At 70.7% G+C, this 55,059-nt stretch carries 57 protein-coding genes and 1 riboswitch (1 of these 58 running past the window's edge); of the genes, 32 read left to right on the forward strand and 25 right to left on the reverse strand.

Annotated elements, in window-relative coordinates:
- Positions 1–56: 56 nt before the first annotated feature.
- On the reverse strand, positions 57–1,127 hold the full coding sequence (locus tag JNB50_RS02905; RefSeq protein ID WP_208038605.1) for a LacI family DNA-binding transcriptional regulator: 1,071 nt from the start codon (positions 1,125–1,127) through the stop codon (positions 57–59).
- A 66-nt stretch (positions 1,128–1,193) separates the two neighbouring features.
- Here JNB50_RS02905 and JNB50_RS02910 point away from each other — a divergent pair, with 66 nt between their 5' ends.
- Positions 1,194–2,453, forward strand: coding sequence for an MFS transporter (locus JNB50_RS02910; RefSeq protein ID WP_208038606.1), 1,260 nt, complete (start codon positions 1,194–1,196; stop codon positions 2,451–2,453).
- A gap of 71 nt (positions 2,454–2,524) precedes the next feature.
- Here the strand turns inward: JNB50_RS02910 and JNB50_RS02915 are convergent, their stop codons facing one another.
- Complete coding sequence (locus JNB50_RS02915; RefSeq protein ID WP_208038607.1) at positions 2,525–3,568, reverse strand: lactonase family protein; 1,044 nt, start codon at positions 3,566–3,568, stop codon at positions 2,525–2,527.
- A gap of 56 nt (positions 3,569–3,624) precedes the next feature.
- Here JNB50_RS02915 and nucS point away from each other — a divergent pair, with 56 nt between their 5' ends.
- The 4 genes from nucS (at position 3,625) to JNB50_RS02935 (ending at position 5,969) form a co-directional block, all read left to right on the forward strand.
- On the forward strand, positions 3,625–4,320 hold the full coding sequence (gene nucS / locus JNB50_RS02920) for an endonuclease NucS (protein ID WP_208038608.1): 696 nt from the start codon (positions 3,625–3,627) through the stop codon (positions 4,318–4,320).
- The gene (locus JNB50_RS02925) at positions 4,320–4,742 is read left to right on the forward strand and encodes an SseB family protein (RefSeq protein ID WP_208038609.1); all 423 of its coding nucleotides are present in this window, start codon (positions 4,320–4,322) and stop codon (positions 4,740–4,742) included. The genes nucS and JNB50_RS02925 overlap by 1 nt, the downstream gene beginning before the upstream one ends.
- Positions 4,743–4,779: 37 nt before the next feature.
- A complete protein-coding gene (locus JNB50_RS02930; protein ID WP_208038610.1) occupies positions 4,780–5,475 on the forward strand; it encodes an HAD family hydrolase in 696 nt (231 codons plus the stop codon).
- 83 nt (positions 5,476–5,558) lie between these two features.
- On the forward strand, positions 5,559–5,969 hold the full coding sequence (locus JNB50_RS02935) for a hypothetical protein (RefSeq protein WP_208038611.1): 411 nt from the start codon (positions 5,559–5,561) through the stop codon (positions 5,967–5,969).
- Between the two features lie 78 nt (positions 5,970–6,047).
- Here JNB50_RS02935 and JNB50_RS02940 read toward each other — a convergent pair whose 3' ends face one another.
- Positions 6,048–7,949: a transcription antiterminator gene (locus JNB50_RS02940; protein ID WP_208038612.1), complete on the reverse strand. Its 1,902-nt coding sequence runs from the start codon at positions 7,947–7,949 to the stop codon at positions 6,048–6,050.
- A gap of 195 nt (positions 7,950–8,144) precedes the next feature.
- Here JNB50_RS02940 and JNB50_RS02945 point away from each other — a divergent pair, with 195 nt between their 5' ends.
- From JNB50_RS02945 to JNB50_RS02970, 6 genes are all read left to right on the forward strand, one after another.
- The gene (locus tag JNB50_RS02945) at positions 8,145–8,453 is read left to right on the forward strand and encodes a PTS sugar transporter subunit IIB (protein ID WP_208038613.1); all 309 of its coding nucleotides are present in this window, start codon (positions 8,145–8,147) and stop codon (positions 8,451–8,453) included.
- A 63-nt stretch (positions 8,454–8,516) separates the two neighbouring features.
- Positions 8,517–8,783 (forward strand): HPr family phosphocarrier protein, encoded by a 267-nt coding sequence (locus JNB50_RS02950; RefSeq protein WP_208038614.1) that lies wholly within the window; start codon positions 8,517–8,519, stop codon positions 8,781–8,783.
- Between the two features lie 2 nt (positions 8,784–8,785).
- A complete protein-coding gene (gene ptsP / locus JNB50_RS02955) occupies positions 8,786–10,474 on the forward strand; it encodes a phosphoenolpyruvate--protein phosphotransferase (protein ID WP_208038615.1) in 1,689 nt (562 codons plus the stop codon).
- A gap of 30 nt (positions 10,475–10,504) precedes the next feature.
- Complete coding sequence (locus JNB50_RS02960; protein ID WP_208038616.1) at positions 10,505–12,121, forward strand: PTS mannitol transporter subunit IICB; 1,617 nt, start codon at positions 10,505–10,507, stop codon at positions 12,119–12,121.
- On the forward strand, positions 12,118–12,555 hold the full coding sequence (locus JNB50_RS02965; protein ID WP_208038617.1) for a PTS sugar transporter subunit IIA: 438 nt from the start codon (positions 12,118–12,120) through the stop codon (positions 12,553–12,555). The genes JNB50_RS02960 and JNB50_RS02965 overlap by 4 nt, the downstream gene beginning before the upstream one ends.
- 13 nt (positions 12,556–12,568) lie before the next feature.
- Positions 12,569–13,720, forward strand: a complete 1,152-nt coding sequence (locus JNB50_RS02970; protein WP_208038618.1) for a mannitol-1-phosphate 5-dehydrogenase — start codon at positions 12,569–12,571, stop codon at positions 13,718–13,720.
- A gap of 28 nt (positions 13,721–13,748) precedes the next feature.
- Here the strand turns inward: JNB50_RS02970 and JNB50_RS02975 are convergent, their stop codons facing one another.
- The 4 genes from JNB50_RS02975 to JNB50_RS02990 all read right to left on the reverse strand — a co-directional run bounded on the left by JNB50_RS02975 (position 13,749) and on the right by JNB50_RS02990 (position 17,866).
- Entirely contained in the window at positions 13,749–14,324 is a 576-nt protein-coding gene (locus tag JNB50_RS02975; RefSeq protein WP_208038619.1) for an alpha/beta hydrolase, read from the reverse strand.
- Positions 14,309–15,925, reverse strand: coding sequence for an amidohydrolase family protein (locus JNB50_RS02980; RefSeq protein ID WP_208038620.1), 1,617 nt, complete (start codon positions 15,923–15,925; stop codon positions 14,309–14,311). The genes JNB50_RS02975 and JNB50_RS02980 overlap by 16 nt, the downstream gene beginning before the upstream one ends.
- Entirely contained in the window at positions 15,922–16,542 is a 621-nt protein-coding gene (locus tag JNB50_RS02985) for a bifunctional 4-hydroxy-2-oxoglutarate aldolase/2-dehydro-3-deoxy-phosphogluconate aldolase (protein ID WP_208038621.1), read from the reverse strand. Before JNB50_RS02985 ends, JNB50_RS02980 begins: the two co-directional genes overlap by 4 nt.
- 73 nt (positions 16,543–16,615) lie before the next feature.
- Positions 16,616–17,866, reverse strand: coding sequence for an alanine racemase (locus JNB50_RS02990; RefSeq protein WP_208038622.1), 1,251 nt, complete (start codon positions 17,864–17,866; stop codon positions 16,616–16,618).
- Between the two features lie 102 nt (positions 17,867–17,968).
- On the opposite strand from JNB50_RS02990, the gene JNB50_RS02995 reads away from it, so the two are divergent.
- The 7 genes from JNB50_RS02995 to JNB50_RS03025 all read left to right on the forward strand — a co-directional run bounded on the left by JNB50_RS02995 (position 17,969) and on the right by JNB50_RS03025 (position 23,391).
- A complete protein-coding gene (locus tag JNB50_RS02995) occupies positions 17,969–18,988 on the forward strand; it encodes a sugar kinase (protein WP_208038623.1) in 1,020 nt (339 codons plus the stop codon).
- Positions 18,985–19,782 carry an IclR family transcriptional regulator gene (locus tag JNB50_RS03000; protein WP_208038624.1) on the forward strand — a complete coding sequence of 266 codons (798 nt, stop codon included), beginning with the start codon at positions 18,985–18,987 and terminating at the stop codon, positions 19,780–19,782. The genes JNB50_RS02995 and JNB50_RS03000 overlap by 4 nt, the downstream gene beginning before the upstream one ends.
- Positions 19,779–20,183: a RidA family protein gene (locus JNB50_RS03005; protein WP_208038625.1), complete on the forward strand. Its 405-nt coding sequence runs from the start codon at positions 19,779–19,781 to the stop codon at positions 20,181–20,183. The genes JNB50_RS03000 and JNB50_RS03005 overlap by 4 nt, the downstream gene beginning before the upstream one ends.
- A gap of 72 nt (positions 20,184–20,255) precedes the next feature.
- Positions 20,256–21,365, forward strand: coding sequence for a type III polyketide synthase (locus JNB50_RS03010; protein WP_208038626.1), 1,110 nt, complete (start codon positions 20,256–20,258; stop codon positions 21,363–21,365).
- Entirely contained in the window at positions 21,362–21,892 is a 531-nt protein-coding gene (locus JNB50_RS03015; RefSeq protein WP_208038627.1) for an isoprenylcysteine carboxyl methyltransferase family protein, read from the forward strand. Before JNB50_RS03010 ends, JNB50_RS03015 begins: the two co-directional genes overlap by 4 nt.
- Positions 21,889–22,938: an NAD(P)/FAD-dependent oxidoreductase gene (locus JNB50_RS03020; RefSeq protein WP_208038628.1), complete on the forward strand. Its 1,050-nt coding sequence runs from the start codon at positions 21,889–21,891 to the stop codon at positions 22,936–22,938. Before JNB50_RS03015 ends, JNB50_RS03020 begins: the two co-directional genes overlap by 4 nt.
- A 114-nt stretch (positions 22,939–23,052) precedes the next feature.
- Positions 23,053–23,391: a hypothetical protein gene (locus JNB50_RS03025; RefSeq protein WP_208038629.1), complete on the forward strand. Its 339-nt coding sequence runs from the start codon at positions 23,053–23,055 to the stop codon at positions 23,389–23,391.
- Positions 23,392–23,455: 64 nt separating this feature from the next.
- On the opposite strand, the gene JNB50_RS03030 is transcribed toward JNB50_RS03025, so the two are convergent.
- The 3 genes from JNB50_RS03030 to JNB50_RS03040 all read right to left on the reverse strand — a co-directional run bounded on the left by JNB50_RS03030 (position 23,456) and on the right by JNB50_RS03040 (position 27,391).
- A complete protein-coding gene (locus JNB50_RS03030) occupies positions 23,456–25,129 on the reverse strand; it encodes a hypothetical protein (RefSeq protein ID WP_243767943.1) in 1,674 nt (557 codons plus the stop codon).
- 83 nt (positions 25,130–25,212) lie between these two features.
- Positions 25,213–26,157 carry a hypothetical protein gene (locus JNB50_RS03035; RefSeq protein ID WP_208038630.1) on the reverse strand — a complete coding sequence of 315 codons (945 nt, stop codon included), beginning with the start codon at positions 26,155–26,157 and terminating at the stop codon, positions 25,213–25,215.
- A 4-nt stretch (positions 26,158–26,161) separates the two neighbouring features.
- Positions 26,162–27,391 (reverse strand): MFS transporter, encoded by a 1,230-nt coding sequence (locus JNB50_RS03040; RefSeq protein WP_208038631.1) that lies wholly within the window; start codon positions 27,389–27,391, stop codon positions 26,162–26,164.
- A gap of 132 nt (positions 27,392–27,523) precedes the next feature.
- Here JNB50_RS03040 and JNB50_RS03045 point away from each other — a divergent pair, with 132 nt between their 5' ends.
- Both JNB50_RS03045 and JNB50_RS03050 read left to right on the forward strand, forming a co-directional pair.
- Positions 27,524–27,982, forward strand: coding sequence for a MarR family winged helix-turn-helix transcriptional regulator (locus JNB50_RS03045; RefSeq protein WP_208038632.1), 459 nt, complete (start codon positions 27,524–27,526; stop codon positions 27,980–27,982).
- 74 nt (positions 27,983–28,056) lie between these two features.
- Positions 28,057–28,410 (forward strand): nuclear transport factor 2 family protein, encoded by a 354-nt coding sequence (locus JNB50_RS03050; RefSeq protein ID WP_208038633.1) that lies wholly within the window; start codon positions 28,057–28,059, stop codon positions 28,408–28,410.
- 12 nt (positions 28,411–28,422) lie between these two features.
- Here JNB50_RS03050 and crcB read toward each other — a convergent pair whose 3' ends face one another.
- From crcB to JNB50_RS03065, 3 genes are all read right to left on the reverse strand, one after another.
- Positions 28,423–28,800, reverse strand: coding sequence for a fluoride efflux transporter CrcB (gene crcB / locus JNB50_RS03055; protein ID WP_208038634.1), 378 nt, complete (start codon positions 28,798–28,800; stop codon positions 28,423–28,425).
- Positions 28,797–29,234, reverse strand: a complete 438-nt coding sequence (locus JNB50_RS03060; protein WP_208038635.1) for a CrcB family protein — start codon at positions 29,232–29,234, stop codon at positions 28,797–28,799. Before JNB50_RS03060 ends, crcB begins: the two co-directional genes overlap by 4 nt.
- A gap of 21 nt (positions 29,235–29,255) precedes the next feature.
- A riboswitch (Fluoride riboswitch) is annotated at positions 29,256–29,330 on the reverse strand.
- The gene (locus JNB50_RS03065) at positions 29,331–29,855 is read right to left on the reverse strand and encodes a universal stress protein (RefSeq protein WP_208038636.1); all 525 of its coding nucleotides are present in this window, start codon (positions 29,853–29,855) and stop codon (positions 29,331–29,333) included.
- Between the two features lie 101 nt (positions 29,856–29,956).
- On the opposite strand from JNB50_RS03065, the gene JNB50_RS03070 reads away from it, so the two are divergent.
- The 3 genes from JNB50_RS03070 to JNB50_RS03080 are packed head-to-tail and all read left to right on the forward strand — an operon-like array spanning position 29,957 to position 31,558.
- A complete protein-coding gene (locus tag JNB50_RS03070; protein WP_208038637.1) occupies positions 29,957–30,388 on the forward strand; it encodes a phage holin family protein in 432 nt (143 codons plus the stop codon).
- Positions 30,385–30,588 carry a hypothetical protein gene (locus JNB50_RS03075; protein ID WP_208038638.1) on the forward strand — a complete coding sequence of 68 codons (204 nt, stop codon included), beginning with the start codon at positions 30,385–30,387 and terminating at the stop codon, positions 30,586–30,588. The genes JNB50_RS03070 and JNB50_RS03075 overlap by 4 nt, the downstream gene beginning before the upstream one ends.
- Positions 30,578–31,558 (forward strand): YihY/virulence factor BrkB family protein, encoded by a 981-nt coding sequence (locus JNB50_RS03080; RefSeq protein WP_307794581.1) that lies wholly within the window; start codon positions 30,578–30,580, stop codon positions 31,556–31,558. The genes JNB50_RS03075 and JNB50_RS03080 overlap by 11 nt, the downstream gene beginning before the upstream one ends.
- 87 nt (positions 31,559–31,645) lie before the next feature.
- Here JNB50_RS03080 and JNB50_RS03085 read toward each other — a convergent pair whose 3' ends face one another.
- Positions 31,646–32,365 (reverse strand): hypothetical protein, encoded by a 720-nt coding sequence (locus JNB50_RS03085; protein ID WP_208038640.1) that lies wholly within the window; start codon positions 32,363–32,365, stop codon positions 31,646–31,648.
- Positions 32,366–32,969: 604 nt separating this feature from the next.
- Between JNB50_RS03085 and JNB50_RS03090 the strand changes: the two genes are divergently transcribed.
- Together JNB50_RS03090 and JNB50_RS03095 are read left to right on the forward strand one after the other, a co-directional pair.
- Positions 32,970–33,329, forward strand: a complete 360-nt coding sequence (locus JNB50_RS03090; RefSeq protein ID WP_208038641.1) for a YciI family protein — start codon at positions 32,970–32,972, stop codon at positions 33,327–33,329.
- Positions 33,326–33,988: an NUDIX domain-containing protein gene (locus JNB50_RS03095; RefSeq protein WP_208038642.1), complete on the forward strand. Its 663-nt coding sequence runs from the start codon at positions 33,326–33,328 to the stop codon at positions 33,986–33,988. Before JNB50_RS03090 ends, JNB50_RS03095 begins: the two co-directional genes overlap by 4 nt.
- Positions 33,989–34,014: 26 nt before the next feature.
- On the opposite strand, the gene JNB50_RS03100 is transcribed toward JNB50_RS03095, so the two are convergent.
- Entirely contained in the window at positions 34,015–34,635 is a 621-nt protein-coding gene (locus tag JNB50_RS03100; RefSeq protein WP_208038643.1) for a LysE family translocator, read from the reverse strand.
- Between the two features lie 82 nt (positions 34,636–34,717).
- Between JNB50_RS03100 and JNB50_RS03105 the strand changes: the two genes are divergently transcribed.
- The 3 genes from JNB50_RS03105 (at position 34,718) to JNB50_RS03115 (ending at position 37,273) form a co-directional block, all read left to right on the forward strand.
- Positions 34,718–35,173, forward strand: coding sequence for an Lrp/AsnC family transcriptional regulator (locus tag JNB50_RS03105; RefSeq protein WP_208038644.1), 456 nt, complete (start codon positions 34,718–34,720; stop codon positions 35,171–35,173).
- 302 nt (positions 35,174–35,475) lie between these two features.
- A complete protein-coding gene (locus JNB50_RS03110; protein ID WP_208038645.1) occupies positions 35,476–36,651 on the forward strand; it encodes an RtcB family protein in 1,176 nt (391 codons plus the stop codon).
- 76 nt (positions 36,652–36,727) lie between these two features.
- Complete coding sequence (locus tag JNB50_RS03115) at positions 36,728–37,273, forward strand: hypothetical protein (RefSeq protein ID WP_208038646.1); 546 nt, start codon at positions 36,728–36,730, stop codon at positions 37,271–37,273.
- Between the two features lie 9 nt (positions 37,274–37,282).
- On the opposite strand, the gene JNB50_RS03120 is transcribed toward JNB50_RS03115, so the two are convergent.
- The 9 genes from JNB50_RS03120 to JNB50_RS03160 form a co-directional block, all read right to left on the reverse strand.
- Positions 37,283–38,425, reverse strand: coding sequence for a hypothetical protein (locus JNB50_RS03120; protein ID WP_208038647.1), 1,143 nt, complete (start codon positions 38,423–38,425; stop codon positions 37,283–37,285).
- Between the two features lie 319 nt (positions 38,426–38,744).
- Entirely contained in the window at positions 38,745–40,448 is a 1,704-nt protein-coding gene (locus JNB50_RS03125) for a hypothetical protein (RefSeq protein WP_307794582.1), read from the reverse strand.
- Complete coding sequence (locus JNB50_RS03130; protein WP_208038648.1) at positions 40,445–41,101, reverse strand: response regulator; 657 nt, start codon at positions 41,099–41,101, stop codon at positions 40,445–40,447. Before JNB50_RS03130 ends, JNB50_RS03125 begins: the two co-directional genes overlap by 4 nt.
- 166 nt (positions 41,102–41,267) lie before the next feature.
- On the reverse strand, positions 41,268–44,267 hold the full coding sequence (locus JNB50_RS03135; RefSeq protein ID WP_208038649.1) for a glycoside hydrolase family 38 C-terminal domain-containing protein: 3,000 nt from the start codon (positions 44,265–44,267) through the stop codon (positions 41,268–41,270).
- 31 nt (positions 44,268–44,298) lie between these two features.
- Positions 44,299–45,135, reverse strand: coding sequence for a carbohydrate ABC transporter permease (locus JNB50_RS03140; RefSeq protein WP_208038650.1), 837 nt, complete (start codon positions 45,133–45,135; stop codon positions 44,299–44,301).
- The gene (locus JNB50_RS03145; RefSeq protein ID WP_208038651.1) at positions 45,135–46,100 is read right to left on the reverse strand and encodes a carbohydrate ABC transporter permease; all 966 of its coding nucleotides are present in this window, start codon (positions 46,098–46,100) and stop codon (positions 45,135–45,137) included. Before JNB50_RS03145 ends, JNB50_RS03140 begins: the two co-directional genes overlap by 1 nt.
- A gap of 1 nt (position 46,101) precedes the next feature.
- On the reverse strand, positions 46,102–47,454 hold the full coding sequence (locus JNB50_RS03150; RefSeq protein ID WP_208038652.1) for an extracellular solute-binding protein: 1,353 nt from the start codon (positions 47,452–47,454) through the stop codon (positions 46,102–46,104).
- A 138-nt stretch (positions 47,455–47,592) separates the two neighbouring features.
- Positions 47,593–48,840: an ROK family transcriptional regulator gene (locus JNB50_RS03155; RefSeq protein WP_208038653.1), complete on the reverse strand. Its 1,248-nt coding sequence runs from the start codon at positions 48,838–48,840 to the stop codon at positions 47,593–47,595.
- 82 nt (positions 48,841–48,922) lie between these two features.
- Complete coding sequence (locus tag JNB50_RS03160; RefSeq protein WP_208038654.1) at positions 48,923–49,858, reverse strand: LysR family transcriptional regulator; 936 nt, start codon at positions 49,856–49,858, stop codon at positions 48,923–48,925.
- 72 nt (positions 49,859–49,930) lie between these two features.
- Here JNB50_RS03160 and JNB50_RS03165 point away from each other — a divergent pair, with 72 nt between their 5' ends.
- From JNB50_RS03165 to JNB50_RS03175, 3 genes are all read left to right on the forward strand, one after another.
- A complete protein-coding gene (locus tag JNB50_RS03165; protein WP_208038655.1) occupies positions 49,931–50,854 on the forward strand; it encodes a DMT family transporter in 924 nt (307 codons plus the stop codon).
- 86 nt (positions 50,855–50,940) lie between these two features.
- Positions 50,941–52,140, forward strand: coding sequence for a MarP family serine protease (locus JNB50_RS03170; protein ID WP_243767944.1), 1,200 nt, complete (start codon positions 50,941–50,943; stop codon positions 52,138–52,140).
- Positions 52,141–52,173: 33 nt separating this feature from the next.
- Positions 52,174–53,193 (forward strand): NADPH:quinone reductase, encoded by a 1,020-nt coding sequence (locus JNB50_RS03175; protein ID WP_208038656.1) that lies wholly within the window; start codon positions 52,174–52,176, stop codon positions 53,191–53,193.
- On the opposite strand, the gene JNB50_RS03180 is transcribed toward JNB50_RS03175, so the two are convergent.
- The gene (locus JNB50_RS03180; protein WP_208038657.1) at positions 53,177–54,478 is read right to left on the reverse strand and encodes an MFS transporter; all 1,302 of its coding nucleotides are present in this window, start codon (positions 54,476–54,478) and stop codon (positions 53,177–53,179) included. The two genes, JNB50_RS03175 and JNB50_RS03180, sit on opposite strands and share 17 nt — an antisense overlap.
- 90 nt (positions 54,479–54,568) lie before the next feature.
- Here JNB50_RS03180 and JNB50_RS03185 point away from each other — a divergent pair, with 90 nt between their 5' ends.
- On the forward strand, positions 54,569–55,059 hold the 5' portion of the coding sequence (locus JNB50_RS03185) for a TetR/AcrR family transcriptional regulator (RefSeq protein ID WP_208038658.1). The gene runs 112 nt beyond the window's last position; only the first 491 of its 603 coding nucleotides appear in the window; the start codon lies at positions 54,569–54,571; its stop codon lies off the right edge, out of view.

Consider the following 55,059-nt stretch of genomic DNA (forward strand, 5'->3'; position numbering starts at 1 on the left):
GCTGCTGGACCGGTGATCCTCCGTTGGCCACGCGGCACGGGCGCGCGATGCGGGGCCTAGGCCGGGCGGGGTGCCGCTGTCGTGTTGCCGCGGTGGAACTCGCTCGTGAACGACGCGGTGCGGGGCGGTCGGCCCTCCAGCATCTCGACGATGGCGTGACCCGCTGCTCGCCCCTTTTCCACTGCGGGCTGGACCAACGTGGTGAGGTCGTACGGCCACAGCCCGTCGACGCGCACCCCGTCGAATCCGACGACGCTGACGTCGCCGGGGACCTCCAGCCCCAGCTCCTCCGCCGCACGGATCACACCGGCGGCGAGCAGGTCGCTCTGCGCGATGATCGCGGTCGGCCGCCGGCTCGGGTCGGAGAGGAGCGCCATGCCGGCGATCCTGCCCTCCTCGACGAACGAGCCCCTGGTCGTCCAGCCGCCGGCGGTCGGGAAGACGTCGCGCGCCCCGGCGAGACGCTCGTTGCCCGTGGTGGAACTGCTGCTTCGCACGTTCTCGGCCGTGAGTGGGCCGCGCGCGCGGTCGCGGGTCAGCGGAAGGGCGACGATCGCGACGTCGCGGTGGCCCAGCTCGTGGAGGTGCTGGGCGGCGAGGCGGGTGGCCTCCCTGTTGTCCTGACCGATCGACGGCACGTCGTCCGACGGGCCGCCCTCGATCGCGACCAGCGGGATGCCGCGCTGGCGCAGCATCGCGACCGACTCGTCGAGGCGGGGGCTGCAGCCGACGAGCACCACGGCGTCCATCGGCGCGTCCTCGATCCGCTGCGCGGTCTCCCCCGCGTCGGTGAGGATGAGCAGCCCCGCGTCGATGGCGGCGATCTCGTCGGAGATCCCGTCGAGGAGGGCGATCTTGATGGGGTCGCGGAACGCGTCGCCGACGCGCTCCTCCATCACCACCCCGACGATGCCGGACCGGCCGCGGCGGAGCGAGCGGGCCCGCGGGTCCGGGCCCGCGTAGTTGAGCTGCTTGGCCGCCTCGAGCACCCGCTCGCGCGTGGCGTCGGAGACGGGCCCTGTGCCGGAGAAGGCCAGCGAGGCCGTGGAGTTGGAGACACCGGCCAGCCGGGCGACCGCGGCCAGCGTCGGCCGGGCGCCCAGAAGGGTTGTGCTGCTGTCGTTCACGTGTGGTAGCTTAGTCGAATCGTTTCGATCGAAACGATTCGAGTGCCGAAATCACCAGGAAAGCCGATGTCACAGCCGACCCCGACGACGACCCGCTCGCGCCGCGAGCTGCGCGCCTGGCGCAATGCCGTGTTCGTCATCTTCATCCTCAGCGGGCTCGCCATGGCGACCTGGGTCGCCCGCATCCCGGGAGTGCGCGACGACCTCGGCCTCGGCCGCGACCCGTCCTCCGTCGGGCTGCTCATCCTCGGGATGTCCATCGGCGCGATCGTCGGCCTGTCGGTCTCGTCGCTGGTGATGGTGCGCTTCGGACCGCACAAGGGGATGGTCGGCGGCCTCACGATCGTCGCCATCGGCACCCTGCTGATCGGGTTCGGCTCCAGCGTCTTCCACGCGGTCCCGCTGGTCGCGATCGGCCTCATCCTGCTCGGCTTCGGCAACGGGATGGTCGACGTGATGATGAACGTCGAGGGCACCGCCGTCGAGCGCGAGATCGGCAAGACGCTGATGCCGCTCATGCACGCGTTCTTCAGCTTCGGCACGGTCCTCGGGGCCGGCATCGGCGCGGCAGCGGCCGCCCTCCACATCGCGGTGGCGTGGCACCTCGCGGTCATCGCGGTGCTGATGGTCGCCGTGGCGCTGTTCGCCATCCGGTTCATCCCGCGGGAGGCGGAACTCGGCGACGAGACGGAGGCGCAGCCGCGCATCCCGTTCGGGCAGCGCCTGCGTGCCTCGCTCGCGGTGTGGGCGGACTGGCGTCTCATCCTGATCGGCGTCGTCATGCTCGGCATGGCGTTCGGCGAAGGGTCGGCCAACGACTGGATCGCGCTGGCCACCGTCGACGGCCACGCCCAGCAGAACTCCACCGGCGCCGTCGTCTTCGGCTTCTTCGTCGCGGCCATGACCATAGGACGCGTGCTCGGTGGCCCGGTCGTCGACCGCATCGGACGCGTTGCCGCGATCCGCGCCACCGCAGCCATGGGCGTCGTCGGTCTCCTGCTGTTCATCCTCGGGGGCCCGCTCTGGGTGGTCGTGCTGGGCACGGTGCTCTGGGGCTTCGGCGTCTCGCTCGGCTTCCCACTTGGGATGTCCGCGGCCTCGGACGGCCAGGACAACCCGGCAGCACGGGTCTCCGCCGTCGCGATCATCGGATACTGCGCGTTCCTGGTCGGCCCGCCGCTGATCGGTTTCCTGGGCAAGGAGTTCGGCATCCTGAACGCCCTCTACCTCATCCTCGTGCTGCTGGTCGCGTCCTTCCTGGCCGCGCCCGCCGTCCGTCCGCTCGCCGAGCGCCGCGCCCGCGCGGCGGCCCCCGCCACCGAGTAGCTCGTCGAGAAGGCGCAAAATGCGCCGAAACGCGTCGAGTGGGCGGAGAATCCGCCGTCTCGAGGTGGGGGCTACACGAACGCGAGGCAGACGGGGGTGGGGACGGGAGACGCGCCGAGGCGCGTGAGCTCGCGGCTGCCCGCGTCGAAGGCGAACACGACGACCTCGTCGCTGTCCTGGCAGGCGGCGAGCACGCGATCCCCGGACAGCGCTAACACGAGGTCGCGCGGCGCGCGGCCTCCCACCGGCACGACCCGCACGAACTCGAGCGCCGAGGTCGCCGCGTCGAACGCGAATACCCCGATCGTGTCGTCGCCGCGATTGGTCACCAGCACGGTCCGCCCGTCGGGCGAGACCCGGACGGCCGCCGTCTGATTGCCGGGGGCGGACTCCGACCCGCGCGTGCCGACCGAGGCGACGAGCGCGAAGCGGTCGCCCTCGCGCCGCAACAGGGCGAGGGTGCTGTCGAGCTCGTTGAGGAGGAAGAGGTGCCGGCCGTCCGGGTGGAACGCCAGGTGCCGGGGGCCGGCCGCGCCGACCGTCACCGTCGCCTCCGGGCGCAGCGCCAGCGCTCCGGACTCCGACAGGGTGTACCAGCGCACCTCGCCCAGGCCGAGATCCACCACGACCAGCTCTCCCGTCACCGGGTCGAAGACCAGCTGGTGCACGTGCGGCGACTCCTGGCGGGGATGCGTCCCGTGCCCCTCGTGCTGCACGAACGCGGTCCGCTCGCCGATCGAGCCGTCGTCGGCCAGCGTGAAGACCGAGACCGTGCCACCGACGTACGTCCCGGTGGCCAGCCACCGTCCGGACGGGTGCACCGTCAGGTGGGCGGGCGAGTCGCCGCCGCTGGACACGCGGCCCAACGGCCGCAGCGTTCCGTCCGCGCTCCGGGAGAACGCCGAGACACCGCCGTCCGGGCCCGTCTCCTCGACCGCGTACGCCCGCGTGCCGTGGTCGGTGACGGCCACCCACGACGGGTTGGGCACCTCGGCGGCGACCGAGACGTCGACGATGTCGGTGCCGTCGAAGCGGGCACCGAGGATGCCCGCCGCGTGCCCATCGACGTGCGGGAGCCGCTGTGTGTACGTGCCGATGAGGAGGTCGTGAGCCATGCCCTCATCCTGCCAGCAGGCCGACCGCGATCGCGCGCGCACCGTACACTTGACCGGTGCGCCTCGTGATTGCCAACTGCTCCGTCGACTACGCCGGGCGACTGAGCGCTCACCTCCCGCTCGCCAAACGGCTCCTGATGCTGAAGGCCGACGGAAGCCTGCTCGTGCACTCCGACGGCGGCTCGTACAAGCCGCTCAACTGGATGAGCCCGCCCTGCACGGTCACGGTCGACGAGCCGGACGAGCTGCAGCGGGAGGCCGGGATCACGCAGGTGTGGCGGGTCACCCAGGCCAAGACCGCGGACCTCCTGATCGTCTCGATCCACGAGGTGCTGCACGACTCCGCACACGACCTCGGCATCGACCCCGGACTGCAGAAGGACGGCGTGGAGGCGCACCTCCAGAAGCTGCTGGCCGAGCAGATCCACCTGCTCGGCGACGGCCACGTGCTCGTGCGCCGCGAGTACATGACGGCGATCGGACCCGTGGACATCCTGGCCAGGGACGAGCGCGGCGCCTCGGTCGCCGTCGAGCTCAAGCGTCGCGGCGACATCGACGGCGTCGAGCAGCTCACGCGTTACCTGGAGCTGATGAACCGCGATCCGCTGCTCGCCCCGGTGACCGGCGTGTTCGCCGCCCAGGAGATCAAGCCCCAGGCCCGCACGCTGGCCGAGGACCGCGGCATCCGCTGCCTCGTGCTCGACTACGACGCCATGCGCGGCCTCGACGACAGCGACTCGAGGCTGTTCTGATGGCGGCGCCGTCGGGACGGTTCCCGCAGACCTACGAGAACGGCCCGGTCCGCAAGGCCCTCGCCGACATTGCGGCCGAGCCGACGCTCGAGCATCTGGAGGTCCTGCTCGCCGCCGCGCTGAAGGGCGGTCTCGTGGTGGATGTCACGGGCTCCGACCCGGGGGAAGTCCGGCTGCGCACCATCCAGTCCACCGCCGGCGAACCTGTGCTGCCGCTGTTCACGTCCATGAAGATGTTGCGGAACGCGGTCGGCGCCGCTGCGGGCAAGGGGACGCGCGTGCAGGCGGTCATCGTGCCGGCGGCGGAGGCCCTCGGCTACATCCACAATGCCGATTTCGTGGCGGTCCAGTTCGATCCGGGAGCTTCGCACACCATGGTGGTCGCCCGCTCGCACATCGAGTCCGCTCTCAGCGGGCGCTGACGCCACTCTCGAATACGTCACATACCATAGGACGGCTATGACCAACCCGACCACCACCACCCCGTCGACCGCGACCGTCGCACGCACCTGGACGTGCGTCCTGTTCGATCTCGACGGCACCCTCACCGACTCGGCGCCCGGGATCACCGCGTCGCTCGTGCGCATGTTCGAGACCCTCGGCCTGCCCGTCCCGACCCCCGCGGAACTCGTCGAGTACGTCGGGCCTCCGCTGCTCGACTCGCTGCAGTCCATGGCCGGCTTCGACGAGCCGGGCGCCCGTGCCGCCCTGGCCGTCTACCGCGCCGACTATGCCGCCCACGGCGCCTTCGACAGCGCCGTCTTCCCCGGCATCCGCGGCCTCCTGCAGCGGCTCCAAGCGGCCGGCATCCCGCTCGCGGTCGCCACCAGCAAGCCGGAGACCCAGGCCGTGCGCATCCTCGAGCACTTCGGACTGGCCCAGTACTTCGACGTCATCGCGGGAGCCACCGACGACGAGAGCCGCAGCGCCAAGGCGGACGTCGTCGCGGAGGCGCTCCGCCGGCTGACCGAGCTGGGCGTCGCCCTCGACCACACGGTGATGGTGGGCGACCGCCAGTACGACGTGGAGGGCGCCGGCGAGCACGGCCTCCCCACGATCCTCGTCGAGTGGGGCTACGGGTCGCCGGCCGAGGCGGCAGGCGCCATCGCCGTGGTGCACTCGGCGGACCAGCTCAGCGCGCTGCTGCTGGGCTGATCCGCGCCCGACTGGAGCGTCGGTGGTCGCGCAGTAGGCTGGAGTGTTCCACTACCGCACCGCATACAGCACTAGGAAGAATCATGCGCGCCAACAGCAAAATGCTCGTACCCGCCGCCATCGTCGCGGCACTGTCCATCGCCTCCCTCACCGGTTGCTCCGGGGGCGGGAGCAGCTCGAGTTCGTCGCCCACCGCGACGGCCTCGCAGGAGGCGGCCTCCAAGTCGCTTCCGTCCGACTTCCCGAAGTCGGATGTCCCGATCGTCGACGGCACCATCATCGTCGCCAACGGTGACCACAACGACGGCTGGTCCGTCACGGTCCAGCCGAAGGACAAGAGCGGCTTCGCCGACGCGAAGGCTGCGCTCGAGAAGGCCGGCTACACCGTTCAGCCCGGAGCCACCGACAACAAGGCCGTGTACACGAACGCGAAGTACACCGTCGCCGTCGGCACCCCCGGCGTGGCCGTGACGTACGCCGTCACCGCCAACTGACCGGCACCACCGGACATTCGTCACGAATGTCGACTTTCGTGCCACGAATCTCGACATTCGTGACGAATCTCGCGGCGCTCAGGCGTCGATGATGCGGACGAGCTCGTCGATGAACGCCGTGAAGGTGTCCGCCCGGCGGATGAGGCCGAGAACGGCCTCCCGATCGGAGAACACCTCGACGAACTGATCGAAGACGGTCTGGAAGGCGGCGCGACCGCCCTCGGAGAACGCGATGAACGCGATCACGTTGACCCGCGCGTCACCCCAGTCCATCGCCGTGTCGTTGACCACGATCGCGATCGCCGTGCGCTTGGCGTTCATGGTCATCGCGTGCGGCACGGCGAGGGTCTCGGTGAACGCCGTCGATGACATCTGCTCGCGCTCGACGGCCTGTTCCACATAGTCGCTGCCGATCGCGTCCGCCGCGATCATCCGGTCGCCGAGGGCCCGGATCATCGTGATCGCATCGCGCGCGTAGAAGTTGCGCAGGAAGAGGCTCTCGTCGAAGTACTCGAGCAGCTCGTTCTTGATCCCCGCCCGACGGCGCTGGCGACGGATGCGCGAGACGGACTGCCGGATGTGCTCGACATCGGTCTCGGTGAGGAACGGTTGGACGATCACGGTGTTCTCGCGCCGCCCGCGCGGATCGATGGTCGTCAGCACCAGATCGGCGTCGATCGACGACCAGTCTGCGTCGGTGGAGGTGATGACGCTCACGATGTCGAGCTCGTCGCCGAGCGCGCTCTCCAGCTTCTCGCGCAACAGGATGTGCATGTCGTAGTAGTTGGGGCAGACCACTGCGGTGCGCACGGCGTCCTGTCGGCGCGACTGCTGCTCGAGGTAGGCACCGACGTGCATCGCGATGTAGGCGATCTCGTCGTCGTTGACCGCGATGCCCTCTGCCGTCTGCAGCCTGCTCGCGATGTAGACGGCGAGCTCGTAGGTCATCGGGTACGAGCTCTTGATCGAGCGGGTGAGCGGGTTGCGGGAGTAGGTGTTCTCGTGGGCGCGGGCCACCAGATTCTGCACGTGCAGGGTGAGACGCACGATGAAGTCCTCGTCCCGGAGGTCCACCAGGTACTCCGTCGACGCCCGGGCGACGATCCCCCGAACCGTGGCGAGGTCCTCCTGGCTGACGAACTCCTCGACGCTGTCCCTGCCTGCACCGGGGGCGATGACCCTGGTGCGCAGCAGGATCGCCAGGTATCGCAGCTCGGTCGGGTCGAGCTCGACGTCGAAGTGCTTGTGCACGAGCGCGCCCAGGTCGTCGGCCAGGCTGCGCAGCGCCTCCCCCGGCTCCGCGCCGCCGGCGGCGGGCAGCACGCGGTCTTTGGCCACCCGGTCGAGCGCGACGGCCATGTGCAGCAGCACGTCGTTGATGCCGTACTCGTTGACGAAGAAGCCGCGAGCGTCGAGCATCTCGACCAGGTCGGACTTGAACGCGGCCAGCCCTTCTGACGCGAACGCCTCCTGGATGCGCGACACGTCGACGACGCCCTGGCGCATCTCGTCGCGGAACAGCCGGCTGATGAGCTTGCGCCGCGCGATCTCCGGCCCGGTGAGCCGCGCGACGGCCCCGCGTCGCTCGAGCTCCAGCTCGGTGCCGGCGAGCAGGCCGCGCACGCGGCTGAGATCCGCCTCGATGGTGGAGTCGCTGACGAACACGCTCTCGGCGGTCTCGTAGACATCGATCCCGTCCGGCTCGTCGAGCAGGCGCCGGGCGAGGAAGGCCAGCCGTTCCTGCGGCGATCCCGCCGAGGGCGACGTGGCCGGCACGTCGGCGAGGTAGGCCGCGTAGGCGTCGCCCCTCACGCGATAACCCGTCGGTCCCGACTCGACGAGTTCGCCGAGTGCCGCCGCGTAGCTGCGGATGCTGCGGGAGGTCACACCAAGGTCGCGTGCGAGCTCTGCGGCCGTCACCCAGGCAGCACGACGCGACAGGATGTCGAGCATCCTCGTCTGCTTCGCCGAGAGAGCCACCCGCCGAGACCGCCTTTCCGTCTCCGAGTCAATCACGACGAACGGGCGATGGGAGGGGTTCACGATGCGACTTCCTCCCCCCAGGAAGAAACGCTGCTGGCCCCCGGACGGGCGCCACGATCACGATGGAGACGATCCACCGGACTATCGGTCCCGCTCCATCCGCACAACCGCAGCACGAAAGGCAACAGGTCGATGAAGATCGTCGTCGTCTGCGGCGCGGGCGCCTCCAGCACCTTCGTCGCCGTGAAGCTCCGCTCCGCCGCCGCCGCACGCGGCCTCACGCTCGAGGTCGCCGCGGGCAGTGCGAGCCAGCTCGACTCGCTCGCCGGTATCGACGTCGTGCTCGTCGGGGCGCATCTGGAGGCCGTCGTGCCGGAACTGCGGGCGCGAGCCGGCGCGACCGGGACCGCGATCGCCGTCCTCCCGCCCGTCTCGCCCGCCGCGCTCGACGGCGCCGCCGCGCTGGAGCTGGCCCTCAGCGCGAAGGCCGGGGCACGATGAGAGCGGACGGCACCGCCGAGTCGCGGCGTAGTGTGCCCCCGGACAACGAAGGAGACCGAAACCATGGCTGAGCGGATCATCACCGTCGGATCGACCCACGGGCTGCACGCCCGTCCCGCCAAGCTCTTCGTCGAGGCCGTCGGCGCCTCCGGCGCGAAGGTGTCGCTCGCGAAGGAGGGCGGCCGTTCCGTCGACGCCGGCAGCATCCTCGGGGTGATCTCGCTCGGCATCGACCACGGCGACAAGATCGTGCTGACGACCGACGCCCCGAACGGCGAGGCCGTCCTCGACGACCTCGCCGTCATCCTGACCACCGACCACGACGCCTGATCATGACCGAGACCAGCATCGTCCTCACCGGAGCCGGCATCGGCCAGGGCATCGCCCTCGGGCCCGTCCTCCGGATGTCCGACCCGCTTCCCGAGCCGGAGGCGACCCCGAGCACCCGCACTCCCGACGAGGAGAAGGCGCGCGTCGCCGCGGCCGTCCAGACCGTGGCCGCCGACCTCCGCGAGCGAGCGGGCAGGGTCACCGGTACCGCCGCCGAGGTGCTCGAGGCGCAGTCGATGATGGCGGAGGACTCCTCCCTCGCCGCCGACGTGGCCTCCCGCATCGAGGGCGGCACCACCGCCGAGCGTGCGGTGTTCGAGGGCTTCGGGGTCTTCCGCGACATGCTCATCGGCCTCGGCGGCTACATGGGCGAGCGCGCCACCGACCTCGACGACGTGGCCCAGCGGGTGATCGCCGCGCTGGAGGGGCGCCCGGCCCCCGGGGTCCCGGAATCCGACGAGCCCTTCGTCCTCGTGGCGACCGACCTCGCGCCAGCCGACACCGCCCTGCTCGACCTCACGAAGGTGCTCGGACTGGTGACCCGCGAGGGCGGCCCGACCTCCCACACCGCGATCCTCGCCCGCGAGAAGGCGATCGTCGCGATCGTCGGCGTCGCAGGGGCAGACGAGCTGACGGGAGGCACCGAGGTGATCCTCGACGCCGGGGCCGGCACGGTCACCGTCGCACCGAGCGCCGACCAGAGCGAGGCGGCCCGCCGCCGCATCGCCGAACGCGAAGCCGCACTCGCCGGCGGGCTGGAACCCGGCGCGCTCGCCGACGGAACACCCGTCCCGCTGCTCGCGAACCTCGGGTCGGCCGAAGGGGCCGAGAAGGCCGTGGCGGCCGGCGCGGAAGGCGTCGGGCTGTTCCGCACGGAGTTCCTCTTCCTCGACGCGCGGATGGCCCCGACCGTCGAGCAGCAGCGCGAGCAGTACGTGAAGCTGCTGCAGGCGTTCCCCGACAAGAAGGTCGTGGTCCGCGTGCTCGACGCCGGCGCCGACAAGCCGCTCGAGTTCCTCAACGACGCCCACGAGGACAACCCCGCCCTCGGCCTGCGTGGCATCCGCTCGCTGCGCGCCAACGAAGACATCCTGCGCGAGCAGCTGACGGCTCTCGCAGAGGCGGACGCCGCCACCGAGGCGGACCTCTGGGTCATGGCTCCGATGGTGGCGACGGTGGAGGAGACGCGGTACTTCGTGCACCTCGCCACCGAGTTCGGGTTGAAGACCGTCGGCGTCATGGTGGAGGTGCCGTCGGCCGCCTTGCTCGCCGACCGCGTGCTGCGCGAGGCCGCCTTCGCCTCCATCGGCACCAACGACCTCACCCAGTACACACTCGCTGCCGACCGTCTCCTCGGCTCGGTCGCCGGCTACCAGGACCCGTGGCATCCCGCCGTCCTCCGCCTCATCGGCGAGGTCGGCTCCGCCGGAGCCGCGTACGGGAAGCCCGTGGGAATCTGCGGCGAGGCCGCTGCCGACCCGCTGCTCGCGGTCGTCCTCGTCGGCCTCGGCGCGACGACCCTCTCGATGTCGCCGGCGGCACTCGCCGACGTGCGGCTGTCCCTCACCCAGTACACACTCGACCAGGCCCGCACCCTGGCCGAGGTCGCCCTGGCCGCCGACGGCGCGGCCGAAGCCCGGGAGGCCGTCCGAACCGCGGCCGCCGGGTTCCCCCCTCCCGACGCTCCCTAGCGCGGGCCGACACAGAAACGAGGCACCATCATGACATCGGCGACAGCGACGACGCCGAAGAAGCCCAGCAGCGCTCGCGTCCACGTGCAGCGCTTCGGGACCTTCCTCTCGAATATGGTCATGCCGAACATCCCGGCGTTCATCGCCTGGGGGTTCATCACGGCCCTCTTCATCGCCACCGGCTGGCTGCAGAGCACCGGGTGGGCGATCAACGGCATCCTGGGCGGCTTCGGGGACCAGGCCAAGATCGGCTGGACCGGCGCGGCGACAGTGCTCGCGCAGGACCCGAGCGGTCACACCTTCCAGCAGTATGTGGGTCTCGTCGGCCCGATGATCACATACCTGCTCCCCTTGCTCATTGCAAACACCGGCGGCCGCATGGTCTACGGCGTCCGGGGCGGCGTGGTCGGCAGCATCGCGACCATGGGTGTCATCGTCGGCTCGAACATCCCGATGTTCATCGGCGCGATGATCATGGGCCCGCTCAGCGCGTGGGTCATGAAGAAGGTCGACAGCATCTGGGAGGGCAAGATCAAGGCCGGCTTCGAGATGCTGGTGAACAACTTCTCGGCCGGCATCGTCGGCATGCTGCTGTCGATCGGCGCGTTCTTCGGCATCGCGCCGCTCGTGGAGTGGCTGAGCTCGATTCTGAGCAACGCGGTCAACTGGCTGGTCAGCGCGCATCTGCTGCCGTTCGCCAGCATTCTCATCGAGCCGGGCAAGGTGCTGTTCCTCAACAACGCCATCAACCACGGGGTGCTCACGCCACTCGGCATCGAGCAGGCGCAGCAGCAGGGCAAGTCCATCCTGTTCCTGCTCGAGGCCAATCCCGGCCCCGGATTCGGCATCCTGATCGCGTACTCGATCTTCGGCCTGGGCATCGCCAAGGCGAGCGCGCCAGGCGCCGCACTGATCCAGTTCGTCGGCGGTATCCACGAGATCTACTTCCCGTATGTGCTGATGAAGCCGATGATCGTCATTGCGGCGATCCTGGGCGGCATGACCGGCATCGCCATCAACGTGACCTTCAACTCGGGACTTCGCGCCCCGGCCTCCCCCGGCTCCATCATCGCGGTCGTCGCGCAGGCGCCGCTCACCAGCCTCCCCGGAGTCCTGCTCTCGGTCGTCGGGGCGGCTGCCGTCTCGTTCATCGTCGCGTCGATCATCCTGCGGGCGAGCCGCCGCCGCGACCTCGCGGCAGGCAACGCGGGCGACCTCTCCGCTGCTGTCGCTCAGACCGAGGCGAACAAGGGCAAGTCGTCCTCCGTCCTCGAGGGTCTGGTGCAGGAAGGCGAGCACGACACCGGCGATGCCCAGGGCGACGCCACCGATCGACTGGTGCGCAACATCGTCTTCGCGTGCGACGCTGGGATGGGCTCGAGCGCGATGGGCGCGTCGGTGCTGCGAAACAAGTTCAAGAAGGCCGGCGTGGAGGGGGTCACCGTGACCAACCAGGCGATCTCGAACCTCGACGGGACGGCCGACCTGGTGATCACGCAGCGCGAGCTCACCGACCGCGCCAAGGGGCAGTCGCCGAACTCGCTGCACGTGTCCGTCGACAACTTCATGAACAGCCCGAAGTACGACGAGGTCGTCGACCTGGTCGCCAAGCAGAACCAGAACGCAACGGAGGACGCCACCAAATGACCGACACGATTCTCGACCGGGCGAACGTCGTGGCCGCGGGCAGCGCGACCACGCGGGAGGACGCGATCCGGGAGGCGGGTGAGCTGCTCGTGAGGGCGGGCGCCGTGCAGCCGGGCTACGTCGACTCGATGGCGCAGCGCGAGGCGACCGTCTCCACCTTCATGGGGAACGGTCTCGCCATCCCGCACGGCACCAACGAGTCCAAGGACGAGATCGTGCGGTCGGCGCTCTCCTTCGTCCGCTACCCCTCGCCGCTCGACTGGGGCGGCGAGGAGGTGCGGTTCGTCGTGGGCATCGCCGGACGGAACAACGAGCACCTCGACATCCTGAGCAAGATCGCGATCCTCTTCTCCGAGGAGGACGACGTTCAGAGGCTCATCGACGCGCCGGACGCGGACGCCCTGTTCGCACTCCTCGGCGACGTCAACGAGTAAGACGGAGGCTCGGATGAAGGCGGTCCATTTCGGGGCGGGCAACATCGGGCGCGGCTTCGTGGGGCTCCTGCTCCACGAAGCCGGGTACGAGGTGGTGTTCGCGGACGTGAACGCGGAACTGATCGACGCCCTCGCGGCGGCCGACTCCTACGACGTGCACCTCGTCGGCGACGAGTCGGAGACGAAGACCGTCACCGGCTTCCGCGCGATCAACAGCGCGACAGACGAGGACGCGCTGGTCGCAGAGATCGCGACCGCCGATGTGGTCACCACCGCCGTCGGCCCGCGCATCCTGCGCTTCGTGGCCCCGGTGATCGCGCGCGGCCTGGCCGCCCGCGCTTCGGATGCGCCCCGCCTCGCGGTGATGGCGTGCGAGAACGCGATCGGTGCGACCGACCTGCTCGCCGCCGAGCTGATGGACGGCCTGCCGGACGACGACACCCGCGACGAGCTGGCCTCGCGCGCCGTGTTCGCGAACACGGCTGTCGACCGCATCGTGCCCGCCCAGGCCCCTGACGCGGGCATCGACGTGACGGTCGAGACCTTCTACGAGTGGGTCGTCGACCGCAGCCCGTTCAACGGGAACGTGCCGGTGATCCCCGGCGCGCACTTCGTCGACTCGCTCGGCCCCTACATCGAGCGCAAGCTGTTCACGGTGAACACCGGGCACGCGACGGTTGCGTACACGGGGTTCCTCGCGGGCGCGACCACGATCAGTCAGGCCATCGGGATCCCGTCGGTGTTGGAGGCCACCGAGGCGGCGCTCGTGGAGACATCGGCGGCGCTCGCCGCAAAGCACGGACTCGACCCGGACGAGCTCGCGACCTACCGCGCCACGATCCTCAACCGCTTCCGCAATCCCTACCTCGTCGACGAGGTCACCCGCGTCGGCCGCGAACCGCTGCGCAAACTCGGCCGCAACGACCGGTTCATCGGTCCGGCCGCCGACTATGTGCAGTTCGTCGGCGGCGTGCCGGAGGCACTGCTCGCGGCCGTGGGCACCGCGCTGCGTTTCGACGTGCCGGAAGACTCGCAGAGCTTCGAGCTGCAGCAGCTGCTCCAGCGCGCGACGGCCGAGGACATCGTCGACGACGTCATGGGCGTGCAGCAGGGCGAGGAGCTCTTCGAGCCGCTGGTGGAGGTCGTGCGCGCGGCGCAACGCTGAAGCGCGGCCGCGCCAAGCGATCGGCTCGCTAGCGTGGAACGATCGCGGCCGTCGGGTCGAGACACCAGTCGAGAACCGACGGCCACTCGCCGTACCCGGCGGCGATGGTGAGATGCCCTCCGCCCGGGATCGTGGTCAGCGGGATGCCGAGGGGCTCGGCGAACAAGGTCCATGCGCCCTCCGGGCAGCACGGGTCGGCGTCGGAGGCGACGATGCGCGTCTGGGCGGCCGGACGGCTGACGGGCAGCTCGGCGAAGGCCGCGACCTCGGGATTGCCGCGCAGGAAACCGGGCGAGGGCGGCGAGACCAGCAGCACGCGGTCGACGACCGCTCCCGCCTCCGAGTCGTCCGGCCGCGCGCCCAGCCAGAGCGCAGCGCCCAGGCTGTGGGCGATGACCGTGACACGCGCACCGTCGGCGGCGGCCTCGTCCAGCGCCGCCGCGGCGGCCGCCCGCCAGGCCTCCACGTCGGGATCGGCCGCGTCCGGCAGCTGCGGGTAGACCACGCGCTCCCCGCGGCGGCGGAGAGCCGAGGCGAGCTCGTGCTGCCAGTGCCCTGGCGGGCGGAAGTTGTCCCAGCCGTGCAGGATCAGGAAGGCGCGCATGCTGCCGAGCGTAGTGCCCGGCCGGGCACCGCTCCGGTGCGCTCGCCCTCCTCGACGACGGCGGTTCCGGCGACCAGCACCCACGGGATGCCGGCAGCCTGGCGGCGCGGCTCGTCGAACGTCGCCCGGTCGGCGACGGTCTGCGGGTCGAAGAGCACGAGGTCGGCGACGGCACCGGGCGCGATCCTCCCGCGGTCGGTGAGCCCGAGGCGGTCCGCCGGCCGGCGGGAGAGGTGCACGATGGCGTCCTCCAGCGTCAGCACGCCCTCCTCGCGGACGTAGTGGCCGAGGTAGCGCGGGAAGGTCCCCCAGGCGCGCGGGTGCGGCTTCGCGCCGACGAGGATGCCGTCGCTGCCGCCGGTGTGCCGCGGGTGCCGCATCATCGTGCGGACGTTCTCCTCATTGCCCACGTGCTGGAGGATGCCGGTGCCGAGCCGGTCGGCGAGCAGGAGGTCGACCGCCACCTCGGCCGGAGGTCCGCCTGCTGCGGCGGCGAGGTCCGCGATCGTACGGCCGACGCGGTCGCCCAGCGCGGCGTCGCGCACGCCGGAGACCTGCACGGTGTTCCAGTCCACGGGCACGCCGTGGGCGCCGTCGCTGCCGACGACGTCGAGCTCGTGGATGATCCGCGCCCGCGCCGTGGGGTCGCGCAGGCGGGCGAGGGCGGACTCCGGGCCTCCCGCCGCCGCCCAGCCGGGCAGGAGGGCGGCGAGGGTGGTCGACCCGGCCAGGTACGGGTAGGTGTCGAGAGTGATGTCCACGCCATCGGCCAGCGCATCGTCGATCAGCGCGACGAGCTCGGCGGCGCGACCGCGGTTCACGGCGAAGTTCATCGTCGCGTGAGTGAGCTGCAGGGGGCAGGAGGCGTGGCGGGCGATCTCGATCATCTCCGCATAGCCGGCGAGGGCGCCGGCGCCGTAGGAGCGCTGATGCGGCGCGAAGTAGCCGCCGTGCGTCCCGACGATCGCGCAGAGCGCCACCAGCTCGGCGGTGTCCGCGAACATGCCGGGCGCGTACGTGAGACCGGCGGACAAGCCGAAGGCGCCGTCGCGCATCCCGCGCTCCACCTCGGCGCGCATCGCGGCGAGCTCGGCCGTCGTCGCCGGCCGGTCCTCAGCGCCGACGACGTTGAGGCGGATCGTCCCGTGCGGGAGGAGGGCGGCGACGTTCGCCGCGCTGCCCCCGCGGTCGACCGCTGCGAGGTATCCCGCGATGTCCGGCCAGCCCGCATCGCCGGCTGGGCCGTTCCAGCCGGCGAGCTGGTCACGGAGCACCTCCAGCGTCGCCTCGGTGGCCGGCGCGTACGAGAGACCGTCCTGACCGACCACCTGCGTGGTCACGCCCTGGGTCACCGCCGCGAGGTTCTGCGGGTCGTCGAGCACCGCGAGGTCGGCGTGCGCGTGCATGTCGATGAAGCCGGGCGCGATCGCAAGACCGTCGGCGTCGATCACCCGTGCGAAGGAGGGCGTGATGCGGTCGTCGACGGCGACGATGCGTCCGGCGTCGACGAGGACGTCGCCGACGCGGCCCGGCCGGCCGCTGCCGTCGAGGACCGTCCCGCCGCGGATCAGGAACGCGCCGGCAGCGGCGCCTGCGCTCATGCGGTCGCGGCCCTGCTGAACGCGCGCGCCCGCTCCGTCACCGCGTCCCAGGCCGCCGCCTCGATGTCCTTCGCGCTGACCACACTCGACCCCGCGGTGACGGCGAGAGCTCCTGCGGCCATCCATTGCGCGGCGTTGTCGGCGTGGAGTCCGCCGGACGGCACGAACGGGACACCGGGGAACGGGCCGCGCAGATCCTTCAGGTGGCCGGGTCCGACGGTGGAGGCCGGGAAGATCTTCACCGCGGCCGAGCCGAGCTCGACGGCGCGCATCACCTCGGTCGGGCTGAGCGCGCCGAGCATGATCGGCACGCGCGCGTCGCGGGCGACGGCGGCGGCCCCCTCACTGATGCCCGGGGTGACCAGGAAGCGCGCCCCTGCGGCGATGGCCGCCTCCGCCGTACGGGCATCTGTGACGGTGCCCGCCCCGACGAGCGCACCGTGCGGCTCGGCCGCCGCCGCCGCGATCACGGCCTCCACTCCCGGCGTGGTGAAGGTGAACTCGACGGTACGGATGCCCCCTGCGGCCAGGGCACGACACAGCGCGGCGGGGTCGTCGATGCGCGGCGCACGGACGACGGCGAGTGCGCGGTCGGCGGTGAGGGTCTCGATCAGCATGGGTCTCCTGTCAGCGAGCGGCTCAGCGAGCGGCTCAGCGCCCGGATCAGCGCCCGGTTCAGCGGTGCGTGCGTCATCCGAACGCCGTGTCCAGCAGCCCGATCACGCGCGGTTCGGGAGCGAGGGCGTCATCGACCACGGCGAGCGCCCTCCACTTGTCGAAGGTGGTGCACGGATGCGACAGCCCGAAGCGGATCACGTCGCCGACCTCGACGACGGCGTCCTCCGGCACGCGCACGAAGGCGTGCTGGTCGTTGAGCGCCGTGGTGACCGCCCCGTCCAGTGGCTCTGCGGCAGCGGCACCGAAGCGCCGGATCGCCTGAGGGATGGGCAGCCCTTCGTCGTACGGGAGGTCGCGCTTGCCCGCGTCGACCAGCACCAGCCCTGGTTCAGGGTGGGAGACGACGGTCGCCCACCCGTGGATGGCCGCCCGGAATTCCCGATCGGACGGGATCCGTCCCAAGGGCGTGATCTCGCGGTAGTGGCCGTCGTCGTGGGTGATGTAGGCGCCCGAGCGCAGCAGCACCTCGACCCGCCGTCCACGGCTTCCGTCGTGGTCGCGCCGCGGTGCGAGGGCGTCGGCGACCTGGTCGAAGTAGGCGCTCCCCCCGGCGGTGAGGATCACCGCGTCGTCCGGCGCGTAGAGTCCGGCGGCCTCGATGGCGTCGTGCAGCGCCAGAAGCTCGTCGAGGTAGTCCCCGACGTGCGCGAGCGACTCCGGGGAGGCGTCGTGCGCCAGCGCTCCCTCGTAGCCGGCGACCCCCGCGAGCCGGAGTCGCGGCGACGCGGCGACCGCGGACGCGACGGCCAGCGCCGCCTCCACCCCGCGCGCGCCCGTGCGACCTCCCGCGCCTCCGAGCTCGACGAGCACATCGAGCGGGGCGGGGGTGTCGACTCCGCTCAGCGCCTCTGTCATGATCTCGACGGCTCGGGTGGAGTCGGCCCACACCGTCAGGCGGCCTGCATCGGCGGCGAGCGCGCGCAGGGCGGCCGGCTGCACGAGGGCGTTGGCCAGCAGCACTCTTGGAACGCCCCAGCCGAGCGCGACGGACGCCTGCCACGGCGTCGCCACGGTGATTCCCCACGCTCCCGCTTCGAGCTGGCGGTTCCAGAGCTCGCGACTCATGGTCGTCTTGCCGTGTGGTGCGATGCCGACTCCGGCCTCCCGGCACCACGCGGCCATCGTCGCGAGGTTGTGCGCGACGGCGGACTCGCTGAGGGTCACGAGCGGAGTGGGGAAGTCCCGGAGGAGCGGACGAGCGCTCGGCAGGTCGGAGACGTCTGCCGCCGTGAAGCCGAGTGGCGCGGCCTTGTACTGCTCCATCCATCCTCCTGGTCGATTGAGTTGCGTGCTGCGCAACGCCCGTTGCACGATTGCTGCTCTCTTGTCTAGCATGATCCCGGACGATCGCGGAAGGGGAGACGGATGGCGATGCCCGCAACCCTGGTGACCATCGGCGAGGCGATGATCGCGCTGTATCCCGATCACCACCTCCCGCTGTCGGACGCGCGCAGCTTCGGCTCCGACGTGGGCGGTGCCGAGTTCAACGTGGCGACCTCGCTCGCTCGGCTCGGCCTGCCGACCGCGTGGGTGTCGCGGCTGGGCGCGGACGGCTTCGGCGACCGCATCCTCGCCGCAGCCGGCGAGGCCGGCGTGGACACCTCCGCCGTCGAGCGCGATGCCGCGCGACCGACCGGTCTGTACGTGAAGGAGCCGGTCGTCGGTCCGACCGGCGTGCGGACGCGCATGCACTACTACCGCAGCGGGTCGGCGGCGTCCGTGCTCGGTGTGGCACAGCTCCGTTCGGAGCCCGCCGCCGCCCTCCTGCACGGTGCGGCCCTCGTCCACACCTCCGGCATCACGCCCGCACTCTCGGCGTCCACCGCGGACGTTGCCGCGAACCTCCGCTCGCTCATCGGGCCCGCCACGCTCGTCAGCGTCGACCTCAACCTCCGGCCGGCGCTCTGGATCGATCGCGACCGCTCGGCGCTCGAGGCACTCGTCACGCAGGCCGACATCCTGTTCGCCGGGGACGAGGAGACCGCGACCCACTTCGGCCACACCGACCCGGTGCGCATCTTCGCCGACCTCCCCCACCTCGAGACGCTGGTGCTGAAAGACGAGGAGCGACGAGCCTCCGCCTACCGAAGCGACGGCAGCGCCACCCATGTCCCGTCCCTCACCGTGGAGGTCGTGGAGCCGGTGGGCGCCGGCGACGCCTTCGCCGCCGGCTTCCTGGCCGGGCGCGTGGAGGGACGCGACGACACCACCTCCCTCCGCTTCGGCCACGCACTGGCCGCACTCACCCTGATCGGACACGGCGACCGCCCGCTGACCGTGCCGACCCACCGTGAGCGAAACACGATCGCAGCGGCCGACGACGCGACGTGGGCGAGGTGGCGCGTACATCCCGGGGACATCCCGTGGCGCGAGGCGACGCCATGAGCCAGTCCGTCGCCCGAGCGCTCGACCTTCTCGGGCTCGTCGCCCGCGGCGTCCGAACGCTCGACGCGCTGGCCGAGGAGCTCGGGGTGCACAAGTCGACCGTGCTCCGGCTGCTGCAAACGCTCGAGTCCCGAGGATTCGCCGGCCACGACGCCGCCCACCGCTACCACGTCGGCCCCACGGTCTTCGCGCTGGCCTCCGACGCACTCGACGGCGTCGACGTGCGGGCGGCGTCCGGCACGATCCTCCGCGAACTCGCCGCGGCCACCGGCCAGACGGTGCACCTGGCGACCTATCAGGACGGCGTCGTCACCTACATCGACAAGGTCGACGCGCGGCAGGGCCTGCGGATGTACTCGCGGATCGGCCTGCCTGCGCCCCTGCACGCGACGGCGGTCGGCAAGGTGCTCCTGGGCGGCCTGGAGCCGGCGGAGCGCGAGCGCGTCGTCGCCGACCTCGACCTGCCTGCCTTCACCGCGCGCACGCACGTCACCCCCTCCTCGCTCCTCGTCGATGTCGCGATCAGCGCAGAGCGCGGCTGGGCGGAGGACCACGAGGAGCACGAGACGTTCATGAACTGCATCGGCGCACCCGTCCGCGGTCCCGACGGGCGGATCGCCGCCGCCGTCTCGATCTCGGTGCCGAACGTGGTGCTGCCGCACGACGGCGTACTCGCGCTGCTGCCGGCGCTCCTGGACGCGACGCACCGAATCTCGGCCGAGCTCGGGGCCACAACCTCCGCTCTTCCGACCTCCGCACCATCGAAATCGGCACCAACGAAGGGAACCCCATGACCGACCGGATCGCCGTCAGCACGACCGAGGCCCCCGCCCCCGCGCACACGTTCCCGCAGGGGGTGCGCCGCGGGCCGTTCCTGCAGGTGTCCGGGCAGGGACCGGTCGACCCGCAGACGAACGAGTACCTCCACCCCGGCGATGTGAAGGCACAGACCGTCCGCACCCTCCGCAACGTGGAGGCCATCCTCGCGGCAGGAGGAGCCGGCTTCGACGACGTCATGATGCTGCGCGTCTACCTGACCACCCGTGACGACTTCGCGGCGATGAACGAGGCGTACGGCGAGTTCCTCGCGACCCGCGTCGCCTCCGGCGTGCTGCCCGCCCGCACGACCGTGTTCACGGGGTTGCCGCGCGCGGAGATGCTGGTCGAGATCGACGCGTTGGCGGTTCTCGGGTGAGGTGCTCCTCCCGGGTCTGACAGTTCCCCGCGACCACACCGCGCAAACCGTCCCCGGTGGTACGTTTCGCATGTGAGCCGTATTGTGGCCGTGGCGCCCGTGCTTCCCGCCCGCAGCTACAGCCAGGGCGAGATCACCGCCGCCCTGCTCGCGATGATCACCAGCGACCCGCGGCGGCAGGCTGTGATGCGGCGCATCCACGCCGCCAGCGGTGTCCAGACCCGCAGCCTCGTGATGCCGCTCGAACGGTACAGCTCGCTGGGGTCGTTCCGTGAGTCCAACGACTTCTTCATCGCCGAGGGGACGACCCTGGCCGAGCGGGCCGTGACCCAGGCGCTGGCGGCCGCCGGCCTCCTCGCGACCGATGTCGACTTCCTGCTCTTCACCTCCGTCACCGGCATCGCCGCGCCGTCCATCGACGCCCAGCTCGTGCAGCGGCTCGGGATGCGACCCGACGTCAAACGTCTGCCGAGCTTCGGCCTCGGCTGCGTCGCCGGTGCCGCCGGGATCGCGCGGGTGCACGACTACCTGCAAGGCCACCCGCGCGAGGTCGCGGTGCTGCTCTCGGTGGAACTGTGCTCGCTGACCGTGCAGGCGAGGGACGACTCGATGGCGAACATCGTGGCCAGCGGGCTCTTCGGCGACGGCGCGGCCGCCGTCGTGATGGCGGGAGACGAGCGCGCGCGCGAGCTGGACCTCCCCGGACCGGAGATCCTCGACACCCGCAGCCGTATCTACCCCGACACCGAGGACGTGATCGGGTGGGACATCGGCGGCACCGGCTTCCGCATCGTGCTGAGCGCGGGTGTCCCCGATGTCATCGACCGCAACTTCGCCGACGACGCGCGCGGGCTTCTCTCCGAGCACGACCTCGCGGTGGCCGACGTCGGCGCGTGGGCCGCGCACCCCGGAGGCCCCAAGGTGTTGGAGGCGTTCGCCCGGTCGCTCGACCTCCCGCCGGATGCGCTCGATGCCAGCTGGCGGTCCCTCGCCCGGGTCGGCAACCTGTCGTCGGCGGCCGTGCTGCACGTGCTGGCGGAGCAGTTGGATGCCCACCCGCCGGGCACCATCGGCCTCCTGTTCGCGCTCGGGCCCGGCGTCACCAGCGAGCTCGTGCTGCTCCGCTGGACCGGCAGGGCGCACGCCGGCCGGACGTCGCCGGAGCTCGGGGCCGCCGCGTGATCTGGTACACCGTGCTCGTCCTCGCGACGGGGGCGGAGCGGATCGCCGAGCTGGTCGTGTCGTCGCGCAACGCCCGCTGGTCGTTCGCGCGCGGCGGCGTGGAGTACGGCCGCCGCCACTTTCCGCCGATGGTGGCGCTGCACACCGGACTCCTCCTCGCCTGCCTCGCCGAGGTCTGGCTGCTCGACCGCCCGTTCCTCCCCTGGCTCGGCTGGCCGATGCTGGTGCTCGTCGTGGCGAGCCAGGCCCTGCGATGGTGGTGCATCGCGACCCTCGGGCCGCGCTGGAACACGCGGGTGATCGTCGTGCCCGGCCTCCCGCTGGTGGCGCGCGGCCCCTATCGCTGGCTGCACCACCCCAACTACGTCGCGGTCGTCGTCGAGGGATTCGCGCTGCCGCTCGTGCACTCGGCGTGGATCACCGCCGTCGTCTTCACCGTGTTGAACGCGGTGCTCCTGCTGGCTTTCCGCATCCCCTGCGAGAACCGCGCGCTCGCCACCTCCGAGGCGTCCGCCGCCCGCGCATGACCGCGCCGCAGCTCGTGATCGTGGGCGGAGGCCCGATCGGGCTGGCGTGCGCGATCGAAGCGCGGATGGCCGGTATGGACGTCGTCGTGGTCGAGCCGCGCGACGACCCGATCGACAAGGCGTGCGGCGAAGGCCTGATGCCGGGCGCGCTCGCGGCTCTGCACCGCATCGGCGTGGATCCTCCCGGCCATCCGCTGGCCGGGATCGCCTATCTCGACGACGGCCGGCGAGTGGAGCACCGCTTCGCCGACCGACCGGGGCGGGGCGTGCGGCGTACCGTGCTGCACCGCGAGCTCGCCCGCCGCGCCGCCGAACTCGGCACACCCGTCGTCCGGGACCGGGTGACCGGCGTGGTGCAACGGCGGGATGCCGTGGAGTTGACTCTCGGGGCCGACGGCGCGCAGACGCTCGAGACTCCGTGGGTGATCGCCGCCGACGGTCTCCACTCGCCGATCAGGCGCCTCATCGGCCTGGAGGGGCGAGCGCAACGTCCCGGCCGGCGCCGGTACGGGCTGCGCCGCCACTATGCGGTGGAACCGTGGACCGATCTGGTGGAGGTGCACTGGTCGCCGCTCGTGGAGGCGTACGTGACCCCCGTGGACGACCACACCGTCGGCGTCGCGGTGCTCGGGCCTCGCCCGCTCGGCCAGGACGCCTCGATCTCCGGGATCCCGGCCCTCGCCGAGCGACTGGAGGGCGCCCCCGCCGTCTCGGATCCGCGCGGCGCGGGTCCCCTGCTGCAGCGGTCGCGATCGAGGTCCGCGGGCCGGGTGCTCCTCGCCGGCGACGCCTCCGGCTACGTCGACGCTCTGACCGGCGAGGGGATGCGTGTCGGCTTCGCGCAGGCGCGCGCGGCCGTCGCGGCGGTGCGGGCGGGGAACACGGAGCAGTACGAGCGGGCGTGGCGCGCCACCACCCGCGACTTCCGCATCCTCACCACGGGACTCGTCGTCGCGGCGCGCTCGTCGCTGCGACCCCGCATCGTCCCCGCCGCGACGGCTCGCCCCCAGCTCTTCGGGGCGATCGTGGAGCGCCTGTCCCGCTGACGGGCGAGCGCCCGCAGCCCACACCGGTCGCGCGGGAAACGCGCACCCGGCGGCCAGAGACATCAGGTAGTATGCTGCCGACAGATGACACATGCAATATGTTTGCGAGGTGCGATGACCAACCACGACCAGCCCGATCGCGGCGCCGAAGCGCAGCTCGACCAGGACTCCACCCCACTGGCGGAGTTCCGGGTACGCCCGACGGCGGTCGCCGAGAAGGCGGCCCCTGCCCGACGCACGAGCGTCACGTTCTATCTCAGCGAAGGCCTCCGCAACCGCGCGCGAGCGGCCTACCGTTCCACCTCCTTCGAGGAGCAGGACAGCAGCTGGTCCGAGATGATCAACAAGGCCCTGATCGCCGAAGTCGAGCGCCGCGAGGCCGAGTACAACAGCGGGGAGACCTTCGCAGCGAGCGAGGAGCCCCTCTCCCCCGGTCGTCCGATCGGGTTCTGAGCGACGTCACGGGGGCGGGCCGGCCTGTGCGACCGGCCGCCCCCGTCGCGTCATCCTTCCTGCTTCATCGGGTGTGGTGGCGGCGCTCACGGTTGGCCGCGCCGAACACGGCCAGCGCACCGAGCAGCGCGAGCAGGGCACCGAGCGCGCCCAGAGTGAGCGCATCCGAACCTGTCGACGCCAGGGCGGTCGTCGCACCGGATGCGGTCAGCATCGTGGCACCTCCTGCGGACGCGACCGAGACGGTGCCCCCGGTGGACGGCCCGGTCGGGGTCGTCGGCGTGGTCGGGGTCGTCGGCGTGGTCGGTGTGGTCGGGGTCGTCGGTGTGGTCGGCCCGGTCGTCGAGCCGGTCGTGGTGCTGTCGCCGAGCACGGCGATCGCGTCACCCGAGACCGTGATCGGCAGCGACAGCGCCACGGGCAGCTGCAGGCCGCCGAGGATGCTGCCGGTGCCGCTGGTGGTCGATCCCGTCGGCGTGGATCCGGTGCCGCCGGATCCGCCCGTTGGAACGGCCGCCGACGAGCCGCTGCTCGTCGCGTTGCCGAGCACGCTCACCGCGTCACCCGTCGCCGTGACCGGAACCGCGGCACCGATCGGGGCCTGAAGGCCGGACAGGATGCCGCCGGAACCGGAGGTCGACCCTGCGGAGCCCGCTGCGGCGGAAGGAACCGTCGCCGACGAGCCCGACGACGTCGCGTTCCCGAGAACGCTCACCGCGTCGCCCGACGCCGTGACCGGAAGCCCGGCCGAGACCGGAGCCTGAGCTCCGGACAGGATGCCACCGGACCCCGACGTCGCCCCGCCCGAGCCGCTCGCAGCCGGGGTCGACGCCGCCGGCACAGCCGCCGACGAGCCCGACGACGTCGCGTTCCCGAGGACGCTCACCGCGTCACCCGACGCCGTGACCGGAAGCCCAGCCGAGACCGGGGCCTGAGCTCCGGACAGGATGCCACCGGACCCCGACGTCGTCCCACCCGAGCCGCTCGCAGCCGGGGTCGACGCCGCCGAAGTGGACTTGCTGCTCGTCGCGTCACCCAGCACGCTGATCGCGTTGCCCGACGCCGTCACCGGAGCCGCGACTCCGATCGGCGCCTGGAGCCCGGACAGAATGCCGGCGGCACCCGAGGTCGAAGCATCCGACGCCGAAGCCGGCGCACCGGTCGACGCCGCCGGCGCAGCCGTCGACGCACCCGACGAACCCGCGTCGCCCAGCACGCTGATCGCGTTGCCCGATGCCGTCACCGGAACCGAGACAGCGATCGGCGCCTGCGCCCCGGAGAGCACGCCGCCCGCTCCGCTGGTGGACGCGCCGCTGGTCGGTGCCGCTGAGGTCGGCGCAGCGCTCGGGGCACTGGCGGCCGTCGATCCGTTGGAACCCGCGTCGCCGACGGCGCTCACGGCGTTCCCCGTGACGGCGACGGGTACCGAGAGACTGACCAGCGCTTGATCCCCGGCGGCGACGCCGCCGAGCCCGCTGGTCGAGACGGAGACGGCCGGGGCGGGGGCGGGGGTCGTCGACGATGCGCCGGCCGAGCTCCCGTCGCCCACCAGGGCGATGCCGTTTCCTGCGATCGTCACCGGTACGGTGATGCCGATGGCGGCCTGTCCTCCGGAGGCGACGCCCCCGGAACCGGTCGTGGATGGCGCTTCCGCGGCGTTCGCTGCCGCGGTGCCGGCGAGCCACAGCCCACCGACGCAGAGGGTGAACCACAACCCTCTGGAGACGTACTTGTTCATCGTTCAGCCTTTCGAGTGAGTGTCTGCGATCTCCCGGTCGGGAGGTCGGGTCGCGTTCTGCCGGAGGGCAGAGGGCGACGCACTCAGTCGGGGCTGATGTCGTGGTCGAAGAGCGGTGCAGCTGGCAGGTCGTCGCCGGAAGGCAGCGCGTCGCGGCCTCCCGGAATGGTCGAAGGGGTCGCCAAAGCGTCGCCGGAGACAGCAGGGGCCGACGCGGCGCCGCCGGACGAGCCGGCAGAAGAAGACGCGCCCAGAGAACCGGACGGCACGCCGGGCGACGGCGGGTCGGAGCCGCCAGGGGGCGCACCGCCCGGAGCAGGCGCCGAAGACGCGCCCGAACCGGGAGCGCCGCCGGCGATCGCCGGCGGGAAGAGCGCGAATCCGCTGGCTGCCCACACGGCCGCGTCGGGCGCGACAGCGGTGGTGACGAACGCCGCGGGCGACTCGGTGGACACCTGTCCGGGCGCGCCCGGCTCCACGGTCGGCGTGCCTCCGACCGGAGGCTGCGACGTGGCAGGCGCGAGCGGCTTCACCGCGGTGTCGAGCGCGGCCGACACGTTGGAGACGGTGCCGTCGGCCACCGCGGCGACCGGAGCCGTCAGGGATTCGACCGGAGTGGCGCCGAGGACGGCCCCCACGACCGGGAGCTGCGAGACCGGGGTCGCCGCCACGACCTTGTCGACTGTGGCGGCCACGGGTGTCACGACGGCCGCGACCGGGGTCGACTCGGCAACGTGGTCGACGACCTGCGTGACCGGCTGGACCACCTGGGCCACTGTCGAGCGGACGGGCGCGGGCAGCGCGGGCGCGACCGCGGACGTGACCGCGTGCGCCGTTTCGCCGACACCGGTGGTGAGGTTCGACACGACCGAACCCAGCGGGTCAGGCGCGGGAGGCTCTGCGGCGTTCGCGGAGCCGCCGCCGAACAGCAGACCGAGGACGGTGACTCCGCCGCCGAGGACAAGAGCGCCGATCAGAAGCCGCAGTGGAGTGAGGGAGGAGCGCCGCACCTCGGGCACATCCACCACACGATCACCCCCTGATCGTCGGCCTTCCATTCGAGACAGTGGTGAGCGTACTCCTCTGTCTACCTTCTTGGAAGAGCCTGTTGCGCATTCGCGCCGCGATCAGGATCACGACGAGCGCGGCGACCGTCATCGCAGCCCCGACCCAGAGCGGGGAGGCGTAGCCCAGCCCCGCCGCGATGGTGAGTCCGCCGAGCCAGGCGCCGAGCGCGTTGCCGACGTTGAACGCGGCGATGTTCGCCCCCGAGGCAAGCGTGGGTGCGTCTTCGGCCGAGCGGAGCACGCGGAGTTGCAGTGCCGGTACCGTCGCGAACCCGGCGGCGCCCATCAGCATGAGTGCGATCACGGCTCCGACCGGCAGTGGGGCGACGACGGCGAAGAGTCCGAGGATGACGGCGAGCGCCGAGAGCACGACCGTCAGCGTGCCGTCGATCGAACGGTCGGCGAACCGGCCGCCGACCGCGTTGCCGACGAAGAGCCCGACACCGAAGAGGATGAGCAGCCACGGAACGGCCGCGGCCGGGAAGCCGGACAGGCCGGTCAGCGTGTAGGCGATGTAGGTGAACGCGCCGAACATCCCACCGAATCCGAGCACTGTCGCGGCGAGCGAGAGCCACAGCTGCGTGGAACGGAACGCCCGCAGTTCGCCGCGCAGCCCACCGCCCGCGCCGGCGCCGTCGGCGGCCTGTCCCGCCGAGCGCGGCACCAGGACGGCGAGTCCCACGAGGGCGATCACGCCGATCGCCGTGATGGCCCAGAACGTCGAGCGCCAGCCGAACTGCTGCCCGAGCAGGGTGCCGAATGGAACGCCCAGGACGTTCGCCGCGGTCAGCCCGGTGAACATGATCGCGATGGCGCGCGCCTTCTTGTCCGGCTCGACCATCCCCGCCGCCACCACGGACCCGATGCCGAAGAACGCGCCGTGGCAGAGTGCCGCGACGATCCGTCCGGCGAGCATGGTCGGGTAGTCGGTCGCGACGGCCGACAGCGCGTTGCCGATGATGAAGAGCACCATCAGTCCGAGCAGGACGGTCTTGCGCGGCAGCCGCGTGACGGCCGCCGTCAGGCCGACCGCACCGATCGCGACGGCGAGCGCGTAGCCGGAGATGAGCCATCCGGCCGCGGCGGCATCGACGTGGAAGTCGGCGCCGACCTCGGGAAGGAGTCCGGCGATCACGAACTCGGTGAGGCCGATGCCGAATCCGCCGAGAGCGAGGGCGATGAGTCCGACGGGCATGGGAACTCCTGGGAATGTCGAGGGTGGTGGAGACGAACGCGTACCATAGTTACTTGCAGACGCGTCATAAATAGTTGCACATGCAATTATCTTGTGCAACCCCGCGTCTGCCACCGACAGTGAGGAGACCCCGTGGGCATCGCCGACGACGCCGTCGAAGTGCGCGCACAGGGCTGGCGAACGCTCGCCGCCCTCCACAACTTCATCGAGAACGAACTGGAGCGGGCGCTCTCCCGCGAGGCCGGCCTCTCGGTGGTCGAGTACACCGTGCTCGACGCCCTCAGCAGACAGGACGGCTGGCACATGCGCATGCAGCAGCTCGCGCGGGCCAGCGCGCTCAGCCCCTCCGCCACCACCCGCTTGGTCAACAGGCTCGAGGAGCGCGGCCTGCTCACCCGCGTCGACTGCCTCGACGACAGGCGCGGCATCTACACCGAGCTCACCGCCGGCGGTCACCGGCTGCTCGACACGGCGCGCCCGGTGCACGACGGCGCTCTGGAGGCGGCCCTGCAGGAGGCGCACAGCATCCCCGAGCTCGCGCCGCTGCTCGACGCCCTTCCGCAATTGGCACTGGCCGGGGCGGCCGGCTAGCGACCTCACGCGCAGAGCGGCGCCGAACTGTCAAGTCTGGTGGGCCCGCGCACGCAGGGCGTATAACGGGGTTCATGGCCGACGCGATCACGACCTGGATCGACCGCTACCGCACCGCGTGGGAGTCCAACGACCCCGACGACATCCGTGCACTCTTCACCGAAGACGCGAGCTATCGCACCGAGCCGTTCGCGGAGCCGTGGGACGGCCACCTCGAGATCGTCGAGGGCTGGCTGGACGCGCAGGACGACCCGGGGTCGGTCGACTTCGAGTGGCGGCTGCTCGGTCAGGACGGAGCGCAATACTTCGTCGAGGGCGTCACCGATTACCACGACGGCCCGACCTACTCGAACCTGTGGGTGATCCGCCTGGCCGCCGACGGGCGAGCCGAGGAGTTCACCGAGTGGTGGATGGAGCAGGAGGCCTGAGCGCCTCCCGTTTCAGAAGAGACCTCCCAGCCACAGCCCCAGGCCGGCCGCGGCGAGCGCGAGCAGGAGCATCCCGACGCCGTTGACGAACGCAGCACGGTACCGTCGCTGCTGCGCCAGCCGAACCGTCTCGTAGCTGGCCGTGCTGAACGTGGTGTAGCCGCCGAGGAATCCGGTGCCGAGGATCGCCCTCCACTCGGGCGGGAGACCGTGGGCCGCCGCGAGCCCGGTCACCAGACCCAGCAGGAACGATCCGGTCACGTTGATCACCGTCGTGCCGAACGGGAACCCGATCCGGAAGCGTGCGCGCAGCACGCCGTCGAGCACCAGTCTCGAGACCGCGCCGAGGCCGCCGGCGACCGCGACGGCGAGCGCGAGCAGGGGCGTCACCGGCGGGCTCCCCCGCGCCGCGCGATCGCGGCAGCCGCGGCGATGCCGGCGACGGAGGCGAGCGCGCCGATCACAATGGTGGCCGCTGCATAGCCGATACCCGACACCGGGGCGTTGGCGACGAACAGCCCGTCCGTGTCGACCGCGAACGAGCTGTAGGTCGTGTAGCCGCCGAGGATGCCCGTTCCCGCGAACAGGCGCAGGTCGCGCCGACGCCCCGCGTCCGGCCCGCGGAGGGCGAGGGCCTCCAGCAGCCAGCCGAGCACGAACGCTCCCGTCACGTTGATGACGAGGGTGATCAGCGGGACGCCCCCGACCGTCGGTACGGCGGCGGACAGCAGGTAGCGCACGGTGGTGCCGATCGCACCGCCGACGAAGACGAGCAGCACGGACCGCCAGTGCAGATGCACGGGCAATGGAGTTCTCGCGGACACGCGGCATCCACCCTTCAATGATGAAGCGCAGGAACTATCAGCGACCGTCGCGGTTCGGGCACGCGTGCCCCGGCGAGATCCATCGCCGCTGGACCACTATACCGGCGGGTCCTCCCAGGGCAGCGCCTGGGACCCGCTGACCGGCGCCAGGGGCACGACGATGATGGGCCGGTGCTGCCGGTGGGCGAGGTGGACCGCGACGGACCCGTTGAAGAACTCGCGGAGGCTGCCGCGGAGTCCCGCCTCGCGCGTTCCGACCACGATGTAGCGCGCGTCCATCTCGTCGGCGAGACGCGCGAGTGCCCACGCGGGGTCACCCGCGAGCTGCTTCAGCGTGTAGGGAACGCCGCGACCGTCCATCACCTCGCGGATGTCGGACTCGAGCTCGGGGTCGAACGTCTCCTCGTCCACTTCGGGGAGGTCGGGGTCGTACGGCAGGGCCACAACCGTGCCGTCCACGTAGCTCGAGACCAGGTAGCGGTTGGGATCGACGTTCGCGCAGACCAGCGGCACATCGAGATCGTCGGCCAGCCGGGCCGCCTGGTCGAGCACCGCGGTGGGCTGGCCGGGCACGACCGCCACGAGGACGCCGCCCGAGCCGGTGCTGCCGTTGCCGCTCATGCCCCTAGTGTGCACCATCCCCTGCTGCGCATGATGGTCCTCCCTTGGCTCGTCACCACCGGTGGGGTACGTTCGAACCCGAAAGCCAGGGAGGCCACGGAATGAGCGAACACAAGACCGCGCTCCCCCGCGAGCGCCGCCGGACCACGCGCGGACTGCGGCCGCTGCCACAGCTGACGCGCGACGCGACCGCCCAGCTCAAGCACCTCCTGACCGCAGAGTTCGCACTGTTCAAAGCAGAGATGGCGGCGAAGGCGAAGGCCGCGGGCATCGGCGCCGGCCTGCTCGTGGGCGCCCTCGTGCTCGTGTTCTTCGCGCTGGGCGTGCTCGTGACGGCGGCCGTCTTCGCGTTCAGCCTGATCGTGCCCGGCTGGCTGGCCGCGCTCATCGTCGCGGGCATCCTCATCGTCGTGGCGATCGTCCTCGCGCTCGTCGGACGCGCGATGCTCAAGCGGGGAGTACCTCCGGTCCCCGACGATCTCGGGCCGGAGCTGAAAGCCGATGCGCAGGCACTGCGAGGGGAGCAGCCGTGAGCGGCAAAGGGATGAACACGCTCAAGCTCGAGCTGGAGCAGACGCGCGACGAGCTGGCGACGACGCTCGACGACATCTTCGCGACCTTCAACCCGCTCGTGCAGATCCGTTCGCACCCGGTCGTATCGGCCGCCGTGTTCCTCGCCGTCGTAGGAGGTGCGGCCGCCCTCGTGGCGCGAGGACTCTCGCGTGGCCGCTGACATCTCCTGGCGACGCCTTCCCTGGGGATACATCCTCAAGCGAACCCTGCGCAGTTTCGGCCGGCACGCCTGCACGGACCTCGCCGCCGGCCTCACCTACTTCGGCGTGCTCTCACTGTTCCCGGCGATGATCGCGCTGGTCAGCATCCTGGGGCTGGTGGGCCAGAGCCAGGCCGGCATCGATGCGCTCTTCGGGATGGTGGACGAGCTGGCGCCCGGAATGCTGACCGTGGTCAAGCAGCCGATCGAGAGCCTTGCGTCGTCGCCGGCGACCGGCTGGGCGCTCGTGATCGGCGTCGTGGGCGCGATCTGGTCGGCATCCGGCTACGTGGGCGGGTTCGGCCGCGCTCTCAACCGGATCTACGGCGTGCAGGAGGGTCGGAGCGCGTTCGCCCTGCGCCCCGTCCAGCTCGGGGTCACGCTGGCGTCGCTCGTACTGATCGCCGTGGTGGCTGTGCTCCTGGTGGTGTCCGGACCGATCGCGGAGGCCCTCGGCAACGCTCTCGGCCTGGGAGAGGCGGCGAAGACCGCATGGTCGATCCTCCGCTGGCCCGTGGTCGTCGTGGCGCTGGTCCTCCTGGTCGCCCTGCTCTACTCGGCGACCCCGAACGTGCGCCAACCGCGGTTCCGCTGGCTGACGCCCGGCGCCGTCGTGGCGATCGTCGTGCTGGGGATCGCGTCGACACTGTTCGCGTTCTACGTGGCGAACTTCGGCAGCTACGACAAGACCTATGGCACCCTGGCCGGGATCATCGTCTTCCTGCTGTGGATCTGGATCGCGAACGTCGCGCTCCTCCTCGGCGCCGAGCTCGACTCGGAGATCGCGAGGGCGCGCGACCTGGTACGCGGCGCCCGCGTCGAGGAGGGCAGGGTGCTTCCACTCAAGTCCGAGAAGGCGATCGAGAAGGCGAAAGATGCCGACGCGGCAGACGTCCTGGCGGCGCGCGCGATCCGGCGGCGGTTCCGGTAAGGGTGTCCGCGTCTGCACCCAGGCAGGCGACAGGCACGGACAGGAGGGTGCTGTGATCCTCGTGCACCATCCCTGTCCGGTCACGGATCAGCCGTGGTAACTGATCTTCGGCCCGCTGTGCCCGCGCTTGCGGCCGAAGTCGTACCGCACGTCCTTCGGAACCTCGGACTGCTTGGCGACCAGCAGGTTGGAGCCGTGCTTCTTCCACGGGTTCTTCCTCGGGGTGTGGATCTTGTCGTAGCTGCGTTGCTGCGCTTGCGGCCGACTCTTGGCTTGCTCGGCAACGGACTCCACGAACGACTCGGAGACCCTGGTGTAGGACTCCTCCGCGACGGGGTCGGCCGTGGCCGAGTCGGGGAGAAGGACGATCACGACCGGGTCGTAGTCCGGTTGCCGGTTGTCGCCGGCAGCGGTGAGGTCGAGCCCCTTCTCTTCCACATTCGCCGGAGTGCTGCACGAGGCGGCCGTGGTGAGCCGGACGTCAAGGATCGTGATCAGACAGATGTCACCAGCATTGTCGACTCCCGTCCAGAACGACTTCGCGCCCTCCGACCCGAGCTTCTGCAGGGTGCTCCGATCGATCCCGCCCCTGATCAGCTCATCGGTGTCGATGGTCGCCGGGAATGCGTCCGCGGGCTCATCCAATACGGCGATTACCCGCTCCGGAGACGGCCCATCGGGCCGAGCATCCGCTGTCGCGACGGTAACGCCCACCGATGCGCCGATGCCGACCGTGAGCACGCATGCGGCAGCGCCCAGAAGCACCCGGCCCCGGCTACCTTCGAGGGTCAGCTGATCGCGTAGCATGTCAGTCCGATCTGCCCCGTGGTCTTTGCTTGAGCGTTGGCCCACCAGCAATTGCTGTAGCCAGGGCTGTACGGAGTGTGCACGAAGCCCAGTCCTCCGCCCTTTTCGCTGGAGGCTCCCGCGAGCAACCAGCCCGCTCCAGCCGTGTTTGTCAGGTGGAACTGGAAAATGTTCGTCGCTGCGGACCCCTGCGCACCACGAATATTCAGCGGTGACTTAGTCTGTCGGATCTGATCGCGGCTCGAGGCGAGCATGTCCGCGTAATAGGTGTTCTTCGCTGACGCGGCAATGGGAACCGCCGTGGCCCCCAGGACGATCGAGAGGACTGCAACACCGGCGACCTTCGCTCTCCACCTTCTCGGAGACTCCTGCTCCACGTAGTTTCTAAACCTCACGACTTGTGTTCTCCGTTCTTACGTCGGCTGCTCCTGGCTCCCACACGGAGAGCCGGATCTTTCGTGAACAGCACACCAGCGATCATAAAGCATGTGAAGTTTTACTCACAACCACTTCAAGCGGAATCGATATTGTCGAATCCGGCGTCGACCGTTCGACGTTCCGGTGAACGACTCACATCGACGACACGCGACAGAGAGGACCGATCATGGCTCAGTTCGCCATCTTCATCTACGGCAATGGGATCGCCGGAACACCTGAGGAGCTCGCCGAGCACGACCGCCACACGGAGGACATGATCCGTGACGGCGAGCTGGTCGCCGCGTTCGCGCTGGCCCCGTTCACGGAGTCGACCTCGATCAGGGGCACCGGCACGACCGACGGCCCCTACACCGAGTCGAAGGAGATCATCGCGGGACTCGGCATCGTCGAGGCCGCGGATCGGGAGGCCGCACTCGCGATCGCGCGTCGCAACCCGGCGACCTGGCAGGGTGGCGGGGTGGAGGTACGCGAGGTGATCGGAGGGTACATCCGCTCGGAAGGAACGCCCGATACGCTCACTGCATGAGCTCTGACGGACGACCCGGCCACGACCTCCCCGACAGCCGCGGCCGCACAGGCCTCAACCGCACGGGACTCGACACCACCGGCAACCCCGACGTGCGCATCCGCGACGTGGAGGTCGTCTCGGACGGGTGGCACGTCCTCCGTCGGACGACCTTCGACTATCGCGGCCGCGATGGCGCGTGGGCCACGCACTCCCGGGAGACCTACGACCGCGGCAACGGGGCGACCGTGCTGCTCTACGACCCCGTCGGGCGCACGCTGCTGCTCTCGCGCCAGTTCCGCCTCCCCGCCTACGTCAACGGCCACCCCGACGGGATGCTGGTGGAGGCCGCCGCCGGACTCCTCGACGGCGACGCGCCGGAGGAGGCGATCCGCAGGGAGGCCGCCGAGGAACTCGGTGTGCAGGTGGGCGCGCTCGAGCACCTCTTCGACCTGTTCATGAGTCCCGGCTCGGTCACCGAGTGCGTGCACTTCTACGCAGCCGAGTACCTTCCTGCCGCGATCGTGGGAGGCGGCGGGCTCGCCGAGGAGGGCGAGGAGATCGAGCCGGTGACCGTCGGGTACGACGAGGCACTCGCCATGATCGCCGACGGGCGCATCGTCGACGGCAAGACGGTCATCCTGCTGCAGTGGGCGGCGCTGAATCTGTTCGAGCGCTGATTGTCTTCGAGCGCTGACGCGTCGCGTCAGCCGTGGAGGAACCGCTCGACCAGCAGGCTGGTGCCGATGAGCACCATCATCGCTCCCGACAGCTTGGCGACGACCACCAGGGCGCGCGGGCGTGAACGGAGCAGCCGGCGCGCCAGGAGGGCGACGACCGTGTAGATCACGGCGATGTCCGCGAGGTGCAGTGCGCCGAGCACGAGCATCTGCGCCGCGGCGGGCATCCCGCCCGGGCTGGTGAACTGCGGGAGGAGCGCCAGCAGCAGGAGCAGCCCCTTCGGGTTGATGCCGCTGACACCCGCGCCGCGCAGGAACTGCGCCCGCGCGCTGCCGGCGATGGGCTCGCCGTGCGGGCCGACCGGCTCCACGCGGCGCAGGAGGGCGTTCATGCCCAGCCAGATCAGGTAGGCGCCACCGCCCACGGTGAGCACGGTGAGGACCACCGGGTACTGCGTGACGAGCGCACCGACGCCGATGGCGACGCCCGCGATCACGATCGCGTAGGCCGTCAGCATTCCGAGGATGGACGGCACCACGGAGCGTGCGCGCAGGCCGGCGCCGATGACGTACGCCCAGTCGGCTCCGGGGGTCAGTGCGAGCAGGACGGCGATGGTCCAGAACTGCGCGACGAGTGCGAGGTCCATGGCGGAGAAGCTACGCGAAAGAACGCGAAAGGTGCTTCGAAATCTGCGGCCGAATCGCGGTTCGTGTAGCAGAATCTTCTGCATGGACAATCTGGATCGGGAGATTCTCTCAGCGTTGCAGGAGGACGGCCGGATCAGTGTCACCGAGCTGGCCTCCCGGGTCGGCCTCAGCCTGTCCGCGTGCCACCGGCGCGTGCGCGAGCTGGAGCAGTCCGGCGTCATCGAGCAGTACCGAGCGGTCGTGTCGCCGACTGCCGTCGGCCTCACCTTCGAGGCGATCGTCTTCGTCACGATCAGCCGAACCGACCCGGACACGGTCGGAGCGTTCGAGGAGGCCGTGGTCGCCATCCCGAACGTCACGGAGGCCGAACGTCTCTTCGGCGACCCCGACTACATGCTGCGCATCCTCACCCCGAGCCTGGCCGCCTACCAGGAGCTCTACGACGGCCCGCTCGGCGGCCTCCCTGGCATCCAGCGGATGACGTCGACGCTGGTGATGAAGCGGCTGGGTGCGGGGGCGGGGGTGCCGTTGGGGTGAGGGGGTGACAGCAGATGCTGGACACGCCACCCCTGACCGTGTATGGTCAGGAACCCTGCGCCGCCCGGCGCAGACGGCCCCGGCGGCACGCTCACGAAGGAGGGAACCAGGATGCGGAATTCCGCTGATCTGAAGCGCTATCAGCGCACCCTCCGACTGAGCGAGCGCTCTCGGGGTCTGTAGCACCGCATCCGCGGATGCCCGCAGCCCCGGCCGTTTACCGGGGCTGTCCCTTCATCTCTCCCGTCACATCGGGGAGCGTGGACCGTCCCGGCCCACCCCTGAGAAGAGACGAAAGGACAATGGAGAGAATCTCGAACCGCCTGCTCAACTGGGCCTCCCTGCTGGAGGACCGGACGAGAGACCAGGCGGTCACCACCTCGCGGATGCCGTTCATCCACCCCCACCTCGCCTTGATGCCGGATGCGCACCTGGGCCTCGGTGCGACGGTCGGCTCGGTCATCCCCACCCTCGGCGCCGTCATGCCCGCCGCCGTGGGTGTAGACATCGGCTGCGGGATGATCGCTGTGCGCACCCAGTTCACGCGGGAGGACGTCGAGAGTGTCGCCGCCCCGCTGTCGGCACTGCGTGAGGCGATCGAGCGCGCGATTCCGCTCTCGGCCGGCGGCAAGAACAACCGGGTGGTCGCGACCGCTCAGCCGCGCGTCGACGAGCTCATCCGGATGGCGGACGACATCGGGCTCGAACCGGCCGACCACGTGAAGGACTGGCAGCGTCAACTCGGTTCGCTCGGATCCGGCAACCACTTCATCGAGGTGAGCCTGGACGAGACCGACACTGTGTGGCTGTTCCTGCACTCCGGGTCTCGCGGCGTGGGTAACCGGATCGCCGGCCACCACATCAAGGTCGCCCAGACGTTGATGGAGAAGTGGTGGATCGAGCTCCCGGATCGTGATCTGGCCTACCTCGTCGAGGGCACGCCGGAGTTCGACGCGTACATCGCGGAACTGCGGTGGGCGCAGCATTTCGCGCTGCTCAACCGTGAGGAGATGATGGATCGCGTGGTCCGCCAGACCGAGGAGTACTTCGGTACGGCGGTCGTGGAGCGTGAGCGCATCAACTGCCACCACAACTTCACGGAGCGCGAGCGTCACTTCGGCAAGGAGGTGTGGGTGTCGCGCAAGGGCGCCATCTCGGCCAGGGAGGGCCAGCTCGGCCTCATCCCCGGTTCGATGGGGACGGCGTCCTACGTGGTCGCAGGCCGGGGCAACCCGCTCGCACTGCACTCGTCGCCGCACGGCGCCGGGCGGCAGTTCTCGCGGTCGGCCGCCCGCAAGGCGTTCACGATCGACCAGCTGCGTGAGGCCATGACCGGGATCGAGTTCCGCGACACGGACGCGTTCCTCGACGAGATCCCCCAGGCCTACAAGCCGATCGACCAGGTGATGGCGGACGCGGCGGACCTCGTGGAGATCCGGCACACGCTGCGACAGATCGTCAACGTGAAGGGGAACTGATGGCAGGGGGAATCACGCGGGGTCGTGTCGTTTCGGCGACGCGACCCCGCGTCCGCCGGTGCGAGAGCGGGCAGCCATGAGCCCGTGGGATCCGCAGGTCTCGGGATGGCGACCGGACTTCCGACCGGCCGACGAGCAGTTCGAGGGCCATGCCGCGCGGCTTCGTGCGTTGGTCGGACGTCGACTGGTCGAGGGATGGACGGTGTGGATCGTCGACGAGGACTGGTTCGCCGACCTCCCGGTGGTCATGCGTTTCGACGACGGCTCCCAGTTGGAGGTCTCGTGGAAGAAGTTCGATGATCTCTCGCTCACGTGGGACACGATCGATGTGAACGAGCCTCCGAGCACCTGGGTGGACTGGCCGCTCGAATGGCGTCGGAACGCTCATGCCCCGCTGGCGGCCCTGATCGGTGGCGCCGTGAGGGAGGTCCGTACGACGAGCTTCCTCTTCGAGACGTGGAACGCCGACAATCGGTCGGACAGAACCGCGGCGTGGCTCACGACGGGCCTCTGGCTGGCCACCGATCGCGGCGACCTTCACGTGTTCAACGCACTGGACGAGAACGGTCTGGCCGCCGAGGGTTTCGACCGGGATGCGTCGCATGACTGGCGCCCGATCTGACCGCAGCGATCACCCGTACCGGAGCGTCGCCCCCGACGACTTCAGGAAGTCGATGTGCAGGTGGTTGCAGGTGTCGGAGAACGGCGCGAAGTGCTCGAGGCTGATGGAGGCGCGGCACTCGACCTGGCCGAGGCCGGTTCCGCTCGGGACGAGCGGGTCGAGGAGGTGGATCAGCTGCACAGAGCGCGAGTCGCCGCCCGTCAGCGCCGAGCCGTTGAGGAGGTAGAAGTCGACAGCGTGGCCACCGCCGTCGGCATAGTGCGCCGACTCCGTGCCCGCGCCTTCGATCTGGCCGGTGCACTTGCGGTTGATGTCGCTGATGCCGACCTGGCTGAAGTTGTCGAGCGCGACCGAGATGGCCTGAAGCACGCGGTAGTCGACGCCGCAGTTCGGCACCACCTTGCCCTCGGCGAGGTTGGCGATCTCGGGGATGTGGTTGGGGGTGGAGCCGACGAGTCGGCCCGCTGCGACGGCGCCCATGAGCTGCACGGCGAGAGCCTGGACGGTCGGGGACACCGTGCTGTTGGTGGTGGAGTCGAGCGCCTGCGGGCTTTCGGCGATGCCGAGGCCGTCGCGGGAGACGACCTGAGCGGTCGCATCGCCACCGGTCAACGTCTGCACGGCGAGCGCGGTGCGAGCGGATCCGGCGGTGGTGGCCTCCCCAGTGCTGGCATAGGAGGGCAGGGCCGCGGTGCCGAAGAAGGCCGTCAGAGCGACGAGGACGAAGACGTGGAAGCTGCGGCGGCGGCGGTTCTCGACGAAGATGCCCCGCCGCGGGTGGCGGGGGTCGCGCGGATCGGCGACCGACGGGCCGGCCGAGACGTGCGTCTCCGGCACCGTCGTCGGCAGCGCAGCGGCGGCGCGACGGTCGGCCCGGGAGAGCCGCGTCGGCTTGACGACGACGCGCTCACGGACGACCTTCTTCGCACCAGCCTTCTGCGCGCGGCGCGGTCGGGAGCGCTCGGCCTCCAGGGCTGCACGCCGACTCGACGCAGCAGGCGCCGGGACGGCGGGCGTCGACGGCGCCAGGAAATCGCCTCGCGTGAAGTCGCTCACCGGGTCGGCGACCGCCTGCGTCTGCGCGTCCACGTCGAGGACGACGGGTGCCCGATAGCTGCGGCGAGGCCGCAGAGGGGCAGGCGACTTGGGCAAGCGAAACTTCCTGGACGGTCGGGTCGAGGCGTCGTGGGGGGGACGACGGCTTCAGGCGTACCAACCATTTCTACCTCATTTCGGCTGGACGTTCTATCAATGCGGATGAATAGATCCGACGAGAACGTCCGACCGACGAGAAATGGCGAACGCCTGAGCAGGAAGGAGAATCGGGGTCGGGGCGCATCCCGCGCGTTCGGGTCACGCAGAAGCACCCCGGGCCCGGATTGATCTCGGATGCGGGTCCGATAGTCACGAAGATAGCTCCGCGGATCCGCGCGAGGACGGGCGGGTACGGCTGTTACGACAGGCGCGGGGCCTACGGGATGGCGACGGCGAGCTCGACGCGACCGGCGCTCTCGCGCAGCGCGACCTCTCCGCGTTCGGCGAGCTGGAGAAGGCCGATCCCCGGCCTCGCCGACGCCAGCGCACCCCCCGAGACGACCAGGACAGAGACCCCGTTCGGCGGTACCGGGCTCACCTCCAGAGTCACCGGTGTGCCATCGCCGTGTCGCACGGCGTTGGCGAGGCCCTCCGAGATCGCGTCGACCACCGCCTCCGCCCTTCCCGGTTCGCGCAAGCGGTCCCAGACGTCGCCGATGGACGACCGCAACGGGATGGCGGAACCCCAGCTCTCCACGAGCGCTGCGATCCGCTCCGCGGCCTCCGGCTCGTCGCGCGGTGCGCTCAGCTCGGCGCGGACCTTGCCGACGACGTCACGGAGTTCGGCGGAGGCGTCCTGCCCCGAACCGGATCCCAGCGCCAGCGCCGCGGCGATCAGCTCCGACTGCACACCGGAGTGCAGGAGGCGGGCGAGCGCGGCGCGCTCGCGCTCCAGGGCCGAGCGGGTGGCGGCGGCGGCACGGATGTTCGACTGGACGGCTGCCTCCAGTTCGCTCTGGTCGCGGCGCACGCGGGCCGTCAGCGAGGCGACGAACGCGACGGCGAAGGCCACCACCCAGTAGGTCGCGGCTTCGAACCAGACCAGGCGCGGGTCCCCGCCGAGCAGCCGGATCACGAGCTCGCTCGTCGCGGACAACAAGACGCCCACCAGTGCGTATCCGACGAGCACGACGAACAGGCGGAGCACGGGAGGCGCGCTGCGGACGAGCGGCACCATCACCGCATTGCCGCCGGCGAGCACGGCGAAGCCGCAGACGAGCGGCGGCAGTACGAAGAGCACACCGTACTGCCAGACGCCGAACGGCAGCACGAGGACGGCGAACAGCACGGCGAGCGCCACCGGGGGCGCCGCCCGCATCGCGCCGAAGACCGACGCGATCCACTCCCGCCGACGCACGGGCTGCAGGTCGGTGGTGTCATCCGGAGGGAGGCCATCGCCCGCATCGTCGAACTCTTCGTCGTAGATGCGGTGGCTCGCAGGCCGGACCACCTCCTCCGCGAGACCGCGCAGCAGCGATGCGGCCTCGCCGGGAGGGATGCCCCGGATCGCCGCGTTGCGCGTCGCGTCCTCGAGTTGCTCGAGCACGGCGTCGACGGCCGAGTGGCGGAGCTCACGCACCCGCGCCGCTGCGCGCTCTGCGTCGCGGGCGGAGGCCTCCCGCGCCGCGCGCAGCCTGCGGTACACCCCGGTGTGGTCGCGCACCAGCTGCACGGCGACGGCGATCAGCGAGAACATCACGATGGTGGTCACCGTGTTGATCAGGATCCGACCGCCGAGGTTGCCGGCTGTGACCGGGATGTGCAGCAGCTGGCCCGCTCCGAGGAACAGCAGGGGACGCAGCACGCCGATCACCGCGAACGCGGCGAACACCGTCGCGGCGCGCGCCGACGGCGGGACGACCAGCAGCAGGAGCCACAGCGCGATCAGGAGCAGACCGACGGCGACATGCTCGACGGCGGCGACGGCGACGCCCGCTCCCAGCCCGCCGGTCACGTACTGCAGCCCCGCCATCACGGTCAGCGCGATCGGAGCGGTGACCAGCCAGGTCCAGATGGTGACCGCGGAGGGTCCCGTCGCCTGGGCGATCAGGCGTCTGGCGATGACGGCGGTGGCTCTCACAGCCCGGACCGGGGATTGCCGTAGGTGGCGGTGTAAAGGGTCGCCGCGGCGACCCGGGGAGCGGTCGTGTCGTCGCCGACGAGCCCGAGCGCCTGGAAGACCCGCTCGACGCTCTTCTCGACCGCCCGGACCGAGACACCGCGCCTGCGGGCGATCTCGGCGTTGGTCAGACCTTCGGCCAGCAGTCGCGTGGTCTCCCGCTGGGCCGTGCTCAGGCGCAGCAGCGCGCCCTGCGCTCCATCCGCTCCCGTCAGGTGCCGGACAGGCCGGTCGGTGAGCACCGCCTCGGCGGCATCCACCAGCTCGTCGACGGAGGCGATCGCGCCCTTGTTCACGAACGAGGCTCCCGCGACGGTGTCGCGCGCCTGCGCCGCGGCGGCCTCCAGGGACAGGTTGCTGAGGAACAGGACCGCGATCTGCGGTGCGCGCTCACGCAGGATGGTGGCCAACTCGACACCGTTCGGCCGGGATCCCAGATCGATGTCGGTCACGAGCAGGTCAGGGTCGGCGTGGTCGAGGACGCGGAGAGCCTCGACGGCCGACGGTGACGCCGTGACCTCGAACCCGCGCTGGGTGAACGCATCGGCGACGAGCGAACGCAGCAAGGCGTGGTCTTCGACCACGAGAACGCGCCTGCGCCACGTCGCCGTCATCCTGCCCACCTCCCCCGTCGTCTGCACAGAATAACCGCACGGAGTGGCCGTTCCTCGCCGTTCGCACACCCCAGTTCGGGAGCGGGGCGGACGGCGAGGCGAGGCGCGACGGGAGACGATGTTGCCCGCCCCGGGGTTCGCGCGGCCCGGGGCGGGCGGTCTGGCGTCAGCCGCGGACGAACCGCAGCGTGACGAGTTCGAAAGGCCGGAGGGTCAGCGTGGTCGAGCCCTCACCGGTCGTGCGCTCGAGCAGATCGGTGCGATCGATGCGCTCGTGTGCGAAACCGACGGCGAGCGTGGTCTCCGCGCGCGATCCGTGGGCTTCGTACAGCCGTGCGATCACGTCACCCGAGCCGTCCTCGGCGAGCTTCACGGTCTCGACGACGACGGCTGCCGACGAGGAGGCCACGAGCGGCTCCGCGGCCGCGGCGGCCGGACGCAGCGGCAGGTTGAGGCGGTAGCCGGCCTCGATGGCCGCGTCGACGTCGCCGACCGCGATCGAGCTGCGGAGGGTGTGCGCGCCCTGATCCGCCTCCGGGTCGGGGAAGAGCGGCGCCCGCAGCAGCGTCTGCCGCACGAGCGAGTAGGTTCCCCCGCCCTCCCGCTCGTGCCGCGTGATGTCGTGACCGTAGGTGGCGTCATTGGCGACGGCCACCCCGAAGCCCGACTCGCCGACGTGCACCCAGCGGTGCGCGCTGGTCTCGAAGCGCGCGACGTCCCAGGTGGTGTTGGTGTGCGTCGGGCGGTCGATGTGGCCGAACTGGATCTCCGATCGCGCCGAGGTGGTGTGCACGTCGACGGGGAAGCCGAGCTTCAGCATGCGCTGGCGCTCATGCCAGTCGACGTGCGTCTGGATGTCGAGTGCCGACGAGCCGCCGGCCACGCTCAGCGTCTGCGTCACGGTGGACTCGCCGAACCGGCGCACCAGCCGGACGGCGGCGAGCTGCGGCGTCTCCGTCACGACGTCGAGGGACTCGATCGCCGTGAGGTCCTCGCCGGACAGTCGGTACTCGACGTCGACATCCCACGCGTCCCACTGGGTCGGGGTGTCTCGGAAGAGCTGCAGGAGGTTGGCGCGCGTGCCCGCGGGCACGGCCTCCCGCCCGGTCGACGTGTCGACGATCGACGGGATGAGGCCGTCGGCGTCGACCGTGACCGCGATCCTGTCGTTCACGAGGCGGACGGTGTCTCCCGCGCGCTCGACGCGCACGTCCGCTCCCCGGCTCGGGATGCCGATGCCTCCGGGGGCGACGCCGTCGACGGCGTACGGCGACGCGTTCGCGACGGCGCCCGACCCGTCGCCGGAGTCGCCGGAGGCGCCGAGCGCGGCGAGCGACCGGGCGATCACACCCTCCAGGCTCCGGGCGACGGCCGCGTAGTTCTCGACCGCCTGGTCGTGCACCCAGCCGATCGACGATCCGGGCAGGATGTCGTGGAACTGCTGCAGCAGCACCGTGCGCCAGGCCTCGCGCAGCTCGTCCGCCGGATACTCCGCCCCCGCGCGAACGGCGGCCGTTGCCGCCCAGAGCTCCGCTTCGTGCAGCAGAGCCTCGCTGCGCCGGTTGCCCTGCTTGGTGCGGGCCTGGGACGTGTACGTGCCGCGGTGGAACTCGAGGTAGAGCTCCCCCGCCCACACCGGCGCAGGATCGAACTCGGCGCGCGCGGCTGCGAAGAACGCGGCGGGCGATGCGACTCGCACGGTAGGCGAACCCTCCAGGTCGGCCGTGCGCGCGGCGGCGGCGACCATCTCGCGGGTCGGGCCGCCGCCTCCGTCGCCGAATCCGAACGGCACCAGGGAGGTGTTCGCTCTGCCCTTGTCGGCGAAGTTGTGCTCGGCGTGCGCCAGCTCCTCCCCCGAGAGGACGGAGTTGTAGGTGTCGACCGGCGGGAAGTGCGTGAAGATGCGCGTCCCGTCGATGCCCTCCCACTCGAACGTGTGGTGTGGGAAGCGGTTGACCTCGTTCCACGAGATCTTCTGCGTGAGGAAGTGGTCCATCCCGGCCGCGCGCGCGATCTGCGGAAGCGCGCCCGAGTACCCGAACGAGTCGGGCAGCCAGACCTCGCGCGGCTCGTGGCCGAGCTCCTCGGCGAAGAAGCGCTTGCCCTCCACGAACTGCCGGGCCATCGCCTCCGAGCCGGGGAGGTTGGTGTCCGACTCCACCCACATCCCGCCGACCGGGATGAACCGCCCCTCGGCGACGCGCGCCCGGATGCGCTCGAACAGTTCCGGGTAGTACTGCTGCATCCACGCGAACTGCTGCGCCGACGAGCAGGCGAAGACGAAGTCCGGATCCTGCTCCATCAGGTCGAGCACGTTGGAGAAGGTGCGCGCGCACTTGCGGATCGTCTCGCGCACCGGCCAGAGCCACGCCGAGTCGATGTGCGCGTGGCCGACGGCGAAGACCCGGTGCGCCGTGGCGGCGGCCGGCGAGGCGAGCACGCGGGCGAGTGCGGCCCGCCCACGGGCGGCCGTGGCCGACACGGCGAACGGGTCGACGGCGACGACGGCATCGTCGAGGGCGGCGAACAGGGCTGCGCGTCGTGGCGACGTGTCCGGCAGCGACGCCGCCAGTCCGCGCGCGGTGAAGATGTCCTGGATCAGCTCCCAGACCTCGCTGTCGCGATGCACGACGTCGATGCGCCGCAGCGTGTAGATGGAGGCCGTCGGCGCCGTCGACTTACGGCCGACCGGCGTCGGGCGGAACGACCAGTCCGAGCCGACGTCGGGATTCGACGCCGCCTCGACGAAGAGCTCGAACGACTCCCCCGGCGCCGCCTGCAACCGCACGTAGTTGTTGAGCGGCTCGAGCGCCTTCACGATCGTGCCGTCGGCCGCCCAGACCAGACCCTCCGCCTGGAAGCCGACCTGCCCCGCGGTGAAGCCGAGATCGACCACGAGCTCGACCTCCGCAGGGTCGGCCTCCCACTCGGCGGGCACCGTGCCGGTGATGCGGAACCAGACCGTCCCCCACGGCCGCCCCCACGGCCGGCCGACGGAGAAGGGCTCGAACGGGCCCTGCACCGCGCGTGCGAAGGGCACCGGCTCGTCCGGCACCTCCCACATCTCCACGGCCACCGGCACGGAGGCCCGCTCGAGGGCGGGCGTCAGGCGCTCGCGGACGAAACGGTCGACCCGCAACTCGGCGAGCTGGTTCTGCTGGTACAAACGACGACTCCTTCTATATAAGAGGTACGGCTCAGCCCTTGACCGCTCCGGCAAGCGCCGACGAGCCACCGAGGGAGCGCGAGACGATCACGTAGAGAGCGATGACAGGCACCGAGTAGATGAGCGAGTACGCGGCGAGTTGGCCGTAGGCCACAGCGCCGTACTGCCCGAAGAACGTGAAGATGCTCACGGCAGCCGGCTGGTTGCCGGGGCTGAGCAGCAGCACGAACGGGACGAAGAAGTTGCCCCAGGCAGCGACGAACACATAGATGAACACGACGGCGATCCCGGGGCGCACCAGCGGTACCACCACGGTCCACAGCGTCTTCATGCTCGAGGCGCCGTCGACCCAGGCCGCCTCCTCGAGGGAGATCGGCACCGAGTCGACGAAGTTCTTCGTCATCCAGATCGCCATGGGGAGCGACGACGCCGCCATGAACAGGATCGTCCCACCGAGCGAGTCGATCAGGTTGAGCGACACGAAGAGGCTGTAGACCGGCACCATCATCGCGGTGATCGGCAGGCAGGTCCCGAACAGGATCGCGTAGAGGAACGGCCGGTTGAAGCGGTTGCGGTACCGCGAGAGCGGGTAGGCGGCGAGCACCGCGATGACCACGGTGACGATCGCGCACCCGGCGGACAGCAGGAGGCTGTTCCACAGCGGGACGAAGGCGAGCTCCGGAGTGAGCACCTTCTGGAAGTTCTCGAGCGTCCACTCCTTGGGCCAGGCGACCGACAGGGTCGCGCTCCCGTCGAACGACGCCAGCACGACCCACACCAGTGGCAGCACGAAGACGACGCCGATGAGCAGCAGAAGGATGTTGGCCGTCCATTTCAGGGCGATGCCGTTGGGCGAGGACAGCTTCATCAGTCCACCTCCGTCTTGAGGGCGCGCACGTAGACGATCGCGAAGACCGCGCCGACGAGCAGCAGGATGGTCGCGATGGCCGTGCCGTAGCCGAGCTCGGAGAACTTGAACGCCTCCTGGTAGGCCAGCACGGGAAGGGTCATGCTCTTGTTGCCCGGCCCGCCTCCTGTCATCACGTAGATGAGTGTGAAGACCGAGAGGGTCTGCAGCGTGATGAGCATGAGGTTGGTGGAGATGCTGCGTCGGATCATCGGCAGCGTCACCAGGAAGAACCGCTTGACGCCGTTGGCGCCGTCGACCTCCGCGGCCTCGGTGATCTCGGGCGGCACCTCCTGCAGCGCGGCCGAGTAGACCAGCATCGAGAAGGCGGCGCCGCGCCAGGTGTTGGCGAGGATGATCGACAGCATCGGGAAGGCGAACAGCCACGAGGGGCCTGTGACGCCGAAGCCGGCGAGGATGGCGTTGAGCGTGCCGTGCTGGCTGAAGAACGCGTACGACGCGAACGCCGCCACGATCTCCGGCAGCACCCAGGCGCCGACCACGAACGTCGAGACGAGGGCGCCGACCCAGCGGCTGCCGTTGCGCATCAGCAGGGCGAGCACCATGCCGACCACGTTCTGGCCGATGACCGCCGAGCCGATCAGGAACACCAGCGTCAGCCACACCGAGACCGGGAAGTCCGGGCTCTTGAACAGGTCGATGTAGTTCTGGAGGCCCACCCACTGCGCCGACGCCGCCGACGAGCCGGTGAGCGACATGTTGGTGAACGAGCCGTAGAACGACGAGAGGATCGGCCCGACCAGGAAGACGACCAAGAGGCCGATCGCCGGGACCAGGGGGACGGCCCGGGCGAGGGAACGCCGGGTGTGCGCGCGCGAACGTGCCTTCTGCCGGCCGCGCGGCGGCCGGACCGGGGTGGTCCGGCCGCGCGCGTCGGAGCCGACGGCATCCAGAGTGGAAGTCACCTTACTTCGACTCCGTCTTGTCCTTGCCTACGATCCCCACGACGGTGTCGTCGTAGGTCTTGGCGGCGTCGGCCGGCGATGCCTGGCCGGTCATGACCGACTCCATGGCGACCTGGATGCCGTTGGAGATCTTGGGGTAGTCCGGCGTCGCGGGGCGGAACTTGGTGACCGCGACGAGGGAGGAGAAGAACTCGGACGTCGGGTTGGACGTCTTGTACTTCTCGTCGTCCGCGACGTCCTTGCGCACCGGGATGCCCGCGGTGTTGATGTTGTACTCCAGCGAACGCTGCTTGTCGGTCAGGAAGGTGATGAACTTCCAGGCCAGGTCCTTCGCCGAGCTCTTCGCGCCCATCGAGAACGTCCAGCCGCCGGAGAGGCTGATCGAGCCGGGCTCCTGACCCTTCTGCGTCGGCATCTTGGCGACGCCCATGACCTTGTCCCAATCGGCCCATGGGGTGGCGCCGGTGGGCAGCCACGCGTTGGAGGCCCACGATCCGTCGAGGTTGATGGCCAGCTTGCCCTGCGGCACCAGCTGGTTGTTGACGGTGTTCTGGTAGTTGGTGTCGCTGGTGATCTCCTGGCTCGGGCCGAGTCCGCCCTGGTAGACCTCCTTGATCACGTCGAGGGAGTCGGTGAACTCCTTCGAGCCGGTGATCCACTTGGAGGTCGAGTCGTCGTAGAGGCCCTTCTCGCTCGCTCCGTAGAGGAGCATCTCGAAGCCCTGCATCGAGCTCGCCTCACCGGCGGCCTTGCCCGAGAAGATGTTGAGCGGGATCACTCCGGGATCGGCGGCCTTGATCTTCTTGGCGGCGCTGATCACGTCGTCCCAGGTCTTCGGCTGCCACGGTGTGGGGATGCCGGCCTTCTCGAAGATCTGCTTGTTGTACCAGAGACCGCGCGTGTCGGTACCGGTGGGGATGCCGTAGACCTTGCCGTCGTCGCCCTTGCCCGCGTCCTTGGCGTTGTCGAAGAAGTTCGACCAGTCCGACCACTTCGACACGTAGGAGTCGAGCGGCGCGAGGTAGCCGGCCTGCGCGTCGGCACGGATGAGGAAGGTGTCTTCCGACATGATGTCGGGCGCGGTCGTGGCCGCCCGGTTCATCAGGGCGAGCTTGGTGTAGTAGTCGTTCTCCGCGGCCTTGATCGGCACCAGGGTGATCTTCGAGCCGGGGTTCGCCTTCTCGAAGTCGGTCTTGGCCTTGTTCATGAAGTTGGACATGATGTCCGACCCGTAATCCTGGAAGGCGACCTTGACCGTCTTGCCGTCGCCGCCCCCGGACGAGGACGAGCAGCCCGCCAACGCGACGAGAGCGGCTGCGGCAACTGCTGCGGCCAGTACCCTGCTTCGCTTCATCGATGCTCCTTTGCATTGAGGTCCACCGGCTCCCGTGCCGTGGACTCTTCGTAATTTATAAATCAATTTGATTTATAGATCAAGAGCTACGCAGAAGTTGCCGTCTTCCCCTCGGTCGGGGGACAGCCGGAGAACCGGTCAGAGCCGCCCGACGCGCGGCGAGAAGGTCTCGTCGAGCACCAGGCACGCGGCGCCGACGGCCGCGACGTCTTCACCGACCGCGGTGCCCTGGAGCAGCACCGGGTGCGTGAGGATGCTCATGTCGATCTCAGCCATCCTGGCCGGCAGCTGCTCGAGGAAGCCTCTCTCGACCCGCGACCACGACGGGCCGCCGAAGACCACACGGTCGATGTCGAGCAGCGCGGCGAGGTTCGAGAGGTAGAAGGCCGTGTTCCGGATGGACCGGTCCATGATGGCCGCGGCGCGCTCGTCGCCGGCGTCGGCGGCAGCGGTCAGCTGGGTGAACAGCGTGTCCACCACCTCCACGTCGAGGTCGAGGTCGGTCCCGTCGACGACCGTCTCACCGCCGGGAGGCTTCAGCACGCCGGCCCAGAGCCCCTGCATGACCAAGCGCTGGGGACGCACGGACTCGCCCCAGCAGCCGCGGCGGCCGCACGCGCACAGCGCGCCACCGGGATCGACCAGGACGTGGCCGGCGTCGCCCGCGTTCTCGGTCGATCCGGTGTACACCTCGCCGTTCAGCACGAGCCCGATGCCCGCGCCGGTTCCGTAGTAGACGAACGCGTAGTCCTTGCTGGCTCCTGCCGGGTCGCGCCAGCGCTCGGCGACGGCCGCGCTGATCACATCCTTGGCGACCAGCGACGGCAACCCGGTCGCGCTGGTGAGCTCGTCGCGGAGGTGGAAGTCGTTCCAGCCCGGGATCAGCGGAGGCCGCACCACCACCCCGGTCTCCGCATCGATCGGTCCGGGGGCCGCGACGCCCACCCCGATGACCCTCGATGGATCCACGCCCGGCGTCGCGAGCACGGAGCCGATGGCTTCCAGGATCACCGCCAGCGTCTCCTTCGCATCGCCGTCGGGAGGCGACGGCCGCCGGATGTGTTCGACGACCTCACCCTCGAGGTCGAGCAGCACGCAGGTGATCACGGTCGGGTCGAGGTGCACGCCGACGGCGTACGCGCCCGCCGGGTCAAGGCGCAGCAACGTGCGCGGCTTGCCCGGGCTGCCCTCGTTCTGCTTGCCGGCCTCCCGGATGAGACCCTGGGTGAGCAGCCGGCGCGTGACGTTGGTGACCGTCTGGGCGGAGAGGCCGGTGACGGAGGCGAGCTCGACCCGGCTCAGACCGCGTCCCGAGCGGCGCACCGCGTCGAGCACCACGGTCTCGTTGAACGCGGCGATCGCCGGGAGGTTCGCTCCCTTGGGCACGGCTCCTCCTCCGCGCGGGGCTTCGGGGCACCCGGCGCTTTCTCGTAATATACCCACGCGCCGGTCGGCTTCCGCGCGACGGTCAGCGGCGGACGGACGTCCGCTCACGCTCGGCGAGCAGTCCGGCCGCTGTCTCGCCCAGCAGCGAGCGCACGCGCAGCAGCCCGGGATCGGTCGCGGAGCCGGCCCGGATGACGGCGTAGTCGTTGCGAACGACCGGGGCCGCGAGCGGAATCAACCGCACGCCGTCGGGAACGTCGGCGACGGTCAGCTCGGGCACGAGCGCGACGCCGGCGCCGGCGCTGACGAGGGCGAGGAGGACGGCGAAGTCGGTCGCCTCCGCCACCGACCGCGGAGCGAAACCCGCGAGGCCGCAGGCCCGCTCGGTCATCTCGTAGCAGGTCCAGCGCCGGTGCGGCACGACCCAGTCGTGGTCGGCGAACCGCCCGAGATCCGCCGGGCCATCGGTGACGACCGGGTCACTCGCCGGCACCGCGAGCCAGACCGGCTCGACCGCGATGAGCGTCGCGACGAAGCCGGGGCCGACCGTCTCCGCCATGTTCGAGTAGGCGTGGGTGAGGGCGATGTCCACCTCACCGGCGGCGAGCGCCGACAGCGCGTCGCGCGGCTCGAACTCGAGCAGCTCCATCCGGATCCCGAGACCGTCGTCCCCGCTCAGCGTCCGCCAGGCCTCGGCCACCACGGTGCGCGCGATCGACGGGAAGGCTCCCACGCGATAGGTTCCGACCGCGCCGTCGCGCAGGGCCGCCACCTCCAGCTCCGCGAGGGACAGGAGGTCGGAGACCGCGCCTCCGTGGGCGGCGAGCGTGCGGCCCGCCGCCGTGAGCGCAAGACCCCTGCCCCGGCGCTCGGTGAGCGGGAGGCCGAGCTCGCGTTCCAGGGCTGCCAGTTGCATCGACACGCCCGGCGGGGTCAGGTGCAGTTCTGCGGCGACGGCCGCGACCGTGCCGAGCCTGTCGAGTTCGGCCAGCATCCGGAGCTTTCTCGCGTCCAACACATCATCGATTCTTACGTGTTCCACCAGACAAAGTAAATGGATTTTTCGAATGTACGCACTCAGGGTGGAAGCATGAGCTCGGCGACCACTGCACGCGTCCGCATCGTCACAGCGGGGCTGCTCGTCGTGGTGCTGTGGGCCAGCGCCTTCCCGGCCATCCGCGCCGCAGCTCCCGCGCTCGGGCCGCTCGGACTGGCGCTCGTGCGCACGGCGATCGCCTGCCTCGCCCTGCTCGCCGTCGCACCGTTCGCCGGTGTGCGCCTCCCCGCCCGCCGCGACCTTCCGCTCATCGCGGCCTGCGGCGTGATCGGGATGGCGGCGTACCAGGTGCTCCTGACCGCCGGGGAGCTCACCGTGCCCGCGGGCACCGCAAGCCTCATCGTCGCCGCGGCCCCACTCGTGAGCGTGGCCATCGCGGCCGGTGCCTTCGGCGAGCGCCTCACCCCGCTCAAGCTGATCGGCGGCGGCGTCGCGCTCGGCGGCGTCGCGATCGTCTCCCTCGCACGATCGGGTCTCACGCTGAGCGGAGCGGTCTGGCTGGTACTGGCGGCGATGGTGGTCCAGGGCATCTACCACCCGCTCACCAAGCCGCTCCTCCGCCGCTACTCCGGGTTGGAGGTCGCCACGTACGCGATGGTCGCCGGCCTCATCCCGCTGCTGGCCGCGCTGCCGTGGTCGCTCCCTGCGCTGACCTCCGCCGGACCGGACGCCTGGCTCGGTGCCGCCTACCTCGGCCTGCTGCCCTCCGCCGCGGGGTTCGTGCTCTGGGGCTACGCCGTCGCGCGCCTGCCGATGGCCACCGCGACCTCCCTGCTCTACCTCGTGTCGCCGGTCGCCGTGGGGATCGCGGCGGTCTGGCTCGGGGAGGTCCCGCAGCCCGCCGAACTGCTCGGCGGCGCCGTCGTGATCGCCGGTGTCGCGGTGATCGGACTCAGCCCGGCGCCCCGCGGGACCGCGCCGCCGGGGATCGCAGCCTCGGTCTCCACCCCGCGATGACCAGGCGGACGCGGACCTGAAGGACCTGGAGGAGAACCACCGCCGACGTGCACCGGCACCCCAGCCCGCGCCCAGCCTGGTGGGGCATGGTGAGTCGCGTGGAGATCGTGGTCGACGTCGTGCTGCTGGTGCTCGCCGTCCTCGCGGTGGCCGCAGGCTGGAGCAACGGTGCCATCCGGGCCGCCGGTGCGCTGATCGGCCTCGGCGTCGGCCTGGCCCTCGGCCTCCTGCTCGCGCCGATGGTCGTCGATTGGATGGCCTCCTCCGGGCTCACCGGGGTCAGCCAGCGCTCCATCGTGGCCGCTGTCGTGCTGCTCGTCTGCGCCGCCGTCGTCTACGCGCTCGCAACCGCCGCCGCCTCGGTGATCGGCAAGGTGCTGCGGCGTGGGCCGATCCGCTGGGTCGACTCGCTGATCGGCGCCGTGCTCGGTTTCGTCACCTGGGCCGTCGTGGTCTGGCTCGTCGCGGGGTTCGCCATGGCGACCAGCCTTGCCACCGTCGTGCAGGCCGCCGACTCGTCCCGGGTGGTCTCCACCCTGAACAGCATCGCGCCGCTCCCCTCCTCGACGGTACTCGGCGCGGTCGACGATGCTCTGGCCGGCGCCGGCCTCCCGAAGGTGTTCGAGGGCGGGGAGTCGATCAAGAGCATCCAGCCGCCGGACTCCACCGTTCCCGCAGCGGTGGCGAATGCGCAGCAGTCCGTCGTGACCGTGCTGGCCTCCAAGCCGGCCTGCGGCGTCGACTCCGAGGGCAGTGGGTGGATCGTGCAGCGCGGCCGTGTCGTCACGAACGCGCACGTCGTGGCCGGTGCATCGTCGATCGTCGTGCGCGAGTCCGGCGGCACCACCGTCGACCGGGCGACGCTCGTCGCGTTCGACCCCGAGCGCGATCTCGCCGTGCTCGACGTCACCGATCTGAGCGCGCCAGCACTCGACATCGGGCAGGATCTCGGCGCCGGCGATCAGGCTTACGCGGCCGGCTACCCCGGTGACGGCCCGTTCACGATCACTCCGCAGCGCGTCCGCGACCAGCTCACCGCCCGCGGCACCGACATCTACCAGAGCGGAACGGTCGAGCGGCAGATCTACTCGCTCCGCGGGTCGATCCGCCCCGGCAATTCCGGCGGCCCGCTGCTCGATCGGAGCGGCGATGTCGTCGGCGTGGTCTTCGCGCGCTCGACGGTCGACCCGGAGACCGGGTACGCACTCACTCTCGAGGAGCTGCGTCCGGTGCTCGGCTCGGTCGGCCCCACGCCGATCAGTTCGGGAGCGTGCTCCGCGGGCTGACGGACGGGCTTTCCACATGGTTGGCTAGGACGCATGAAGGCTGTCAGCTATTCGTCCACCGGTGATTCCGACGTCCTCACGCTCGGCGAGCGCCCCGAACCTCACGCCGGCGCAGGCGAGGTGCGCGTGCGCATCCACGTCTCCGGCGTCAACCCGACCGACTGGAAGGCCCGTCAAGGCTCCGGCTCCGCGGAGCTCCCGCGCCCCCAGGTTCCGAACCAGGACGGCGCCGGCGTCGTCGACGAGGTCGGCCCTGGCGTCTCCGGACTGACGCCCGGCGATCGGGTGTGGGTGTGGGACGCCGCCTATCAGCGACCGGACGGCACGGCACAGGAGCTGGTCGTGCTCCCGAGCGACCAGGTCGTCGCGCTCCCGGACGACGTGAGCTTCGACGTCGGAGCGTCGCTCGGCATCCCGGCCCTGACTGCCCACCGCGCGCTCACGTCGTCCGAGTCGGTGCCGGCCGAGCTGGCCCCGGGCGTTCTCGACGGACTCACCGTGCTGGTCGCGGGCGGGGCGGGCGCCGTCGGCCACGCCGCCATCCAGCTCGCCGTCTGGGCGGGAGCGACGGTCATCGCGACCGTGAGCAGCCACGAGAAGGCCGAGCTCGCCCGTGCCGCAGGCGCGCATCACGTCGTGAACTATCGCGAGCCGGACACGGCGGAGGCCATCGGTGCGCTCGCGCCGCGCGGCGTCGACATCGTGGTGGAAGTGAACGTGAGCGCGAACGCCGAACTCGACACGAGGATCGCGGGCCGCAACGCCACCATCGCGAGCTACGCGGACGCGCCGGGGTCGGCCGAGGTCACGATCCCGATCCGCCCGTCGATGCAGAAGAACCTGCGTTGGCAGTTCCTCCTCACCTACACGGTGACGCCCGAGGCGAAGGCGGCCGCGGTCCGTGCCGTCGCCGCGGCGGCTGCGGCGGGTGCCCTTCCCGTCGGTGCGGAGCACGGCCTCCCGATCACGCGCTTCCCGCTCGAGCAGACGGCGGCCGCCCACGACGCCGTGAAGAACGGCATCGTGGGCAAGGTGCTCATCGACCTGACGTGACCGGTTCCGCCGGCGCGGCGGAGCGAGCGAGCCGCACGATCTGCACCACCATCGCGATCGCGGCGGCTGCGGCGATCGCGGCCGTGTATCCGAGGGCCGTCGGCAGCAGACCGATCGCGCCGATCAGCTCCCCGGCGGCGAGCGCGGGGATGCCGTAGGCCAGGTAGCTCACGAGGAACACGCCGGCGAACAGCTCCGCGCGCTGGTCATTGGGGGCGAGCGGTGCGATGATCCGCAGCATCGCAGAGAATCCGGCGCCGAATCCCGCGCCCGCGACGACGGCGCCGGCGAACAGCACAGCGAGGATCCCGCCCGCGATGCCGACAGCTGCGAGCGCCACCCCGACCATAATGGCCGCCATCGACCACACGGTGGTCGTGCGTGCCGGCGCCCGCGTGAGCAGGAGTCCCGCCACGGCGCCGACCGCGGGAGGAACGGCCACGATCGCACCGTTCAGGATCCCCGAGTCGAGGTGGAAGACGCCGTGCAGGATCGAGGGCGAGAGCCCGATGAACAGTCCGGCGAGCATCCAGGTCGCGACGAACAGCGGGAGGGCCGCGACGAACTCTCCGCGCGCGGCCCGCGGGATGAAGAGGCGCGGGGTGAGCGACCGCAGAGCGCCGGAACGCGGCGCGACGGTCTCGGGAGACGCGGCGACCACGACGATGCCGGCCACGAACAGCAGTGCGAGCGTCACGAAGACGAGGGTGGTCGGCTGGGCGGCGAACTGCACCGCGAGCCCGGTGAAGAATGCGCCGAGCGCGATACCGCCGACCGGGGCGGTGGATCCGATCGTCGCCCCGAGCTTCTTCTGGCGCTCGGGCGCCAGTTCGACCAGTGCGGCGGTGAAGGTGCTCATCGCCGCGCCCGTCGCGACGCCCTGCACGGAGCGGGCGGCGATGATGGCGCCGATGTCCTTCGAGAACAGGAACATCAGCATCGCAGCCGCCTGGAGAGCGAGCGCACCGATCAGCACAGGACGCCGGCCGATGTGATCGGAGAGCGAGCCGGCCACCAGCAGTGTGATGAGGAGCGTGACCGCGTAGATCGCGAACGCGACGGTGAGCAGCCACGACGGGAATCCCCACTCCTGCTGGTAGAGCACGAAGAGCGGGCTGGGCGCCCCGACGGCGAGGGCGACCGCGACGAACGCGAGGGCTGTGCCCGTGAAGGCGGCGACAGGGCGGAGTCGGGCGGGGCGCAGGCGGCCCGGGCGGGACTGCGGCCGGGCGACGGCGATTCCACCGGTCGCGACGGACGGGCAAGCGTCTCCTGCAGTGGACATCTGAGCCTCCTAAAAGCAAAAATAGTTGCTTTAATGGACTATAGGGTGGGATCTGTCAAAAAGCAACAAGATTTGCTTTAAGCTATTCCCATGTCTACGACCACACCGTCGAAGCGGACGGGCGGACGCAGCGCCGCGGTCATCCACAGCGTGCGCACCGCCGTCGAAGAGCTCGTCAAAGAAAAGGGCAGCGAGCGCGTCACCGTGCCGATGATCGCCGAACGCGCCGGCGTCAACCCCACCAGCATCTACCGCCGCTGGGGCGACCTGCCCACACTGCTCAACGACATCGCCACGTACCACCTCGACCCCGATCGCCCGCTCGCAGAGCGCGGCGATCTTCGTGACGACCTCAGCGACTGGGCGAGCGGAATCGTCACGCACTTCCGCAAGCCGGTCAATGCAGCCCTGCTCCGCGGCGGAGCCGGAGCGGCGGGAGAGCGCGCGTCGGACTGCCTGCGCAACCGGCGCACCGAGGCGGCGCAGCTGCTGGCACGGCACCCCGAGACCGCCGTCACCGAAGACGACGTCATGGACGTGGTGATCGCGCCGATCATCAACCGCGTCATCTTCCAGCCGTG

Source organism: Leifsonia sp. TF02-11 (assembly GCF_017565305.1).
GTDB lineage: Bacteria > Actinomycetota > Actinomycetes > Actinomycetales > Microbacteriaceae > Leifsonia.

Excerpts from the sequence above, each read along its gene's own strand:
- JNB50_RS03130 (WP_208038648.1), bottom strand. The coding sequence starts at position 41,101 with ATGACGGCGACGTGGCGCAGGCGCGTTCTCGTGGTCGAAGACCACGCC.
- ptsP (WP_208038615.1), top strand. The coding sequence starts at position 8,786 with ATGACCGAGACCAGCATCGTCCTCACCGGAGCCGGCATCGGCCAGGGC.
- JNB50_RS03040 (WP_208038631.1), bottom strand. The coding sequence starts at position 27,391 with ATGCCCGTCGGACTCATCGCCCTCGCTCTCGGCGGATTCGGCATCGGC.
- JNB50_RS03150 (WP_208038652.1), bottom strand. The coding sequence starts at position 47,454 with ATGAAGCGAAGCAGGGTACTGGCCGCAGCAGTTGCCGCAGCCGCTCTC.
- JNB50_RS03090 (WP_208038641.1), top strand. The coding sequence starts at position 32,970 with ATGGCTCAGTTCGCCATCTTCATCTACGGCAATGGGATCGCCGGAACA.
- JNB50_RS03050 (WP_208038633.1), top strand. The coding sequence starts at position 28,057 with ATGGCCGACGCGATCACGACCTGGATCGACCGCTACCGCACCGCGTGG.
- JNB50_RS03100 (WP_208038643.1), bottom strand. The coding sequence starts at position 34,635 with ATGGACCTCGCACTCGTCGCGCAGTTCTGGACCATCGCCGTCCTGCTC.
- JNB50_RS03000 (WP_208038624.1), top strand. The coding sequence starts at position 18,985 with ATGAGCCAGTCCGTCGCCCGAGCGCTCGACCTTCTCGGGCTCGTCGCC.
- JNB50_RS03140 (WP_208038650.1), bottom strand. The coding sequence starts at position 45,135 with ATGAAGCTGTCCTCGCCCAACGGCATCGCCCTGAAATGGACGGCCAAC.
- JNB50_RS02990 (WP_208038622.1), bottom strand. The coding sequence starts at position 17,866 with ATGGAGCAGTACAAGGCCGCGCCACTCGGCTTCACGGCGGCAGACGTC.
- JNB50_RS02985 (WP_208038621.1), bottom strand. The coding sequence starts at position 16,542 with ATGCTGATCGAGACCCTCACCGCCGACCGCGCACTCGCCGTCGTCCGT.
- JNB50_RS03030 (WP_243767943.1), bottom strand. The coding sequence starts at position 25,129 with ATGAACAAGTACGTCTCCAGAGGGTTGTGGTTCACCCTCTGCGTCGGT.
- JNB50_RS03020 (WP_208038628.1), top strand. The coding sequence starts at position 21,889 with ATGACCGCGCCGCAGCTCGTGATCGTGGGCGGAGGCCCGATCGGGCTG.
- JNB50_RS03180 (WP_208038657.1), bottom strand. The coding sequence starts at position 54,478 with ATGTCCACTGCAGGAGACGCTTGCCCGTCCGTCGCGACCGGTGGAATC.
- JNB50_RS03105 (WP_208038644.1), top strand. The coding sequence starts at position 34,718 with ATGGACAATCTGGATCGGGAGATTCTCTCAGCGTTGCAGGAGGACGGC.
- JNB50_RS02965 (WP_208038617.1), top strand. The coding sequence starts at position 12,118 with ATGACCGACACGATTCTCGACCGGGCGAACGTCGTGGCCGCGGGCAGC.
- JNB50_RS02960 (WP_208038616.1), top strand. The coding sequence starts at position 10,505 with ATGACATCGGCGACAGCGACGACGCCGAAGAAGCCCAGCAGCGCTCGC.
- JNB50_RS02950 (WP_208038614.1), top strand. The coding sequence starts at position 8,517 with ATGGCTGAGCGGATCATCACCGTCGGATCGACCCACGGGCTGCACGCC.
- JNB50_RS03110 (WP_208038645.1), top strand. The coding sequence starts at position 35,476 with ATGGAGAGAATCTCGAACCGCCTGCTCAACTGGGCCTCCCTGCTGGAG.
- JNB50_RS02930 (WP_208038610.1), top strand. The coding sequence starts at position 4,780 with ATGACCAACCCGACCACCACCACCCCGTCGACCGCGACCGTCGCACGC.
- JNB50_RS02925 (WP_208038609.1), top strand. The coding sequence starts at position 4,320 with ATGGCGGCGCCGTCGGGACGGTTCCCGCAGACCTACGAGAACGGCCCG.
- JNB50_RS02910 (WP_208038606.1), top strand. The coding sequence starts at position 1,194 with ATGTCACAGCCGACCCCGACGACGACCCGCTCGCGCCGCGAGCTGCGC.
- JNB50_RS03065 (WP_208038636.1), bottom strand. The coding sequence starts at position 29,855 with ATGAGCGGCAACGGCAGCACCGGCTCGGGCGGCGTCCTCGTGGCGGTC.
- JNB50_RS02980 (WP_208038620.1), bottom strand. The coding sequence starts at position 15,925 with ATGAGCGCAGGCGCCGCTGCCGGCGCGTTCCTGATCCGCGGCGGGACG.
- JNB50_RS03095 (WP_208038642.1), top strand. The coding sequence starts at position 33,326 with ATGAGCTCTGACGGACGACCCGGCCACGACCTCCCCGACAGCCGCGGC.
- JNB50_RS02945 (WP_208038613.1), top strand. The coding sequence starts at position 8,145 with ATGAAGATCGTCGTCGTCTGCGGCGCGGGCGCCTCCAGCACCTTCGTC.
- JNB50_RS03070 (WP_208038637.1), top strand. The coding sequence starts at position 29,957 with ATGAGCGAACACAAGACCGCGCTCCCCCGCGAGCGCCGCCGGACCACG.
- JNB50_RS02935 (WP_208038611.1), top strand. The coding sequence starts at position 5,559 with ATGCGCGCCAACAGCAAAATGCTCGTACCCGCCGCCATCGTCGCGGCA.
- JNB50_RS03005 (WP_208038625.1), top strand. The coding sequence starts at position 19,779 with ATGACCGACCGGATCGCCGTCAGCACGACCGAGGCCCCCGCCCCCGCG.
- JNB50_RS02975 (WP_208038619.1), bottom strand. The coding sequence starts at position 14,324 with ATGCGCGCCTTCCTGATCCTGCACGGCTGGGACAACTTCCGCCCGCCA.
- JNB50_RS02970 (WP_208038618.1), top strand. The coding sequence starts at position 12,569 with ATGAAGGCGGTCCATTTCGGGGCGGGCAACATCGGGCGCGGCTTCGTG.
- JNB50_RS03165 (WP_208038655.1), top strand. The coding sequence starts at position 49,931 with ATGAGCTCGGCGACCACTGCACGCGTCCGCATCGTCACAGCGGGGCTG.
- JNB50_RS03115 (WP_208038646.1), top strand. The coding sequence starts at position 36,728 with ATGAGCCCGTGGGATCCGCAGGTCTCGGGATGGCGACCGGACTTCCGA.
- JNB50_RS02915 (WP_208038607.1), bottom strand. The coding sequence starts at position 3,568 with ATGGCTCACGACCTCCTCATCGGCACGTACACACAGCGGCTCCCGCAC.
- JNB50_RS02995 (WP_208038623.1), top strand. The coding sequence starts at position 17,969 with ATGGCGATGCCCGCAACCCTGGTGACCATCGGCGAGGCGATGATCGCG.
- JNB50_RS03025 (WP_208038629.1), top strand. The coding sequence starts at position 23,053 with ATGACCAACCACGACCAGCCCGATCGCGGCGCCGAAGCGCAGCTCGAC.
- JNB50_RS03170 (WP_243767944.1), top strand. The coding sequence starts at position 50,941 with ATGGTGAGTCGCGTGGAGATCGTGGTCGACGTCGTGCTGCTGGTGCTC.
- JNB50_RS03175 (WP_208038656.1), top strand. The coding sequence starts at position 52,174 with ATGAAGGCTGTCAGCTATTCGTCCACCGGTGATTCCGACGTCCTCACG.
- JNB50_RS03085 (WP_208038640.1), bottom strand. The coding sequence starts at position 32,365 with ATGCTACGCGATCAGCTGACCCTCGAAGGTAGCCGGGGCCGGGTGCTT.